Raw genomic sequence first — 57,671 nt, 5'->3', positions numbered from 1 at the left:
TTCATCAGGAACAGCTATTGGTAAAAGAGGTAAAGAAGCTATAGGAAGTAAAGTTGAAACATCATTAAGAAAATATGATGAAATAACTTCATATGAAGTATTTGTAGAAGCAGCTGCTGGAGATCCAGTATGTAAAGACATAATAGATAATGCATTAAATTATTTAGGAATAGCTGTTGCAAATGCGGTATCAATTTTTGATCCGGAAGTAATAATAATTGGTGGAGGCGTTTCAAAAGCTGGAAATATTGTATTTGATACAGTAAGAAAAGTTGTAGATAAGAGATGTTTTAAATCAATGGCTGAATCAGTTAAGATTGTACCAGCAGGACTTGGAACAGATGCAGGTGTTGTAGGAGCAGTAGCTTTAGCATTACTTGAAACAGCAGAAAATTAATTTAAATAAGATTTTTTATAAAACCATTTAGTTGTAATATATATTGCAGTTAAGTGGTTTTATTCATGTAATAGGCTATGTTTTAGCAGAGTGTTGATATATGCATAAGCAAAGTGAGCGGAGTAATTGAACTTAGGAATGCTAAAATAAGTATAGTCCCATTTTAGCTTGTTCCCAATATAAAATTGAGACAAGCGGTAAATGTGACAATACTCATTGAGAATTCTAAAAGTCCAATTACAATGTCACTTTACCTATTGCATATATCAACACACATTTAAAACAGAGACATGTAATAATATAGAGAAAATTGAAAATGGACAGTTCAGAGTGTAGGATATGAATTTTAATAGGGATAAATTTAGTTGAGAATTTATAGTGGAAAGTTGATAGTTAACGAAAAAATTCTATTGTGAAATTTCAAAATATATATTTTCTAATAAATTTATTACATCTAAAAGTGATTTGGTGACAGTCACTCATTAGATATTGATGAATTTTATTAATTGAAACATATATATTGTTTTAATAAGTCTTTGGGATTTTTAACTAAAACCCTCAATTTTTTATCTCTCAACTTTCAACTAAAAAAGTGTGGCAAAGCAACTTTTGTTATAGGTGGAATATAAGTTGTAAGTATTGTAAAATAAGACTATATGAAATACAGTGTGGAGAGTGATTAAGTATGACAACATTATTTTTAACTAGACATGGTGAAACAGAATGGAATATAGCAGGGAGACTTCAAGGTAGTAAAGATTCACCTTTAACAGAAAGAGGATTGAATCAAGCTAAGAGCTTGAGAGATAGATTAAAGAATGAAAAAATAGACATTATATATGCAAGTCCTATAAAAAGAGCTTTAGATACAGCCAAAATTATATCAGAACCTAATAATACTCCAATAGTAACTTGCGATGAGTTAAAAGAAATTAGGTTTGGAGAATATGAAGGAAAATATATAAAAGATTTACCTCAAATGGGAGAACATAATTTTTTAGAAGAAATGTTTTCTGGAAATCATGAAGTAAAAGGAACTGACGGTGAAACTCTTTTAGATGTAAAGAATAGAACATTTAAGAAGTTAGAATCAATTTTAGAAAAAGAAAATAACAAAAATATTTTAATAGTAACTCATGGAATGACTTTAAAAGTTATAATGAGTTACTTTACAGAATTTGAAGGTGAACTTAAAGGTGTATATGGTCAAGCTTCATTGACCAAAATAGTAAGAGATAAAGATGAGTTTAATATTCTATCAAAGAATGATAGAAGTCATACGGAAAATCTTTAAATCTATAATGAAGAGGTTATGAAATGAAAGTTGAAATAATAGAAGAAATATTAGGAAAGATGCTAATAGATAGAGGATTAACTTTATCTAGTGCAGAATCATGTACAGGTGGATTGATAGCTAGTACATTAATTTCTTATCCAGGAATATCAGAAGTTTTTATGGAAGGTGCAGTGACATATTCTAATGAAGCTAAGATAAGAAGATTAAATGTAAATAAAGAAACATTAGATAAATATGGTGCAGTAAGTGAACAAGTAGCAATTGAAATGGCAGAAGGTATAGCTAAAACTTCTGGAACTGACATTGGAATAGCTACAACTGGAATTGCTGGCCCAGGTGGAGGAACTGCTGAGAAGCCTGTGGGATTAGTATATATAGGTATTTTTATAAATAGAAAAGCATATGCTAAAAAATATGTATTTAAAGGAAACAGAGCAAAGGTAAGAAACTCAGCTACTATAACTGCATTAGATATGATTAAACAAGAAGTAGAAGGCATGTCTTAAAACATAATCAATAAAAAAATTATTCCTATTGCTATCTATGATAGCAATAGGAATAAAATTTGGTATATAAATAAAATGGGGGGAGAGGCGATTAAATATTGAAGTTAGTTACTTCATTATAAATTCTTTCCCAAGAGGTAGTTATTTATACATTAAAATATAAATCTAATTAATAATTTATAGTAAAGGTGTAAGTATGAAAAAAACATTTAGAGCTAATTTATATTTTTTAATAATACTATTAGGAGAAATAATAGGAAGTAATTTCTTAGGAATTTTTTATTTAATAATGGGTTTGACTGACATAAGAGTGCAATTATTTTTAAATCATATGATTTTATTTATAATACCTGCAATAGTATATGTAATAATAGTTAAACCCAATATAAAGCAAACTCTTAAGTTTAATAAATTGTATTTAAAAGACTTTTTCTTAATAATTGTTTTATCATTTGTAAGTCAACCGTTAGTTAGTCTATTTTCGCTTATAACATCATTCTTTTTTGAAAATGATATAGGAAACTTTGTATCAGAAATATCATCTACACCATTTTTAATAATGTTACTTTTAATGGCTGTTATGCCTGCTATAACAGAAGAAATAACTTTAAGAGGTATAGTTCAATCAGGATATGATGATAAAAGTGATTTAAAAACTTGTATAATAATTGGTTTATTATTTGGGATATTTCATTTAAATGGTCAACAATTTTTATATGCAGCTGTTCTGGGTGGAATTTTAGCTTATTTAGTTAGAGTGACTAATAGTATATTTGCATCTATGACATTTCATTTTATGATTAATGGAACATCAGTAGCTATGCAAAAGGTATTAACATTTGTTCAAGGTAAATTTGGAATTGAAGAAGCAGCTCAGGATATATCAATTAAAGCTTTATCATTAGCTGAAAAGATGAATTTATTAAAAGGCTGTGCAATAATGGGGTTGGTTTCAGCATTTTTAATTGTATTAATTCTTAGAAAACTTAAGGGAATAAATGACAGAAGAAAACAAAACTTAATTAATGAACAAATTCAATATAAAGAGGCTGAGATTATTGATTATCGGTATTTTAATAAAGATATATCTTATAAAAAAGAAGATAAAATAATGAATTGGCCCTTAATAGTAACCATAATAATATACTTTATATATATGGGAATTACTATTATGTTAAGTTAATTAATAATTAGGCTATGTTTTAAAATAGTGTTAATATTATAGTATAAAGCTCATGGACAGAGGAATTTACTTTAAGAACTCTAAAATAAAGCTTAGTCCAATTAATGCATGTTCCCAATCAAAGATTGTTGACAAGCAATTAATTGTAAGACTAAAAAAGGAAACTCGACTCATGTACATTCGCTGAGTAAGTTCGAGTAGGAAAATATAAAATTTTGATTCTCACTTAAGAGTTCTAAAAAGCAAATTCTAATGCCAGTTCGCTCTTATACTATAATATCAACATTCACTTAAAACATAGCCAATAATTAAAAGAATTTGATTAAATAGTTAGATAGAAATTTAGTTGAAATTTTAAAGGTGAAAGCAAAGAGTTAAAGAAGAAATTCTTATTAGAATTTCAAAGATAACTTTTAACTTTCACCTTTTTATTTTGTAATGTAAACTAAAATATAGCACAGTATTTTTTTAGCATTTGATGATTTCCGTATATGAGGATTTATCTAAAAAATTAGAAAAAGAATTTTCTTTTACCCAACCTCTTGAATTTATGTTTGTATCTATAGGAAGAGATACATAATACCATACGATTTTATCGCATAAAGCTTTGTCTAGTATATAAACTTCCATGGATATATCAAGTTTTTGCAATGTAGGTGCTAATTCATTTGGAGATAGATATACCATTGAATCTTTAGTTAATAGTCCAGTATGCTCTGTTAGATCAAGAAACATAATTGACGGATTGTTTTTTAAAGAATTTAGTTGATCATACTTTGCTTTTAATTTATAAAACTGTTCTTGACTAGCTATTAATTGCTTTTTTACCAATGATATTTTGTTTTCATAATTATATATTAAGAACAATAAAGAGCCAGCTACAACAATAATAAATAATAAGAATAATAAAATTTTCATATTAAATCTCCTATAACAACTATCACTTAAATTATATTTATTTACTATAGAAAAGATTCCATATTTAGTTACATTTAAAAATTATTAATATAAATTGAATATTTAAAACAGAGGCAAAAATAAATATCAATACTTTTAGTGAGAATAAATTAAATGAAAATAGACAGATTATCTTTAAGATATTATTAAATAATAATTTTTATTATTTAATAATATTTACTATTGATTTTTTTAGAGCTATGTATTAAAATTAAGTCACAGGAAATTATTCTTGTAATATAAAAGATTATTGTTAAGGGGAATAGAAAAATGGATATGAATGAAGTAATATGTGGTTGCGTAGGAACTACAGCACAAGATATAAAAGACGCTATGAATAATGGAGCTACTACTTTAGAAGAAGTACAAGAAGCTACTAATGCAGGTACATGCTGCGGATGCTGTATTGATCAAATAGAGGAAATAATGATCGCTAAGTAGTAAGAAATAGTTTTATTTTAGTAAAGTGTTTATATATGCATAAGCAAAGATGGACTGAATGGTGCCACTTTACCTATTGCATATATCAACACTTGTAAAATAAGAGTTAAAAAATATAAGGTATGTTTTCTACAGAGAAAACATACCCTATATTTTTTTATAGATTATTAACTGCTTCACTTAAAACTTTTCCAATAGAATCATTATCATTAATAACCAAATTAGCTTTTGAATCTGCTTAAGTAACACTTTCATTTATAAGTACAAGGTTTTTATAGATAAATTAATCAATTAATTTAGTTGCTCTTAATCTAAGGAATATACTATAATTAAAGAATTGAAGAAAATCAAAGGATGTGGGGAAATGTATAATTTGGATGATTGTATTGGTTTTATAACTAATAAAGGGGCTAAAATACTTTCAGATGAATTTAATAGGCGACTTCAAGAACATAATATGACAAGAGTTCAATGGATAGCATTATATTACATCGGCAAGACTAATGGTGTTTTCCAGAAAGAGCTCTCTGATCATATGAGTGTAAAAGAATCTTCTATGGTAAGACTTATAGATCGTATGGAAAAAGATGATTTAGTGGAAAGGCGAAAAGAAAGTAAGGATAGAAGAGTAACTAGAATATTTTTATCTGATAAGGGAAAAAAACTAAGAGAAGAACTTATTCCATTGGGAGAAGAATTTCAGAAGGATGCAGTTAATGGTATATCAGAAGATGAACTAAGTATTTTTAAAAATGTTTTGGAAAAAATGATAAATAATGTATGTAAACATTGACAATGCCACCTTGATGTGGTATTTTTTATATAAAGATACTTGCTATGCTAAGTATTGCTATGTAAAGCAATTAAGGGAATATAACTATATGGAGGGTTTTGTTATGAAAAAAGATGTTAGAGCAATGTTAAATGAATTCATGAGTGGACTAAATACTTTAGGAGAAACTAATGGTGCTAATGTTGAAGCATTTATGAATCTCCTTGGTACAAACTATGGAGATGGAGCCATTAGTAACAAGACAAAGGAATTAATTAGTATTGGTATAGCTACATACAATAGATGCGAATATTGTATAGTATTCCATACTTTTAAAGCTTTAGAAGCAGGAGCTACTAGAGAAGAAATAATGGAAGCTGCAATGGTTTCAGTTGCATTTGGTGGAGGGCCAACAATGGCTTATTCAGTAACATTATTGAAAGATTCAATTGATGAATTTGAGAAAGATTTCCAATAGTACGTAAATTAAAAAAGTTATGGGTTGTTCATAAAATCAAATTGATTTTATAACAACCTTTTTATATAGAAGGAGAATTTAATATGGATATAAAATTAGAAAGATTATCTGGTCATAATAAGTCTGCTAAGGTTGGAAAAATTAGTGTGGCTGAAGGAGATAAAGTAAAAAAAGGTCAGGTATTGATGCAATTAGAAACAAGCAAAGGCAATACACCTTTTAAAGCAAGTTTTGATTTCAAAATAGATGAAATAAAAGTATCTGAAGGTGACGATGTTAAGATTGGGCATATATTACTTCTAGTAACTGGAGAAAATATAAGTGGTAACAATAAGGTTGATTATTTTGGCTCTATGCTTAAGGGAAAAAAAGAAAACGTTACAGCAGATTTAACAATAATAGGGGGAGGTCCAGGAGGATATGTTGCAGGAATCTATGCAGCTAAAAAAGGATTAGATGCTATTATTATTGAAAAAGAAAATCTTGGTGGTACTTGTTTAAATGTAGGATGTATTCCAACAAAAGCATTTGTAAAATCATCTGAGGTATTTCATAGTGCATTAAATAGCGAGGAGTTTGGATTTACTATTGATAATGCGCAGCTTGATATGAAAAAAGTAGTAAAAAGAAAAGATGATATTAAGGGAAGACTTGTTAATGGAATAGAGTATCTCCTAGAAGCAAATGGCGTAAGGGTTATAAAAGGAGAAGCTTCATTTTTAGATAATAAAAATGTTATTGTAAAAAAGGGTAAAGATGAGTATACAGTAGATTCTAAAGATATAATTATAGCAACTGGATCTAAAATTTCAAAGATTAATATTAAAGGAATTGATATGCCATTTGTTTTAAATAGTACTACTGCATTAAGCAATGAAAAATTACCTGAGTCTATAACAATAATTGGTGGTGGAGTTATAGGTATGGAATTTGCATTTATTTATTCTAACTTTGGAGTAAAGGTAAATGTAGTTGAATATGCAGATAGATTATTGCTAATGATGGATAAAGATATTTCTGAAGAAATAAAATGTATTGCAACTGATAAAGGAATTAATATTTATACTAGCTCAAAAGTTACAGAAATCAAGAAATCTGAAAATGGTGATGCTATTGTATCTTTTGAAAAGGATGGAGAAGAAAAATTATTAGTATCAGAAAATGTACTTGTAGCAATAGGAAGAGAGCCTAATATTGATGGATTAAATATTGAAAATATAAACCTTGAATTAAATGATAATGGAAGAGGAATTAAAGTTAATTCTAATTTAGAAACAAATGTTCAAGGCATTTATGCTATAGGAGATGTTAATAATATAATGCAATTAGCTCATGTTGCTTCACATCAAGGAATGATAGCTATTGATAATATATTAGGCCAAAATAAAGAAATAAGCTATGATCATGTACCAAATGTAATTTTCACAGTGCCAGAAATAGCATCAGTTGGAATGAATGAAGATAAGTGCTTAAAAGATGGACTAGATATTAAGATAAGTAAATTCCCTTATTCAGCTAATGGTAAGGCTTTAACTATGGGTGAAGAAAAAGGATTTATAAAAATAATTAAAGATATTAATAATAATAAAATAGTTGGAGCATCTATTATTGGAGTAGATGCATCTTCATTAATTAGCACATTAACTTTAATGATTAAAAATAATATTAGTGAAGAGAAAATTTGTGAAACTATATTTGCACATCCAACTACAGGTGAAGTAATACATGAAAGTGTCTTAGGATTATCTATAGGAGCTATACACAATCATGAATAAAGTTATCATTTCAAAAGAAGTAGATCCAGCTTATAACTTAGCTTTAGAAGAAGAACTGCTTAGAAATTTGAAAGATAATGAAAATATATTATATCTTTGGCAAAATGATAGAACGGTAGTTATAGGTAGAAATCAAAACCCATATTCTGAATGTAATTTAGATTATATGAAAGAAAATAATATTACATTAGTTAGAAGAATATCTGGTGGAGGAACAGTTTTTCATGATCTTGGCAATCTTAATTTTACTTTTTTAACTAAAGAGGTAGATGTGGATTTAGAAAAGCAGCTTAAAGTAATAATAGATGGAATTAAAAAATTAGGATTGGTTGCAGAAGTATCAGGAAGAAATGATTTACTTATAGATAAGAAGAAATTCTCTGGTCATGCATTTTATTCAGAAGATGGAAACTATTTTCATCATGGAACTATAATGATCGATATAAATTTAAATGAACTTTCTAAATCATTAAATCCATCTAAATTAAAATTACAATCTAAAGGAATAAAGTCTGTTAGAAGTAGAGTTGTTAATCTTAAGGATTTAGATGAAACGATTGATTCGAATAGTGTTAAAGAAGCTTTAATCAATGGATTTTTAAATGTATATGGAGAATTTGTAAACATTAAAGAATATAGCAAAAAAGATTACAGTCCAAGTTATTTTCAAAAATATAATGATAGTAAGTGGAATTTTGGAGAGAGTCCTAATTACAATATAACTTTAGAAAAAAAACTTCCTATTGGAAATGTTGAAATTAATTTAGATGTTGTGAATGGAATGATAGAAGATTGTAAGATATTCACTGATTCACTTATGTTAGTAGATTTAAATAAAATTCAAAAATGCCTAAAAGGGATTGAGTTTAATGAAAAAGTAATAATTAAAATCATTGAAAGTTACATGTGAATATATAATTCATATATACAAATAACTAATAAATGAAATTAATTTTATGGTTTGAAAGAAAAATAGATTTTAAATTATGAAAATATGTTAAAAAATAGTCTGGTCACTATTATATGTAGTTAAAATACATATGATAATGATCAGACTTATTTTATTCTTTAGCAATTTATGTTACTAAAGAATCTGTGGGTAACATCTAGAGTGTTGTATTTTAAAGGTACAATTAATACTTCTAAAGAATAAAAAGTAATCATATGCCGCACCATTATTTCTGCACTGAGTTTGAAAAGGGTGCATGGCTAAAAAAATCAACGGATTCACAGTCGCCTTGGTTATTTTTTTGTTTATAAATTATTAACTGCTTCACTTAAAACTTTTCCAACAGAATCATTAATAACTAGGTTAGCCTTGGAATCAGCTGAAGTAGCACTTTTATTTATAAGTACAAGGTTTTTACCTCTAAAATAATCAATTAATCCAGCTGCTGGATAAACAACTAATGAAGTCCCTCCTATAATTAAGGTATCAGCCTTAGATATTGCTTTAATTGCACCAGTTATAGTATAATCATCTAATCCTTCCTCATAAAGAACAACATCTGGTTTAACAGTTCCTCCACACTTTGTACAAGTAGGTACTCCTTTTGATTCTAATATAAAGTCTGAATCATAAAATGCATTACAATTAGTACAATAATTTCTATGAACAGATCCATGAAGCTCAAAAACGTTTTTTGAACCAGCTGATTGATGAAGTCCATCTATGTTTTGAGTAACAATAGCTTTAAGTTTACCCATTTCTTCAAGTTTAGCTAAAGCTATATGTCCGCTATTTGGTTTAGCATCTGGATATATAAGCTTAGCTTTATAGAAGTTAAAAAATTCTTCAGGATGTCTAATATAAAAGCTATGAGATACTAATTGTTCAGGGGTAAAAGTTACATTGAGTTTTTTATTAAATAAACCATTAGCACTTCTAAAATCAGGTATTCCAGATTCTGTGGACATTCCAGCACCACCAAAGAAGACTATGTTATTACTATTTTTTAAAATCTCTGATAATTTTTCTATACTCATAAAAACATCTCCAAACTATATTTGTTATTTTTATTATTACACAATTCACAATAAAAATTAAAGTAATATAGATAAATAGTATGTATAACATTATGAATTTGAATGGTATAATTTGTATAAAACATAAAGAAGATATTGGAGATGTTAAATGAAAATAGATAGATTATTTTCTATTGTAAATATATTAGTTAGTAAAAAGAGTGTTACTGCTGCAGAATTAGCAGAACAATTTAATGTATCTGTTAGAACTATATACAGAGATATTGAGATATTATCTACAAATGATATACCAGTTTGTTCAGCTCAGGGGAAAGGTGGAGGACTTTCTATTTTAGATAATTATTCTATAGATAAAACTATATTGTCTGATAGTGAGCAGAAGCAAGTACTTATGGCATTGCAAAGTGTAAATGCTACAGGACATATAAATGTAGATGATTCCTTTTTAAAACTAAGAAGTTTATTTAGGAAGAATGCAATTGATTGGATTGAAATTGACTTTTCAGGTTGGGAGCAAAGTGAAGAGGATAAAGAAAATTTTGAAATTATCAAAGATAGTATTATTAATTCAAAGGCAGTATATATTTCTTATTTTAGCAATAAAGGTGAGAGATCAGAGCGTATTGTAGAACCATATAAATTGATATTCAAAGGATATAATTGGTATATATATGGATATTGTAGAAAAAGAAAAGATATGCGATTTTTTAAATTAACAAGAATAGAAAAAATAGAGACTTTAAAAGATACCTTTGTAAACACAACACCATTAAATATTAATTATGATATGTCACTAAAGGAAGAATTAATTGAAGTAAAGCTTAAAGTAAATATTTCCATGGCTTCAAGAGTTTATGATGAATTTAAAAATGGGAAAATTACTTTAGAAAATGATGAGTTTAATATTATAGCCAATGTTCCAAAAACTAAGTGGATATATAACTATTTTCTCAGCTTTGGTGATAGTATTGAGATACTTGAACCATTAAATATGAGAGAAGAGTTTAAGAAAAAAGTAGAAGAAATTATAAAAAAATATTTATAATATGACACATAGATGTCATGTTATGTTTGTTAATATTTGATTATCAAAGAAAGAGAGGTAATCAAATTATGAATTATGAAGTTGTAAATTTAAAAGAAAAGAAAGTAGTAGGGGTAACTGCCAGAACTAAAAATTGCGATGAGAATATGATAAAGATAATAGGATCATTGTGGCAAAATCTTTATGAAGGTGGAGTATATAATACTATTAAAAATAAAGCAAATGATAAAGCAATAGGTATTTACTCTGATTATGAAAGTGATGTTAATAGCGAGTATAGTGTTACGGCAGGGTGTGAAGTTAATGAAATTGAAGATATTAGCGAAGACACTATAGTAAAAGTTATTCCAGCTGGAAAATATGCTAAATTTATTGTTCGTGGACAAATGCAACAAGTAGTTAATAATTTTTGGCAAGAGTTATGGAATATGAAGTTAAATAGAAATTATAAATGTGATTTTGAGGAATATCAAAATTGTGATATGGAAAATGCAGAAATCCATATTTATATATCTATTGATTAGGCTATATTTTAGCAGTGTGTTGATATATGCATAAGCAAAGTGGACGGAATGTAAAAAGGAAACTCGACTTCTGATAGTCGCTGAGTAAGTTCGAGGAGCGAAATATAAAATTCCGACTCTCACTTAACAACACTAAAATGAGTATAGTCCCATTTTAGCTTGCTCCCAATATAAAATTGAGACAAGCAGTAAATGTGACAATACTTATTAAGAGTTCTAAAAGTCCAATTACAATGCCACTTAACCTATAGCATATATCAACACACATTTAAAACGGAGCCATTCATTAAAATAATTTTTAAATATAGTAAAAATATATACATACTTTTGGAAAAAAATTTATAACGAAGAATTCTATAAAACCTATAATTAAATATTTAGTAATTTTGTATTTTATTATGATATAATTTTTATAATAGTTACTTAGTTAAAATATGGAGGATGTTACTAAACTCTTTTAGTAATAGATATTTGGGAGGTTTGGATTAATGTATACAGTTGGAATTATTACAAGTAGTGATAAAGGATATGCAGGCGAAAGAGAAGATAAAAGTGGAGCGGTAATAAAGGAAATAGTGGAAAGTAATGATTTTGAAGTTGTAAGGCAAATAATTCTTCCTGATGATAAGGATATGCTGTCAAAAGAATTTATGTATATGAGTGATGAACTTAATGTTAATCTTATTTTAAGTACAGGGGGCACTGGATTTTCTCCAAGAGACATAACTCCAGAAGCAACTAAGATAGTTATTGAAAGAGAAGCGCCAGGGATATGTGAAGCAATAAGATATTATAGTCTTCAAATAACTAAAAGAGCAATGTTATCAAGAGCTATTTCTGGAATTAGAGGAAGAACATTAATAGTTAATTTGCCAGGAAGTCCAAAAGCATGCAAAGAAGCATTGGGTTTTGTATTAAATGATATAAAGCATGGAATAGATATTTTACTGGAAAAATCAAAAGAATGTGCAAGAAAGTAGAAAATATAATAATAAAATTTATTATAATTAAGCTATATTTTTTAGTTATAAGGTTTTGATTGAAAAAATATAATGCTTTTATACATTATATTAAAAATGCTGTTAACACTAGTAATATTAGGTGCTAAACAAGGATATAATTAGTCGGAATATAAATAAAAAAACAAAAAAATAAAAAACTTTTTAAAAAGTAGTTGACATAATAGCAATACCTAGATATAATACTACTTGTGATCTGGTGATGACGGCGTAGAGGTAACACTCCTCTCCATTCCGAACAGGAAAGTTAAGGTCTACAGCGCTGATGGTACTGCACGGGAGACTGTGTGGGAGAGTAAGACGTTGCCAGGTAAGCATGGCTCGATAGCTCAGTCGGTAGAGCAGAGGACTGAAAATCCTCGTGTCACTGGTTCGATTCCAGTTCGAGCCACCAAAAAAACACTAACATTTGTTAGTGTTTTTTTTATTTTTTAAATTATTGTAAGCTAATGTTATTCTATGATTTAAATTTTATAAATTGGAAAATATATTTCAGTAATTATTTTCCATAGGCACATGAAAGATTAGAATAGGGTCCTTCAAATGTTACCATTGCACATAAATTTTTATAGTTTGGATATTTTTAAATAAAAAATGAGTATAGATGTTTTAACACTACTCTATACTCATAAAAATATTAAACTGTACATTGCTCAATTTCTATTGTGTAATTACCACAACAAGGACAAATTACCATGCTAACAATATAGCTATTATCTATTTTTCCAGCTCTAGCAAGCTTATTGTAAGATGTATTTTCATATTCATTACAAAGTGTATTTATTATATACTTATTTTCTTTTGTATAAATATAAAAATGATATTCTAAATAAGCATAAGATTTATTTAACTTTTCTTGAGAATCACAGTAACATTTATCACCATAAAATTCTTTTGAAAAATTAACATTATCTCCTTCACATAAAGCATTTAAAACTATATCTAATGATAAGCCTTCAATTTCCTCAACTTCATTATCAGAATCTAAAAATATACCATCACAATTTTCTTTATTTAATACATATTCTTTATCATCATATGCAAACTTATATTCCATAAAATTTCTCTCCTTAACTAAATTAATAATAATTATATAATATCATATAATTTTAATGTACATAACAATATATTTGTAATATAGTATGTGTTAAATATGTATCGATATATGTAATAGATAAAGTGAAATTATAATTATTTTATGCAGATTTGTTTGGAAATATATTAATACTCTGCCAAAACATAGTTTGATAATAAATAATATAAAATGAAACTATTTTGTAAGAATTAGGACACACATATGTAACAAATAACAATTTATAGTGATATAGAATAATAATAAGAAATCCTTAATGTTGAATTAATAAACTTTTAAGAGTACTAATATAAAATTAGTATTATAGAACATTATAAAATAAAAATATTTTAGATTGGAGATGAGTTTAATGTTAGAAAAGATTATGTTAACTGATAAGGAATATGAAAATTTAGCCAAAGGAATTGCAATTGGAGTTGGAGTTGGAACTATTATTGGTACAATTTTTGATAATGCAGTATTTTTCTTTGCAGCAGGAGGAGTATTAGGAATAATAGGCTCATTAATCTATTCTAAAATAGAAGAGTATAAAGAAAATCATATGTAATAAAGTATAAAAGAAATGTATTATTAATGCGTATCAAAACATAATTTAAACATGTATAAATTTATTAAGATTCTACTAAAACATAGCATTAACTGAAAATTGGTAAGAGTCAATATTATATAAATTCTAATTTTAAAAGTGGATATTAGAATAGTAAATAGTAAAAATCATTAAATTTCTTAATTGATCTTTTAAAAGTCTGTAAACTTTGATTATACTATGAACTATAAATATCCACTTTTAATAAAACTTAAAGATTTTCTATTTGCCAATCTATAGAAGTTTCATTGTCATTTTTCAAAAATTCATTAGTTTTTGAAAATGGCTTACTACCAAAAAAACCTCTAGATGCAGAAAGAGGACTAGGATGCACTGATTTTATTATATGGTGTTTGGGATTTGTTATAAGTTCTTCTTTTCTTATTGCATTATTTCCCCAAAGTATAAATACAATGGGTTTCTCTCTAGTATTTAATACCTTTATTATATTATCAGTGAATATTTGCCAGCCTATATTTTTATGTGAATTAGCTTCGCCAGCTCTTACAGTAAGTACTGTATTTAATAATAGAACACCTTGATCAGCCCATTTCTTTAGATAACCATTATTAGGTATATAACATCCAATATCATCTTTTAATTCTTTATATATATTTAAAAGTGATGGAGGAATTCTAACTCCTGGATTTACCGAGAAACTTAGTCCATGAGCTTGGTTTGGACCATGATAAGGATCTTGCCCTAATATAACTACTTTAACATCATCAAAAGCTGTGTAATGAAGAGCATTAAAAATATTATGCATATCAGGGTATATTGTTTTTGTTTTATACTCTTGTGCTAAATTTTTTCTTAATTTGAGATAATAATCTTTTTCAAATTCATTACCTATGTAATTATTCCAATCATTTTTTAATATGTTATTCATAAAATCACCCATAATTAGTATACCATTTTTATAAATAATAATAATAAATTTTCTTTTTTTATTGTTAGTAGAGATATATATTGTTAAAATATAGAGGTATATAAAAAATTAGTTAAAAAGGAGAATTAACATGGAAAATAAGGTATTGGCAATTGTTGCCGGAAACGAAATCAAAGATAAAGACTTAGATGCAGTACTAAATAGATATCCACAAGAAAGAAGAGCTATGTTCCAAGGAGAACAAGGAAGAGAAGCATTATTAGAACAAGTAGTAGCTTTTGAATTAATGCGTAACTTTGGTAAAGAGTTAAAAATAGATGAGACTGAAGAATATAAAAATTTAGTTGAAGGATTAGCAAAAGAGGCATTAACTCAATTAGCAATTAACAAAGTATTAGCTGATGTTACAGTTACTGATGAAGATGTTAAAAAGTATTATGATGATAATGCAAATATGTTTGTAAATCCACCAACAGTTTCAGCAAAACATATTTTAGTTAAGACTGAAGAAGAAGCTACTTCTATAAAAGAAGAAATAGCAAATGGATTAGCATTTGAAGAAGCTGCTAAAAAATATTCAACTTGTCCATCTAAAGAACAAGGCGGAAGTTTAGGAAACTTTGGAAAAGGTGCTATGGTTCCAGAATTTGAAAAAGTTGCTTTTGAATCAGAAGTTGGAAAAGTTAGTGAACCAGTTAAGACTCAATTTGGTTATCACTTAATATTAGTAGAAGACAAAACTGAAAGCACAACTGTACCATTTGATCAAGTTAAGGATGCAGTATTAAGACAACTTATAAATGAAAGACAACAAAACAAATATTTAGAAATGATAAAACAATTATCAGATAAATATGGTGTTGAAAGAAAATAGTAATATTACTTATAATTAGTAATAGAAAAAAGTGGTTTTATTGTAAAACCACTTTTCTTATATATAAAATTTCTGTAATGCTGAACTCTCATCTATCTACTTTGAACTAAATAAAAAAGTGAACGTACACACATTTACTTTATATTAATTCAAAAAATGAAGTTATGTATTTATCAGAAGCCTTTATGATATCTTCTTTAGAATCTATGCTAAATTCATCTTTTACTGCAATAACTTTCATTCCAGCTACCTTTGCTGACTTTATAGCAGGTAAGATATCTTCAAATACTACACATTTATCAGGGGTAGTATCTAATCTTTTAGCAGCAAGTAAATATACATCAGGAGAATCTTTACCTTTTTCAGTTTCGCCTGTAGTAGTTATTGAATCAAAGTAATCATAGATATTATTTGATTTCAAACAAACTTCTAATAATTCATTAGAATTACTTGTAGCTAGTCCAATTTTTATATTTTTAGATTTTAGTTTATTTAAAAATTCTATCACTCCATCTTTTAGTTTTACTTTGTTTGAATAATATTCAAAGGCCATATCATGCCAATGCTTTAATATTGTTTCAATAGAATCTTCTATATTAAATCTGTTTTTAAAATAAGCGGCCGTTTGTTTAAAACTTAAATGAATTATATCATTTTTCAAACCTTTAGGTAGTTCATGTCCTTTTTCTTTAAGATAATCTATATCTATTTGTTGCCAAATCATCATTGAGTCTACTAAAGTTCCATCTAAATCAAATATTGCCGCTTCTATATTATTTAACATTAAGTCACTCCTTCATCTTATAAAAAGTTATAAAAAAAACTTAAGGTAATGCCTTAAGTTTTTTTATATTGTATTAAATAGTGCAGATGGACATAATTATATTATCAAAAAAAAATTATGTCAAGAATTCAATTTTATTCATTTATATGTTACTATAATAATATAATGTAAACTTTTGCAGGAATTATATTCATGTTTTGGAATTTATGTTTCTAAATATATGACCCAATATATTAAAACTCCCTATTATCAATGGATTTTATGTAGCATCGTTTAGAAAAATAGGGTATTATGGACTATTTTAAAAAGAATATAAGATAACGCTTAGAATTAATGGTGTAGAAAAGTTGTCCATATATATGTAAAGTGATATAATTTTAGATATGTAAACGCATTTTGTTAATATGAAGGAGGGAAGGTTCAAAACGAACCGGCATTGGATGAGGAAAAAGATTTTAGCTACAATGTTAGCTATTATGATTATTGCAGGGTCTTCAGCGCCAGCTTTTGCTACGCCTGGAAATCAAGAATTAAGTGAAACAAGACAAAAATATGCTGAAATAGAACGTAATATAAATGAAATTCAAGATAAAATTTATGATTTATCTGCTCAAATAGAGCCGTTAGAGCAAACTGTCTCTAACAATAAAAAGGAAGTTAAGAATATCAATACACAAATTGATAATACAACTAAGGACATAGAACAATGTAAAGAAGAAATTACTAGCTTAGATTTAGCATTAGGCGAAAGACTTAAAGCTATATACATGTCAGGAGATATGGAATTTAGTTATTTAAACTTCTTATTTGAATCAGAATCTACTAGTGACTTTTTTACAAGAGCAGAATCATTAGGTAGAATTTTAGGTAGAGATAAAAAAGCTATAAAAGAAATAACTGAAAAAAGAGATTCATTAAATGAAAAGATAACTTCTTTAGAAGATAAAAAGAAAGAAATAGACAAGCTTAATGCAGAAGTTCAAGTAAGTTTATCAGAATTAGATGCTAAGAAGAAAGATCAAGAAATATTAGTTGAAAAGACAAACGATGAAAAGAAAAAATTTGATGAAGAATACTTATCACAAATGGAAAGAGATGTTGTTAAATCACAAATTGATGTAATAAACAGCTCAAGCAGTTCTCTTAGTGATTTAAAATCAGCAATTTCTCAATTAAGAAATATAAGAGATAACCAACTTAAAAGTCCAATAGTAATAGAAGAAGTAAACGCAAAGATTGAAAGTGCAAAGAGTGCAGTATCACAAAAAGAACAAGAAGAGGAAGCGAAAAAAGCAGCAGCGGCATCAGCAGCAGCTTCAGCTAACACTCCAAATAGAGGAAACTCAGGTTCTACAAATGTTACTGTTCCATCAGCAGGTAATGCTCAAGCTATATTAAATGAAGCATACAATCATTTAGGAAAAGCTTACGTATATGGAGCAACAGGCCCAAGCAACTTTGACTGTTCAGGATTTACTCAATATGTATATAGAAAAGCAGCTGGCGTTGATATAACAAGAACTACTTACTCACAAATAGGGGTAGGAGTACCTGTATCACAAAGTCAATTACAACCAGGTGATTTAGTATTTACTCATGCAGGTCACGTTGGTATATATGTTGGTGGAGGTAGCATGATTCATGCACCACAAACAGGAGACGTTGTAAAAGTATCATCAGTATATAAATTCTATGCGGCTAGAAGAATTTTATAATATATAATATTTAAAATAAGGCTAGATATGTAATTGTCTAGTCTTATTTTGTTGTATATAAAATTTAGTTCTATTTGAAGTTAAGTACAATATATGAAATTATATTTACAAGACTTAATTATATATAGACACTTTGCTAAAACACAACTAGAGAATAAAATACTAAAATCATATTAAGTTGTTTAGAATATATGTATAAGTTATAATTATTTAGAATATATGGATAAAGGAAGATAACTATGCTTGAAAATAATTTAATTAATTTAGATACAGATGAAGTTATAGATGATCTACAATTAAAAGGTCTACAATTAATACAAAAGGTTAATGGATTTAAATTTGGTGTAGATGCTGTAATATTATCTGATTTTGCAAATGTTAAGAATAAACATAGAGTTATTGATTTATGTACGGGTACAGGAATAATACCATTTTTGTTGTATGGAAAGTATAGCCCAAGAGAGATTTATGGACTAGAGATACAAAAAGAAATGGTTAATATGGCAGAGAAAAGTGTAAAATTAAATGCATTAGAAGATAAGATTACATTTATAAAAGAAGATTTAAAAAATATAGAGTATTTAAAGAAAATGGATAAGTTTGATGTAGTTACTGTAAACCCACCATACAAGTTGAACAATGCAGGAATTATGAATCCTAGTGATAAACTTGCTATTGCAAGGCATGAAGTTTTATGTAATCTGGAAGATGTGATTTATGCATCTAAAGTATTACTAAAAGATAATGGCAGAATGTTTATAGTACATAGACCAGAGAGATTAGCAGATATATTTACTTTAATGAGAAAATATAAAATAGAGCCTAAAAGAGTTAAAATGGTATATCCTAAGCCTGGTAAGGCAGCAAATATAGTATTAGTAGAAGGACAAAGAGACGGTGGTTCATATTTGAAATGGGATATTCCTTTATATGTTCACAATGAGGATGGATCTTATACAAAGCAAATAGATAAAATATATGGGAGGATATAAAATGGAAGTAGGAAAGTTATATTTAGTACCAACCCCAATAGGTAATTTAAAAGATATAACATTAAGAGCATTGGAAGTACTAAATGAAGCAGATATTATAGCAGCAGAAGACACTAGACAGACTTTAAAATTATTAAATCATTTTGACATAAAGAAAACATTAATAAGTTATCATAAATTTAATGAGAAAGATAAGAGCAATGAAATTATTGATAGACTTTTAAATGGGCAAAGCATAGCATTGGTATCTGATGCAGGAACTCCTGGTATATCTGATCCGGGAAGTGTTATAGTTAAAAGATGTATAGAAGAAGGAATTGCATTTAATGTTTTACCAGGTGCAACAGCTATAACAACAGCTTTGGTATACTCAGGATTAGATACAACAAAATTTATTTTTAGAGGTTTTTTACCTAGAGAAAACAAAGATAGAAATATAATAAAGGAAGAATTACTTCAAAGCCAAGAAACTTTAATATTCTATGAAGCACCACATAGATTGCTTGATACATTATCTTTTTTATATAATTCGTTTGGAAATAGACAAATTGCAGTTTGTAGAGAGCTGACAAAACTATATGAACAAATATTCAGAGGTACTATTGAAGAATCCATTAATTATTTCACAGAGAATAAACCTAGAGGTGAGTTTGTACTTGTACTTGAAGGTAAAAGACTTGAAGAAATAAAACAAGAAAGAGAAAGTGAATGGATTGATTTGTCAATTCAAGATCACATAATGAAATATATAGATGAAGGTATAAGTAAGAAAGAAGCTATTAAAGCTGTTGCTAAAGACAGGGGTATACCCAAAAGTGAAGTTTATAAGTTTTCAATTGATATATAAAATAAATAGCCCCTCTAAATTTAGAGGGGCTATTTATTTTATATAAGTATTATTAGGTATTATCTATTGTTTTTGATTTCATCTAAACAATTAGTACAAACATTTTTTCCTTTATAGTTTATAACGTCTCTTGCATCTCCACAGAAGATACAAGCTGGTTCATATTTCTTAAGGATTATTTGTTCACCGTCTACATAAATTTCTAAAGCATCTTTTTCAGCAATATCTAAAGTTCTTCTTAATTCTATTGGAATAACGATTCTACCTAATTCGTCTACTCTTCTAACTACACCTGTTGATTTCATAATAAAAATTCCTCCTAATTTACAATGTTCGACATTCTACTCTGACATATTACCAAGTATGTAATATAAAGTCAATAGATATTTTATGTTTTTTGTATAATAAGTTACAAATTTCAACTTTAATAAACATTATATATAAAATATACTACCATATTTTAGAAATGTCAATAGGATTTTTAGAATTTTTTGCTATGTAATATAAGGTAATTTTAATAGAGTGAATTGCATTACTACTGAGGTTAAATGGGATAAGCCTATATTAAAATAAAACAAATTAAAAATAATTAGTAATAATTAGAAAATATGGATAATTACCAAATTGTCATATAAATATCAAAAAAACATAAAAACTTTAAAAATACATAAAAAATTAATATATATTGTCTTAAAGATACAAAAAATATTAATTTTATATATAATTTTTAAAAGTAATTAAAAATAAAACAACAAACAATAAACTATCAAAAATATAGTTTATTGTTACGTATACTAAAATTTTGAATTATATTATATAATAAAAATGTATGTAGATTATTATAATGGTAAAAATAACTTGTAATAAGTTTATTTTTACTATATACTTTATTTAAATATACTAAGAAAGTGTGGGATATTATATGAATGATCATATGGAGTCGTCTTATATAAAAGAAATAGTTAAAAAAATATCTGAAAATAGTTTAATTTCAGATGAAGATTTACCAAAGTATGATTTATTTTTATCTCAAGTTATAGACTACTTAAATGATAAATTTATGGATGAAAAATTCACTAACAATATAGTTCAAAATTATATAAAAAGTGAAGTTATAACAAAGCCAGAAGATGGAAAAAAAAGAGGATACACTAAAATACATCTAGTTCAGCTTGTATTATTGAGTTATATGAGACCTGTGCTAACTACTGAAGAAATAAAAAAAGTTTTTAGTTTAGCATTTAATGAGATAAATGAAAGAGATGATGATATAATTTGTTGGCAGGATGCTTACAAAATATTTTCTGAAATCCAAGATGAAAGTTTAAATGATTATTTAAAAGCATCTTTAGAAAATGAAAAGAAGTTAAAAGAAAGAATCAAATGTTTAAATTTAAAAGACTCAGAAGAAGAAGAAAGAATAACAATATTTTTATTAGTTCTATCCTTAATAGCAGAAGCTAGCGTAATTAAAAAATTAGTACAAAAAATAGTAAAAGAATATCACGCACATTAATTAATAAGAGTATGAAGAGATTGATTAAACACTTACTTGAGTAAATTATATTTATTCAAGTAGGTGTTTTTTAAAGAAATATAATAAATTCTGTAATATTTTATTATATTTATACAAAAAATACTTTTATATACGTTACTTTAGAGTAGTATTAGTGCGCATTTTTTGTTTTTTGTTCATATAAAATAAAAAGTTTATTTATCTATTTAAGTATGTTAAAATATTCATGTTAGTTTATCAAAAGAAGTAGCTTTATGATAACTAATTTAATGAGATAAGATAATTTTTATAAATAATTAATATTTAGAGTTTAAATATTTGTTATAATTTAGTAGAAATGAATTATCAAAACAATAAATTGGTAATATAAGTAAAATCAAAGGAGCGAGGAAAATGAATATTCCATTAATTGATTTAAAAGCTCAATATAAGTCTATTTCTGAAGATTTAGATAGAGTAACTAAGGAAGTATTATCTTCTGCAAATTATATTATGGGAAAAAATGTATCTGATTTTGAAAAGGATTTTGCAGATTATATAGGCGTTAAGCATGCTATTTCAGTAGGAAATGGAACAGATGCATTAGTTATTGCATTAAAATCTTTAGGAATTGGAGCAGGTGATGAAGTAATAACTTCAACATTTACTTACTTTGCTTCAGCTGAATGTATATCTGCTGTAGGAGCAAAGCCAGTTTTTGTAGATGCAGAAAAAGATACTTTTAATATAGATCCAAGCAAAATAGAAGAAAAAATTACTGAAAAAACAAAAGCAATTATACCTGTTCATATCTTTGGACAAAGTGCTGATATGGATGAAATAAATAAAATAGCTAAAAAACACAACTTAAAAGTTATTGAAGATGCTTGTCAAGCAGTTGGAGCTAAATATAAAGGAAAAATGATAGGGGCATTAAGTGACATGGCTTGTTTTTCATTCTTCCCAACAAAGAATCTTTCATGTGCTGGCGATGGTGGTATGATAGTAACATCTGATGATAATATTGCAACTATAACTAGAGCATTAAGAACTCATGGAAGTGGAGAAACAGGACAAAAAGCATATAATTTATTAAATAATATAAATGAAGATGTAGATAAATCTAATACTGGAGATGATACAGTATATAATCCATTAAAGTATTATAATTATTTAATAGGATATAACTCTAGATTAGATGCTATTCAAGCAGCAATATTAAAGGTAAAATTGCCTTATTTAGATAAATGGAATTCAAAGAGAAAAGAAATAGCAAAAATATATGATGAAAACTTTAAAGATTCAAAAGTTGTTACACCAAGTGTTAGACAAGAAAATGAATCAGTATATCATCAATATGTATTACAAACAGAAGATAGAGAAAAAATGTTAAATAAACTTAAAGATAAAGGCGTGGCAGCAGGAGTATATTATCCGGTTCCATTACATTTACAAAAAGTATATCAAGATCTTGGATATAAAGAAGGGGATATGCCAGTTGCAGAATATCTTTCACATAGAACATTTGCAATTCCTGTTTATCCAGAATTAACAGAAGAACAAATAAGATATATAATTGATTCTATAAAGGAATAGAGAGGTATAATTTATGGATAAGAAGTATTTTGTACATGAATCTAGTTATATAGATGATAATGTTGAAATCGGAGAAGGTACAAAAGTATGGCATTTTTCTCATATTATGAGTAATTCTATAATGGGTGAAAAATGTAATATAGGTCAAAATGTAGTTATATCTCCTGGAGTAAAACTAGGCAATGGAGTTAAAATACAAAATAATGTATCTGTGTATACTGGGGTTATTTGTGAAGATGATGTATTTTTAGGACCATCTTGTGTATTTACTAATGTAATAAATCCTAGGAGTTTTATAGAAAGAAAAAGTGAATACAAACAAACTATTATAGGAAAAGGTGCATCAATTGGAGCAAACGTAACAATAGTATGTGGTCATAATATAGGAAAGTATGCTTTAATTGGAGCTGGAGCTGTAGTTACTAAAAATATACCAGATTATGCCTTAGTTGTTGGAAATCCAGCAATAGTTAAAGGATATGTGTGTAAATGTGGCTCAAAGTTAGATTTTAAAAACAACAAAGCAATTTGTGAAAGTTGTAATGAAGAATATATAAAATCTGATGAAAAAGTTGAGTGTGTAGATTTAGGAGGTATAAAATAGATGTCAGAATTAAAGCAACAATTATTAGAAAAAATAAATAATAGAACTGCTAAAGTAGGCGTAGTGGGATTAGGATACGTTGGTTTACCATTAGCTGTAGAAAAAGCAAGTGCAGGATATGAAACTATTGGATTTGATGTTCAAGAACAAAAAGTTAGAATGGTTAATGAAGGTAATAATTACATAGGTGATGTAGTAGATGAAAAATTAAAAATGTTAGTTAATGATAAAATATTAAGAGCTACTACAGATTTCAGTTTTGTAAAAGATGTAGATACTATTTGTATTTGTGTACCTACACCACTTGATTTATACAAACAACCAGATTTATCATACGTTGTAGAATCAACAAAAAGTGTTGCAAAATACATGCACAAAGGTATGTTAATAGTTCTTGAAAGTACAACTTATCCAGGAACAACAGAAGAAGTTCTTAAGCCTATATTAGAAGAAAATGGATTAAAATGCGGAGTAGACTTTTTCTTAGCATTCTCACCAGAAAGAGTTGACCCAGGTAATAAAAACTTTAACACTAAAAACACACCTAAAGTTGTTGGTGGATGCAGTGAAGACTGTACAGAAGTTGCAGCAGCATTATATAGAAATATTTTAGAAGGTGAAATACATACTGTTTCATCACCAGCAGTAGCTGAAATGGAAAAGATATTAGAAAACACATTCAGAAATATTAATATTGGATTAGCTAATGAAATGGCTATACTATGTAACAGAATGGGAATAGATGTATGGGAAGTTATAGATGCAGCTAAAACTAAGCCATACGGATTTATGCCATTTTACCCAGGTCCAGGTCTTGGAGGACACTGTATACCACTTGATCCATTTTATTTAGAATGGAAAGCAAAAGAATATGATTATCATACAAGATTAATAGAAACTTCAGGAGAAATAAATGATTCAATGCCTGAATTTGTATTAGATAATGTAATGAAGATATTAAATAAGCATAAAAAGGCACTTAATGGTTCAAAAGTTCTTGTATTAGGAGTTGCTTATAAGAATGATATTGATGATTATAGAGAATCACCAGCATTTAAAGTAATAGAACTTTTTGAAAAGAATGGAGCTAACGTAATAGTAAATGATCCATATTGTGAAGTTTCTAAATATAAGAACAAAGTTTATAACTCTGTAGATTGGAAAGAAGTTATAGATGAAAGTGATATTGTTGTAATAACAACTAACCATAGTTGCTATGATTATGAAGATATAGCAAGCAAAGCTAAAGTTGTTTATGATACAAGAAATGCAACTAAGAATGTAGTTAATAATAGAGATAAGATTTATAAATTATAATATGTATAATTAACATATTAAAGTTTAGTTTGTTATAGGACTTAATGCTGAGTAAGTATTAAGTCCTATAATTTTGTTGAAAATAGGGATATTTATTTAAAATAGACCTTATTTTTTATATAATGAATATTTTATAAATTTTATCTATAAAATATGAGAATAAAGATATAATGCTTAATGGGTAAAGATTTTAAATATTTCAATTATAAGCTTGATAGAAAATTATGAAATCTGTTTATGGCTTGTTATCATAATTAATTCATTTAAAGGGATAAAGGGAATGAGGTATAAATATAATTTTATATAAGTATTAAATGAGATAATAATATCTAAAGATAGGAAATGGTGATTTAATGAGTCATAAAAATATGGGTATAAGACAAAGGATAAGACTATTATTACATTTGATTGTAAAAGTAAAAAATGATGATATTTTTGCATTAGCATCTCAACTAGCATATTATTTACTTTTGTCATTCTTTCCATTTGTTATTTTCTTAATAACATTAGTAGGATTTAGTAATATGGATTCTATACAAATATTAAATGGAATAAAAGCTATAGTTCCAGAAGCGGTGTTTGAGTTGACTTCTTCAATAATAATTGAAGTTTTTGATAAACAGTATACAGGATTATTAGAAATTTCAATTTTATTAGCTTTATGGACTTCATCATCTGGTTTTAGAGCTGTAATTAAAGGTGTAAATAAAGCTTATGAGTTTAAAGAAAATAGATCATTTATAAAAAGATTAATAATCTCTATGATAAGTGTAATAGCATTAGCACTAACTATAATATTAGCATTATCTATGCTTGTATTTGGAAATGTAATAGGAAATTATATAGTGAAAATTATTCCCTTTACAAAATTAGTTATAATTTTATGGAATATATGTAGGTATGTGTTTGTTGTAATTATAATGGTATTTATATTTGCATCAATATATAGATTTACTCCTTCGAAAAGATTAAAGTGGAGAGAAGTAATACCTGGATCAATATTTAGTACAGTTGGATGGATAATAACATCTTACGGGTTTTCTTTTTATATAGATAATTTTAGAAATTTCTCAAGATTTTATGGAAGTCTTGGAGCTGTTTTTATATTAATGACTTGGTTATTTTTAATCTCAATTTTATTTATTTTAGGAGTTGAAATAAATTGTGTGTTAGAACAATTTAATAAGCAGATATTAGAATAATTAATTTTAATGAATATAATTACATTATCTGGATAGAATCAATAAAGAAATATTCAGGAGGTGTAATATAATGAATAAAATAGTATTAGTAGGAAACTTTATAAAGGACCCTGAACTTATGTATACAGAAAAAGATAGTAAAACCTACAGCAAATTTATAATAGCTGTAGATAGACCATTTAAAAGTTTAGATGGCACTAGAAAAGCTGATTTAATTTCTATAATAGTATGGGGCAAAAAAGCAGAAGTTATATGTCGCTATATGAAAAAGGGAGACAGTATAAGTTTAAGTGGTAGATTAAGAACTGGAAGTTATGAAGATAAAGATGGAAATAAGAAATACATAGCAGAAGTTGTTGGCGAAGACTTTAAGTTCTTAGGAAATAAAAGACAAGAAAAAGTTGCTACAGAAAATTAAAATTAATACGTTAAAAATGACGTAAGATTTTTATATAAAAGCATTATGGATATTAAAATATTCATAGTGCTTTTAATTTATGAAATACTTAAAAGCTACAAGTATATTACTTTTAAAGAAAAAATTATAATATTTATATTATTTTGAGTAAAATAACCTTTAAAATATTAATATTTATAAATTTAAGCATAATTAACACTATATTATTAAGAAAAGATATACTAAAATACTTTCTATATTTCAAAAAAGTTACAAAATTTTAATAAATAATATACCAAATATTGAATTAATAAATAAATGTGATATAATAAATAATGTAAACGATAACTAAAAAGTTTTCAGTTTTCAATTTTCAATTATGGTTACAATGAAATTTATGGGGTTAAAATGGGAAAAAATAAACCATCTTAAAATAGATTTATGCTATTTAAGGTGGTTTATTTTTTTATTCTTTAGGAAATTATATCGCCTGAAAATCTGTGGATAACTTATAGAATACTGTATTTTAGAGGCATGATGAGTACATCTAAAGAATAAAAAATAATCATATGCCGCACCATTATTCCTGCATTGCATTTGGGAAGGGTGCATGGCTAAAAAAAATCGACGGCTCCACAGTCGCCTTGGCGATTTTTTTATTCTATAAGAATATATATATAAATACAAAATATCCGATAAAATTAAAGTTTAATTATTGTAATTAAATTAATATTCGACAAATACTTTAAATTTAAATATATTTATTTATGCGGTGATAAATAGCAAGTTTCAAAATTTATTGTCAATAAAAAATATATAAATAACTAATTATCAGGACATGCTTTGACATTTTATAAAAGGTTAATGTGATAATATTAACATGTGTTACAAATTTAAAAGGGGTTGAGTAATTATATGGATATTATAGAAGAATATACATCTATAGATACTGAAAATAATTTTGAGTATAAATATAGGCTAACTAAATCACTGTATAAAGGAATAACAGGATATGGCATAGAAGTGCAAAGCCAAAACTCAAATGCCACTAATAATGTATTTTATGAAAAGGATTCAGTAAATTTAATTTCTATAAATAGACAAAATGTTAAAGCTTTACTTACTAAATTATATGAAAACAGAGTTTCACCATTACATCTTATAGACATTATTGGTGAGTATGTAGACGAGCATGTATGTGAATTTAATAATTTTACTTCAAAAGATGTTGCAAATTAATTGTTAAATATTACTTAAATACTTCATTTAGTATATACTAAATAAAGTAACTTTCTGAGAAAGGGGTAATATTTTGATAAGAGGAATTGGAACGGATATAGTAGAAATTGAAAGAATAAAAAAAGCTATTGAAAGTAATCCAAATTTTATAAATAGATTTTTTACGCAAAAAGAAGTTGAATACTTTAAATTAAGAAAATTTAATGCTAATACTATATCAGGAAATTTTGCAGCAAAAGAAGCTGTAAGTAAAGCATTAGGTAGCGGATTTAGAGGATTTGGATTGAAGGATATAGAGGTATTAAGAGATGAACTAGGAAAGCCAATAGTGAATTTAAGTGATAAATTATATAAAATGTTTAATTTAGATAATTACAATATTTTTATAAGTATATCTCATAGTAATACTGACGCTATAGCATATGCAATAATAGAGGTGATATAACATGGAAATTATGTCTTCTAAAAAATGTAAACTAATTGATGAACTAACAATCAATGAAATAGGAATTCCTAGTATTGTTTTAATGGAAAATGCAGCTATATCAATATATAAAGAAATATATAATATGGGTGAAAGTTTTCTTATAATGTGTGGTCAAGGGAATAATGGTGGAGATGGTTTAGCAATTGCTAGACACTTATTTAATAATGGTAAGAAGGTAAAAGTTTATATTATTGGAGTTAATGAAAATTATAGTGAAGATTTTAAATTAAACCTAAAAATATTAACTAATCTAGAAAATATAGAAATTAAAAAGATAAGATCCGAAGAAGATATAGATACTAATTTAGTTAATGATATTAAAAACTTTGATGTGACATTAGATGCTATTTTTGGTATTGGATTAAATAGAGATCTTAAAGACTTATTTAAAAATATTATAAATAAAATCAATGTTAACTCAAATATAACTGTATCAGTAGATGTTCCATCTGGCTTGGATTGTGATAAGGGAGTACCAAAAGGAATTTCAATAAGGGCAGATTATACGTATACATTTGAAGTTATAAAAAAAGGATTCTTAAGATATGATGCAATTGAATATTTAGGAAATATTAAAGTTGTAAATATAGGTATTCCCCAAAAAATTAAAAAACAAAACAGTGATGGAATTTGTATATTAGATGATTCTGAATATAAAAAATTGATCCCAAAAAGAAATATTTATGGACATAAAGGAAACTATGGTAGAGCAATTGTAATTGCAGGTAGCATTGGATTTACAGGGGCAGCATTTATAACTACTGAATGTACAGTTAGAAGTGGCGCTGGATTAGTAACTTTAGTTTGTCCTAAAGAAATACAACCTATATTATCTAATAAATTGATAGAAGCTATGACTTTAAGCGCAGAAGATAAAAGATTAAATGAGTTATTAAAAGGAGCTCAAGTTATTGCTATTGGACCAGGACTCGGAACTGGAGAAAAAGAGAAATTACTATTTGAAAAAGTTGTAAAGGAAACAACTTGCCCAATAGTTATTGACGCAGATGCAATAACATTATTGTCAAAAAATAAGTCATTATTAAAATATTTAGAAAATAGAGCAATTATGACACCGCATCCAGGGGAGTTAGCTAGATTTTTAAATATAAAAATTAATGAGGTTGAAGATAACAGAATTAGCATAGCAAAGAAATTTTTTGAAGATTACAGAATAAATTTATTGTTAAAGGGTTATAAGACAGTAATTTGTATTCATAATAAAACTTACATAAATCAAACTGGTAATAGTAAAATGGCATCAGGTGGAATGGGTGATGCATTAACAGGAATAATAACTGCACTAATATCTCAAGGAGCAAACATTGAAGATGCAACTGTTTTAGGCACTTATATACATGGAAAATTAGCTGATGAAATTTCACAAAATTCTTTTATAGTTAATGCAAGAGATATTATAAGTAATTTGCCAACGAAAATTAATAATATTCTTAAGTAATTAAGAATAAAATAAAAAAACTTTTCATAATAGTAATAAAGTATTAATAAAGCTTTGGAGGATTAATGGAAAAGAAAAAAAAGACAATTAAAGGTAAAATACTTTTATCTACTTTATTACTTATACCAATTATCACTATTTTATTGATAGTTTTATTTAGACATATTTTACTTCCGACTAATGAAGATATTTTAAATTCTGTTAAGAACATAAAAGAATATAGTACAGGCGTAGAATATACATTTAAAAATTCAAGAGGCGAAATTAAAGAATTAACTACACAATATTATAGTAATGATAAGGGATTGAGAATTGAATTTGGACAAGATAACAAAACAATAAAAGTATATAACAATGGAGAAATACAAGTTAAGGACTATCAAGGTGATGAATTTAAACTTGATGGGAATATGGATATTATTTATCCACTAGCATCAATAAACAATATTTTGTCTAATAAAATGTTAGGTGAAATAAAAGAAAATGTTAAAGAGTGGGGGGATGGAAACTATTTAGAAATTGATTTGAAGTATGATATGAATAATAAACATTTCGAAAAAGGAAAATTTTATATAGATAAAAAAACAAAATCACCTATATTATTAAAAATATTTGATATTAACGGAGCCGAAAGGGTTATTGTAACTTACAAAGATTTCAAAATTGAAAAAAATTTAAGTGATGAGTTGTTTTAATCAATATATGTTTTTTAAGATAACCTATGATGAGAAGGAAGAATTGAAACCACATAAAAATTAAAATCTTTATATTATAGTTGTAGTTAATATTCTTCCTATAAAAGTAAATAAGTAAAACATTTAAATTAAAATAAATTAAGCCACATTAATATCAAAATAACGTTAGTTTAAAATTATTTTATAGAAAGTATCACAAAGATACATACATTTTAAGTAAATAATTGTTACAAATAATATAAATAAAAAAAACTCGTAATTTAAAATAAAAATATATCACAAAAAAAGGACAATTCTTTTGACAAATTGACATAATTTGCAATATAATAGATATATACATAGGATTTTTACTACTATGGAGGAGAAATTATGTCACATTTTAAGAATAATAAAAAAAATCACGATATATTTTGTACAAATAAAAAAAAGAGTGAATTTATGAGCGATTCAATAATATTATATATTAATGATACGATTGAAGATATGAGTTTAGTCGATTTTGAATACTCAATGATAAAGGGTTATCAAGATATGGCAGAGTTAAATTTGGAACTTTCTAGAGATGGGGTTGAAAAGCTATTAAGTGATATTAATGAATATGAGATATGGCTTTGCGGAGAGTGATTATTTGAAATGGCAACTATGGTAGTAAAAAGAGGAGATATATTTTACGCTGATTTAAGTCCTGTAATAGGATCTGAACAAGGCGGAATACGTCCCGTTATTATAATACAAAATGATATAGGAAACAGATATAGTCCTACTGTTATTGTAGCAGCAATAACATCACAAATAAACAAGGCTAAACTACCTACTCATGTTGAAATATCTTCAGAAGAGTATGGTTTAAATAGAGATTCAGTTGTATTATTAGAACAAATAAGGACTTTAGACAAACGAAGATTGAAAGAAAAAATTGGACATATGACTGATTGTGATATGAAAAAAGTAAATAAATCTTTGACTATAAGTCTAAATCTTAATTAAAAAAAAGGATAGATTTATTCTATCCTTTTAAAGAATACAGAGACACTATTAATAGAGGCACTTTCTATGGTAAGATAATATAAACTAAGGAAGGTGTCTTTTATTATATAATAAATTAAATTTTTACTTTAATTGGGAGGATTCTTTTATTTCAAACTTGAAAACTTCATTTAAAAATGTACGTAGTTGAATGTAATCTATAAAAAAGGAGATATTATAGTGTTTGATGATTATAACCCAAAAGATAAATTGAGTAGAAAAGAACGAGTATATAAAAAATTAAAAGATCTTACTCAAATGATAAATTTTAGTGAAATTTTAGAAGAAAAAATAGGCTTTGAAGCTAGTTACATATCGAAAGAATTAAATATATCTAGAAATAATGTTAGTAAGGAATTAAATTGTCTTGTAAATGAAGAAATGGCAGTTAAAATTCAGGGCAAACCAGTATTATATCTAGATAAGATTTCTTTAGAACTAAAATTTGGTATAACTATAAAAGAATCAGTAATAACCCAATATAATTCTTTAAGTAAAATGTTAACAAATAAAACAGATTTGAAAAAAGATAACGAATTTAAAAATATAAAAGATACTGGAGAATTAGAAAGAAATAAAGAAAAACTACATAAACATAAAAAAACTATTTTTAAAAACATAATTGGTAGCGGAGATTCATTAAAATCACAAATTAAACAAGCGAAAGCAACAATATTATATCCACCTAATGGGTTGCATACTTTATTAATAGGTCCTACAGGTGTTGGGAAAACTACATTTGCTGAAGCTATGTATATATATGCAATAGAAGTAGGAAAACTTACAAAGGATTCTCCATATATTATATTTAATTGTGCAGATTATGCAGAAAATTCTCAACTTTTACTTTCACATTTATTTGGACATGTAAAAGGAGCATTTACTGGGGCAAGTTGTGAAAAAAAAGGATTGGTAGACCAAGCTAATGGTGGAATATTATTTTTAGATGAGGTACATCGTCTATCTCCAGAAGGACAGGAAATGCTGTTTTCATTAATGGATAGGGGAAGCTATAGAAGGTTAGGAGAATCTGAGAATGCACGAAAAGCTAATATATTATTTATAGCAGCAACAACAGAGGATCCAAAGTCAGCCATTTTGGGAACATTTTTAAGAAGAATTCCAGTAACAATTAAGCTACCTAGCTTAAGTAAACGTTCACTTAAAGAACGAATGGAACTTATTTGCCAATTTTTTAAAAATGAATCTATAAAAATTAAGGCTCCATTAAAAGTATCTAAAGAAGTATTAAAAGTATTGTTGCTTTATAAATGTCCAGGCAATATAGGTCAGTTAAAGAATGATATTCAACTTATTTGTGCTAATGCATTTGTTGAGTACATTACAGAGGAATATGAATATGTATATGTAAAGTTATCTCAGATTTCTCAGAGATTTAAAGAAGGCTTATTTACAATTGAAGATAAAAGACAAGAACTAATTAAATATTTTGATTTAAATGATTTTGAGTCTATAATATTTAATGGCTCAAGTGAAGAATCAGACGACAATTTAAATGGGTTATTATTGTATGACAACTGCAATGCTGAAGGAGATTTTTATGATTTAATGTTACAAAAAGCTCAGAAATTTTATGCAGATGGATTATCTATAAAACAGATTAGAGAAAATATAGTTAATCAAATCCAATATAGATTTAATAATACATCATCTATAGAAAAATCTGAAGACTTAGCGCTTGATAAAGAAGTATTATCCAAAATAGTGACACCAGAGATTGTTGAGATTATTAAAGAATCATTTGTAGAAAGTTCAGATGACTGTATTAAGAACATAGATACAAAATTAATATATAGTTTAGCATTACATATAGAAACTCTTTTGGAAAGATTAAGAATAGGAAACATAGTTATATACCCTAAATCTGAAGATAATTATAAAACTTATAAACAAGAATATAATCTTGCAGCATTAATAAAATCTAAAATAGAAGAAAAATTTTTTGTTAAAATACCTAATGATGAATTAGTATTTATAACTATGTATTTACATTCTGTAAATACTAAAAGAGAACATGGAAACATTCAAGTTTTAGTAATTGCTCATGGATATGGAACTGCAACTAATATGGTTGATGTTGCAAAGACACTTTTAGGATATGATTGTATACATGCATTAGATATGCCATTAGAAGAAAAAGTTGAGATTACCTTAAAGAAAGCCATAGATACAGTTAGTAAAATAAATAAAGGAAGTGGAGTTTTATTACTAGTTGATATGGGATCTTTAGCTACATTTGGAGATGTAATTACGGAAAAAACAGGAATAGAAACAAGAACAATAAAAATGGTTAGTACACCTATGGTTATTGAGGCTGGAAGAAAAGCTATGACTTCAAATATAAATATGGATATATTAGTTAATAATATAGAAAATGTTAGCTCATTGATTGCAGGTAGGGTAAAAGTAAATACAGAAAATATAGATTCAAGAAATTTAGAAATAGTAACTAATTATGAAAATATAATTTGGAAAAAACATATTATAAAGCTATTAGATGAGGCACTTACATTTTTAAACGTTCAAAAGACATCAGAAGTATTAAATCAAGTTTTAGAAAAAATAGCAATAGATTGCAATAATAAAATTGATGATAGCTTGTATATAAAATTTTTATTTCATTGTTCTTGTATGATAGAGCGAGTTATAAGAAATGAGTCTTTACCATATAAAAAGTTTTTAACAATAAAAAATAATAAAAATGAACTTTTTAATATTATAAAAAACAATTTTGAATTAGTTGAAGAAATATTTGGAATTTCTATTCTGGATTCAGAATTAGCATACATAGTTGAGATGATTGATATTAGCTTTAATATAACAAAAAATTAAAAAAATGTGTATTTATATAAATAAAAAAACTAAATGTGTATTTACATTTAGTTTTTTTTAATACAAGTTTAATACACATTTAATACACATTGAGTGATAATAAATAAAAATGCATATAATTATTTTATTTATTAGTTTATAAAGTTTTTTTATTTAAATATTATATCATTTTTTCATTTTTAATCCTTAATAATACTAGGTTAAAGAGATATCTATAATAAAATACTATTTTTGATACACATTATATTAATTATTTGGCAAGGAACTTGCTTAGTAAATAAGTATAAGAAAGGCTAAGGAGGTGAAGGCACAATGGTAGGAATTCTATTAGTAACTCATGGAAAATTTTCAGAAGAAATATTAAAGAGTGCAGAACTTATTGTAGGAAAACAAGAGAAAATATTAACATTAGGACTTCAACATGGAGATAGTGTTGAAATGTTAGGCGATAAGGTTAAAGAGTCAATTAAATCTTTAGAAGATGGTGATGGAGTTTTAGTATTAGTAGACCTTATGGGAGGAAGTCCTTATAATGTAGTTGCTCTAAATTCAAGTAAATTATCAGATATTAATTTTAGATGTATAACAGGTGTTAATTTACCAATGTTACTTGAAGCAATTACGATGAGAGAAATTTATAATTTAGATGATTTAACTAATTATTGTATTGAAACAGGAACAACAGGAATTAAAGAATTATTTAAAGAAATGGAATTATTAAAAGCAAGTATATAAAAAGGAGAGGGTAAATATGTTAAATATTGTTTTAACAAGAATAGATGATAGATTAATACATGGTCAAGTAGCAACAGCTTGGTCTAAAATTACAAAGGCAACTAAAATAATAGTAGTAGATGACGCTGTAGCGCAAGATTCATTTATGGAAATGGTTTTAAAATCAGCGGCTCCATCTTCAATTAAAGTTGAAATATATGGAGTAAGTGATGCTGTTAATGCTTTGAATAAGGATGATGATGGAGAAAGAGTAATAGTCTTAGTTAAAACTCCAATGGTTGTACTTGATCTTGTAAAAGCTGGAGTAGGAATAAAGGAATTAAATCTTGGAGGAATGGGTGCAAAACAAGGCAGAAAACAATTCTATAAGAATATTTCAGTTTCAGATGAAGAAAAAGAAGCATTTAAAGAGCTTACGGAATTAGGAGTAAACGTTTTTGTACAAATTGTTCCTGATGCAAAGCAAATCCCATTAGATAAGATATAACAAATATTTTAATTAAAAGTTAGAGTAAATAGTAAATAATTCTATTTGTTGTAAACGTATTAATAATAAATTTTAAATATAAATAGGAGGGATTAGTATGAATGTTACAATTTTACAAGCTGTATTAATAGGATTTTTCTATTACATATCATGGAGTCCATGGTTTACTTATGCAGGATTTTTCACATTTAACAGACCTTTGGTAGCTGGATTTATAACAGGAATAATATTAGGACAACCTTTAGAAGGTGCATTAATAGGAGCTGGTATAAATGTTATTTATTTAGGATTTATATCAGCAGGAGGAGCTCAAATGGGAGATCCTGCTTTTGCTGGATATGTTGGTACTGCACTTGCACTAATTTCTAATCTAGATATTGAAACTGCAATGGCAATAGCAGTTCCTCTTGGTACTATTGCAACAATTCTATGGATAGGAAAAATGACAATTAACTCATTCTTTGTTCACTGGGCAGATAGAGAAGTTGAAAAAGGAAATATTGATGCCGTCGGATTTATAAATGTAATACCGCCACAAATAGCACTTTTTTTACTAAGCTTCATACCTGCAGCATTAGTTGTATATTATGGACCTAATGCAGTATCAGGATTATTAGAAGTTTTAAGTCCTAATGTATTACATGTATTTAATGTAATAGGTGCAATGTTACCAGCATTAGGTATTGCAATGAACTTAAAATTAATAGGAAACTCATTTACAATGCCATTCTTTGTATTAGGAATCATAATGTCAGTTCATTTCCAACTTGATATAGTTATTATATCAATAATAGGAATGGTAATCGCATTAACTGTAACTGCTATAAAGAATAGTAATTCTACTTCTAATGCATAAAAGGAATTTGAGAGGAGGAACTATAGATGTCAGAATTAAATGTTATGCCTACAAATAAGCCTGTGGAAGATAATGAAATTAAAACTTTAAATAAAAGGGATGTAATAAAATCTTGGATTAGATGGTTTATGTTTGCACAATCAAATTATAATTATGAAAGAATGCAAGCCACATCCTTTGCACATTCAATGTTACCTATAGTAAAGAAGTTGTATAAAGATAAAGAGGATAGGAAATCAGCAGTTCAAAGACATTTAGCGTTTTTTAATACTGAACCTATTTGTGGATCTGTAATTCACGGTATAACTATAGCTATGGAAGAGGAAAAATCTAATGGTAAGCCGATAAGTGATGAAGGATTTAATGCTATAAAAACAGGATTAATGGGGCCTTTAGCAGGTGTTGGTGATACATTAACACAAGGGATTATTACACCTATTTTACTTGCAATATGTATAGGTATTACTAATACAGGAAATGTTGCTGGACCAATAATATTTTTAATATCACAATTTGCTATAATGGGTGGTATATCATTTACTTTATGGATGAGTGGGTACAACCTTGGTAAAAAAGCTGTGGAACAAATATTACAAGGTGGAAAAATAAATAAAGTAATTGAAACTGCATCTGTACTTGGTACTCTTGTAATGGGTGGACTTGTTGGTAGATTTGTTGATTTACAAACTAATATAAGTTTTAATATGGGAGAAGTTGATTTCAGTTTACAAACAGATCTTTTAGATAAATTAATGCCAGGATTAATACCTTTTGCTTTGACATTAATAGTATTACAAATGGTTAGAAAAGGAGTTTCTCCAATTAAAATAATGGGAATACTTATCGCAGCTGGTGGAATTTTAGGAGCTTTAGGTATATTCTAATTAACAAAAAAAGTTTGAAATTTAAATATTGTTTTTAAGATAATCCTTAATTTGTATATACCATGAAAAATAAATTTCATGGTATATATTAATTTTATAGGTTATTGAAGTAAATAAAAGTATACCATATATAGAAAAATACTTTTAAAAAGTATAGCATATATTTTATATATGTGTATATATACAAATGGCAATTATTATGATAGAATAAATTGAATATAAAATGAAAAAAATATGTTCTAGGTAAGGAATTTAATCATAGGAGGATTATAGTATGAATAATAACAAAGAAAAGCTTCAAGAAATATCAAAGCTTATAAGAAAAGATATAGTAACTATGCTTACTGAATCAGCATCAGGACATCCGGGTGGATCTTTATCAATAGCAGATATAATGAGTGTATTGTTTTTTAATGAAATGAACATAGATCCTAAGAATCCAAAGAATCCTGATAGAGACAGATTTGTATTATCAAAAGGACATGCTGCACCAGCTTTATATAGTGCATTAGCAAGAAAAGGTTATTTTGATGTAGAAGAATTAAATACTTTAAGAAAAATAGGATCTAGATTACAAGGACATCCTAATATGAATGACTTACCAGGAATTGATATGTCAACAGGTTCATTAGGACAAGGAATTTCAGCAGCTGTTGGAATGGCATTAGCAGGTAAATTAGATAACAAAAATTATAGAGTTTACACTATATTAGGTGATGGAGAACTTGAAGAAGGTCAAGTTTGGGAAGCATCAATGTCAGCAGCTCACTACAAATTAGATAATTTAACTGCATTTGTAGATTATAATGGACTACAAATAGATGGAAATATTTCAGATGTAATGAATCCAGCTCCAATTGATAAGAAATTTGAAGCTTTTGGATGGAATACATTAATAATAGATGGTCATGATTATGATCAAATTTTAGATGCAATTGAAAAAGCTAAAAATATAAAAGGACAACCAACTGTTATAGTTTGTAAGACTGTAAAAGGTAAGGGTGTTTCATTTATGGAAAATCAAGCTGGATGGCATGGAACAGCCCCTAGCGTAGAACAATGTGATCAAGCATTAAAAGAAATTGGAGGGGAAAACTAATGGGTAATAAAATAGCAACTAGAGAAGCTTATGGTAAGGCATTAGTAAAACTTTCAAACATGAATAAAGATGTTGTAGTATTAGATGCAGATTTATCAAAGTCAACTAAAACAGCAGATTTTAAAGCAGCTGCACCAGAAAGATTTATTAATATGGGAATAGCAGAAGCTAATATGATGGGAGTTGCATCAGGTCTTTCAACTTGTGGAAAAGTTCCATTTGTTAGTACATTTGCAATGTTTGCAGCAGGTAGAGCATTTGAGCAAATTAGAAATTCAATTTGTTATCCAAAGCTTAATGTTAAAGTTTGTGCAACTCATGCAGGATTAACAGTAGGAGAAGATGGAGCATCTCATCAATCAGTTGAAGATATTTCATTAATGAGAAGCATTCCTAATATGACAGTAATAAATCCAGCAGATGCAATTGAAACTGAGGCAGCTATTTTAGCTGTAGCAGAATATAATGGACCTTGTTATGTAAGACTTGGTAGATTAGCAGTTGAAAATGTAAATAACGATGCTGACTATAAGTTTGAAATAGGAAAAGGTGTAACATTAGCAAATGGAAATGATGTTACTATAGTAGCAACAGGAATAATGGTTAAATTAGCATTAGAAGCTAAAGAAGAATTAGCTAAAGATGGAATAGATGCAAGAGTTATTAATATTCATACTATAAAACCTATAGATTCAGAATTATTAATAAAAGCAGCAAAAGAAACAGGTGCTATTGTTACTGCTGAAGAACATAGCATAATTGGCGGATTAGGTTCTGCTGTATCAGAAGTATTATGTGAAGAAATGCCAGTTCCAGTATTAAAAGTTGGAATTGAAGATACGTTTGGTGAAAGTGGAAAGCCAGAACAATTATTAAAAGCATATGGCTTAACAACTGAAAAAATAGTTGAAAAGGTTAAAAAAGCAGTATCAATTAAAAGATAGTTAGCTTTATTATTAGGTAGCAATACTTTAAGTTATTGCTACCTTTTTTTGTTTTAAAGAAATTATTAATTTTTTAAGTATTAAAAAATCCAGTCATAAATAAATTTAGTTGAGAATCGAAATTAGAAAGTATAGATTGCAGTAATAAATTCTGTTATATAAGTTTAAAATATATGTTTTTATAAAAGTTAAGCTTTTAACTCAAACTCTCAATTATTATAGTTCTATTTTCAACGAACAAAGCGTATAATAGTGATTTTTATTATTTTAGTTAAGTATTAAATATTTAATAAAATGATATTGATATTGTAAAAAAATAATGGGAAAATATATAGTGTTTATTACATATTTTGAATAATAAAAGGCAACTGTGGAAATATAGATATAGATTTATAAATAGGGGGAATGATTATGAGAAGTTTCATAAAAGAGTATGGCATAATGACAATAGGCATAATACTAGTTGCACTAGGAAATGAGTATTTTTTTATACCTAATAACCTTGCTGGTGGCGGAATAACTGGAATAGGTATTATAATAAATGAATTTGCACCTAATATTTCAGTTGGAGCTATAACTTTTATATTAAATGTTATATTATTAATTTTATCATTTATATTTATAAATGGTGATTTTGGGGTTAAAACAATATATGCAAGCTTAGGATTGTCAATAATAATGTTGATTGTAGAAAAATTCTTTAATCCAGTTGCTATAACAAAGGATCTTATAATAGCAACAATTTTTGGAACTATAATAGCAGCTTTTGGTATGGCATTAGTTTTTAATCAAAACTCATCTACTGGAGGAACTGATATATTAGCTAAAATATTGAATAAATTTTTTAATTTAGATATAGGTAAATCATTACTAATAGTAGATTTTATTATTACATTTGCAGCAGCTTTAGTATTTGGAATAGACATAGGTTTATATTCTATGCTTAGTGTAATAATATTAGGAATACTTGTAGATAACTTTATCGAAGGATTTAATATATGCAAACAAGTGATAATTATTAGTCAAAAAAATGATGAAATTAGCAAATATATAATGGATGTATTAGGTAGAGGATGTACTTTTTTAAAAGGAACAGGTGGTTTCACTGGCAATGATTCAACAGTTTTGTATGCTGTATTAAGTAGAAATCAGTTTATAAAATTAAAAAGATTTATACAAGAAATAGATACAAAAGCATTTATAACAGTTGGAGAAGTGCATGAAGTCTTAGGAGAAGGATTTAAAGATATTCAAAAGGATTAAATAGAATAGAATTTGCATATTTAAGAAATTTGTATAACATTAAAAACTCTTCTATGATATAATTATTTTGTAAGTTTTACAGAGAAATTGTATAATTTCATCCAAAGGAGAGTTAATATGATTGAGTTTAAAAATATATCAAAAATTTATGATAATAATGTAAAAGCGTTAAGTGATGTAAATATAGAAATAAATTCGGGCGAATTCGTTTTCTTGGTAGGACCAAGTGGATCTGGAAAGTCAACATTTATTAAGATGATATTAAAAGAAGTAGAACCGACTAATGGTAAAATAATAATAGGAAATAAAGATTTATCAGTTATAAGTAGAAAACAAATACCGTACTATAGAAGAAAAATAGGTATGGTATTCCAAGATTTCAGACTTATACCTAATTTAAATGTATATGAAAATGTTGCATTTGCTATGAGAGTGGTAGAAGCATCACCGAGAGAAGTAAGAAGAAGAGTACCTATGGTGTTATCATTAGTAGGTTTATCCCATAAATACAAAATGTTCCCTAATGAATTATCTGGTGGAGAACAACAAAGAGTTTCGCTTGCAAGAGCATTAGTAAATAATCCATCTGTTTTAATAGCTGATGAACCAACAGGAAACTTAGATCCAGAAACAGCTAGAGAAATAATGGAATTATTAGATGATATAAATAAATCAGGAACAACTGTTTTAATGGCCACCCATGCAAAGGAAATAGTTGACTATATGAAAAAGAGAGTTATAGCAATTGATAGAGGCGAAATAGTAAGAGACGAAAAGAGAGGTAAGTACGAAGATGAGAATTAATACATTTACATATTTTATAAAAGATGCATTTACTAGTTTAAAAAGAAATAGAACTATAAGTTTTGCCTCAATACTTACAGTACTTATAACCTTCTTTGTTTTAGGAATATTTATACTATTAGCAGGTAATGTAAATCAAGCTATTAGTAGTGTTCAAGATAAAGTTGATCTTAAAGTATTTCTTAAAGATGATATAAAACTTATTGATCAAAGAGAAATAGAATTAAAATTAAGAGAACTAGAAGGTGTTAAGGACGTTGTACATCAATCAAAAGAAGAGGCATATAAAACAGTTCAAGAAACAACAAGTGAAAATGAAGGATTATTACAAGGTTATACTTTAGAACATAATCCATTCCCAGCTTCATTTACTGTAAAATTAGAATCGCCTGAATATGCAGAAAATATAAGCCAAGCTTTAGATGGATTTACAGGAGTTGAAAAGATAGACAATCAGAAAAAGGTTGTTGATGGAATCGTAAAACTTGTAAAAGGTATAAATGTAGTTGGCGGAGCATTATTTATAGTTTTAGTTGGAGTATCTATTTTCTTAATAATGAATACAACTAAATTAACAGTTTATTCAAGAAGAAGAGAAGTTGGAATAATGAAGTTTGTAGGAGCCACTGATTGGTTTATAAGATGGCCTTTTATAATAGAAGGTATGGTAATTGGAGTTTTAGGATCTACATTATCATGCATAGTGTTATTCTTTGCTTATAAAGGAGTATTTAGTTGGATAGCATCAATGATGATGTTTGTCACTCTTGTTCCTCCTATATATATTTTAAAAGTAGTGTTATTAGAATTTGTAATTGGTGGAATTTTAGTTGGTGGAATAGCCAGTGCATCAGCTTTAAGAAAATTCTTAATAGTATAATTTCCTATAAATAAGAATAAAATTAACTTATAAATAAAAATAATGGACCAAATATTCTTTAGATATTTTTAATTATTAGAATAAATATAGTATTAATACTTTATTTATTCTAATAATATAAATAAGTAAAATATATTAAAGAGTAATGGTTTATTATTTTTTTTAAATGTTTTATATTATAGTTATAAGACCAAGTAATTATATAAATAATAGAGTAGGTATCTAATTTAGCATATAATGGTTGTACACTATTGGATAACGATTTCTAAGTTTTAGATAATAGTTAAAATTTAACAATTTTTTAAGAGCGAGAAAAAATACATATAAATATTAGAAATATTTTTATAACACAGAATACGAAAGGAAGTCTAGAACGGTGAGTGATTTAAGAAGAGGCGAAGAAAAGTCTAGAATAAGTAAGACGTGGCGAATAATCATAAGTACTGCTATGTTACTAGTAATTGGAACAGGATGCATATTTGTAGGAAATTATTTAGCAACTAAAGGTGTATTATTAACTACATCTTCACCAAAGGTTTCAAGTGAATTAAAACAAATAAAAGATGTGGATAAATATTCAGCACTATTTCAAGTTAGGGAAGCTTTAATATCAAAATTTGATGGTGAAATAGATGATAATACATTGCTGGAGGGTGCTATTAAAGGTATGGCTGCATCATTAGAAGATCCATACACAGTATTTATGAATAAAGAAGAATTCAGCAAGTTTATGGAACAAACTACTGGTAGTTTTATGGGGATAGGAGTTCAAGTTGGAGTAAAGAATGATAAAATAACAATAATAGCTCCTATTGAAGGTTCACCAGCAGCTTCAGCAGGATTACAATCTGGTGATGTAATACAAAAAGTAAATGATGTTGAATTGGATGGAACAGAACTTGATAAAGCAATATCTATGATTAGTGGAAAAGAAAAAGCAGAAGTAAAATTAACTATTGCTAGAGGTGAAAACAGTCCATTTGATGTAAATGTAACAAGAGATGTTATAAAAGTTGAATCAATAAAAGGTGAAATGATTGATTCGTCTATTGGTTATATACAATTAACATCTTTTATGGATGAAAATATTACAGATGATTTTAAAAACAAGATAAATGAATTAAAGAACTCTGGGATGAAAGGATTAATATTAGACTTAAGAGGAAATCCAGGTGGATTACTTTCACAAGCTGTTGGAGTAGCATCTCAATTTATACCAGATGGAAAAATAATAACATATACTATTGATAAATATAATAATAAAGCTGAATCACCATCTATTGGAGGAATAGCAGAAGGATTTCCGTTAGTATTACTTGTTGATGGAGGAAGTGCTAGTGCTTCAGAGGTTGTTACAGGAGCGTTAAGAGATTATAAAGTAGCAACAATTGTTGGAACAACTACATTTGGAAAAGGAATAGTTCAACAACCTATTAGGTTTTCAAATGATATAGGTGGACTTAAAGTAACAGTTTCAAAATATTATACCCCTAATGGAGAAAATATTCATAAAAAGGGCATAGCGCCTGATTATGATGTGGAGATACCTAAAGATTTATTCAAAGAAACATATACTAGAGATATAGATCCACAATTTAATAAAGCTTTACAGCTTATAACTGAAAAGCTTAATTAGGGGGATTAATATGGAATTAGCATTTTATACATTAAGAGGGGTCGCTGGTGCAATAGTAAATCCAGGATTGATGATTGTACTATTTTTTTTAGGGATAATATTATATTTTAAAAATAGAAATTTGGTTATGATGCAAAGATTAATTCTAGGGGATAATATAAATACTCCCCTAGAACTAACTTTATCACAAATTGCATTAGGAGTAGTAGCAGGTGCAATAGGCAGCATTATACTTAGCATATTAGGAATAAGATTTTGGGAAAATTCAGGTATAATATATTTATTTATGATTTCAATAATTTTAATGTTCGTAAAACCAAGATTTATATGTTTTTCTTATTCAGGAGCTGTATTAGGAGCTATAAGTATAGTAATTAGTCTATTATCAAATGTATTTCCTTCATTAAAGAGCACTACAATTTTCAATATTGATATAGTATATCTTATGACATTTATAGGTGTATTACATATTGTTGAAGGTTTTTTAGTTATGATAGATGGAGATAGGGGTTCTATTCCTATCTTTAGTAACAAAAATGGAAAGATAATAGGTGGATTTTCTCTTAATAGATATTGGGTTTTATCTATAGCAATATTAATATTAGCGTTATCTAATAATGATACAAGCAATTACATAACAACTACTATATTAACACCTAAAGGATGGCCATTTATAAGTGGAAATTTAACAAATAATTTATTAGCATTAAGCACAATATCAATAATGCCACTTTATGCTGTAATAGGTTATTCATCAATTACGTTTACAAAAAGTAAGAAAGAAAAAGCTGTACATTCAGGACTTTCTATATTGTTTTATGGAATATGTTTAACTTTAATAGCTCAAATTGCAAGATTTGGACTTGTTTTTGAAATAGTAGTAATAATATTTGCTCCATTTGCACATGAAATGATGTTAAAAATTCAAAGAGATAACGAAAATAAACAAGAGCCTAAATTCATTAGCGATGAAGAAGGACTAGTTGTATTAGAAGTTGTTCCTAGAGGTATAGCGTATAATTTAGGAATAAAACCAGGAAATAAGTTAATATCAGTAAATAATGGTGTTGTAAATTCTGAAGCAGATGTACTTATTATTTTAAAAGAAAATTTTTATAATGTTACTTTTAAAATTAAAGATTTAAGTGGAATAATAAAAGAAATACCAGTTAAAACTAGTAAAGGTAAGAGACTTGGGATGCTTTTAGTTCCAAGAACAATAAAAGAACAAGATAAAATATGTATAAAAGAAAACAAATTTTCGAATATATTAAATAATGCAAAAGAAAAACATCAGTAGTTTTATTTTATAAGTTGAAAACAGTTGATATTTTAGTGTAAAGCTCACTGGACTGAGGAATTTACTTTAAGAACTCTAAAAATAAAGCTTAGTCTAATTAATGCATGTTCCCAATGAAACATTGTACTGTGTGAAAGTTCGTGTAGCCAAATATAAAATTTGGGTACTTACTTTTTGACTCTCACTTAAGAGTTCTAAAAAGCAAATTCCAATGTCAGATAGCAATTACACTAAAATATCAACATTAACGTAAAATAGCAACTATATAATATAACGCCAGTAATTCTCGTTGAATTTACTGGCTTTTGTTTTTCTTATAATTTATAAAATCTTTGAAAATTGAAAGTAAATGAATAAATTCCATTGTGGAATTTTAAAATATACATTTTTAGAAAGTTCATAAGATTTTCAACCAAAACTTTCAGCTCTCATCTTTCCACTTTCAATTAAAAAAGTGTGGCGTAACCACTTTGCTTTAAATATTAATTTATAAAATCTTCAAAGGTTGAAAAAACTAATATATCGAAGATACTTTTAATTATTAATTAAAATGTTACTAAGCCACATTTAATTACATTTATCGATGGATTATTGAATGAGTTTATATTGACTTAGGTTATAATGAAAAGTAAAATATAATAAAGTATATACGAATGTTTGTTCGCAAAAAAGAGGTGTTATATTATGGGAGAATTTAAAATACATTCAAAATTTAAACCTACAGGAGACCAACCACAAGCTATTGAGACAATATTAAAATCAATAAAAGAAGGTAATGAATTTCAAACTTTGCTTGGAGTAACTGGATCTGGTAAGACATTTACTATGGCTAATATAATAGAAAATTTACAAAGACCAACTCTAATTTTGGCTCATAACAAGACTCTTGCAGCTCAATTATGTTCTGAATTTAAAGAGTTTTTTCCAGAAAATATAGTTGAATATTTTGTATCTTATTATGACTACTATCAGCCAGAAGCATATGTACCACAAACTGATACTTTTATTGAAAAAGATGCATCTATAAATGATGAGATAGATAAGCTTAGGCATTCAGCTACATCAGCACTCTTTGAAAGAAGGGATGTAATTATAGTAGCATCAGTTTCTTGTATATATGGTCTTGGTAATCCTGACGAATATAAAAAATTAACTATAAGTTTAAGAAAAGGTATGCAAAAAGAAAGAGATGAGATAATAAAAAAACTTATAGAAATTCAATATGAGAGAAATGATATAGATTTTTCAAGAGGAACATTTAGAGTAAGAGGTGATTTATTAGATATTATTCCATCATCAACTTCTAGTAAAGGAATAAGAATAGAGTTCTTTGGTGATGAAATTGATAGGATAAGAGAATTTGATGTATTAACAGGAACAATAATAGGGGAAAGAAATCATGTCTCAATTTTCCCAGCATCTCACTTTGCAACTTCGAAAGAAACTTTAGATAGATCGCTAGGTGAAATAGAAAATGAGTTAGAAGATAGACTTAGAGAATTAAATTCACAAGAAAAGTTATTAGAAGCTCAAAGATTAAGACAAAGAACAAATTTTGATATAGAAATGATAAGAGAAATGGGATATTGCAGTGGAATAGAGAACTATTCGAGGATTCTAGATAGAAGAGCACCAGGGACACCACCAAAAACATTAATAGATTATTTTCCAGAAGATTTCTTATTATTTATAGACGAAAGCCATGTTACATTACCACAAGTAAGAGCAATGTATGCTGGAGATAGATCAAGAAAAAATACATTGGTTGATTATGGATTTAGATTGCCATGTGCTTATGATAATAGACCATTAAAGTTTGAAGAATTTGAAAAAAAGATAAATCAAGTCATGTTTGTTAGTGCAACACCAGCACAATATGAGTTGGATCATTCACAATCTATAGCAGAGCAAGTTATAAGACCAACAGGATTATTAGATCCTAAAATTGTTATAAAACCAGTAAAAGGTCAAATTGATGATTTATATACAGAAATTCAGGAAACAATATCAAGAGGATATAGAATATTAATTACAACGCTAACTAAAAGAATGGCAGAAGATTTAACTAAATATATGGTTGAATTAGGTGTAAAAGCTACTTATATGCATTCTGATATTGACACTATTGAAAGAATGAAAATTATTAGAGACTTAAGACTTGGTGAATATGATGTTTTGGTTGGGATAAACCTTTTAAGAGAGGGCTTAGATATACCAGAAGTTGCTTTAGTTGCTATATTAGATGCAGATAAAGAAGGGTTTTTAAGATCTGAAACTTCTTTAATTCAAACAATAGGAAGAGCAGCTAGAAATTCAGAAAGTAAAGTAATAATGTATGCAGACAATATTACAAAATCAATGAAAAAGGCTATTAGTGAAACTGAGAGAAGAAGAAAAATACAAACACAGTATAATGAAGAACGTGGCATAACTCCACAAACAATTAACAAAGAAGTTAGAGATGTAATAGAGGCTACTAAAGTAGCAGAAGAATCAACAGAATATGGTACTCAAGAAACAAAATCTTTAACTAAGAAAGAAATAAAGAAACTTAGAAAAGAATATACAGATGAAATGAAGCTTGCAGCTAAAAATCTTCAATTTGAAAGAGCTGCACAGTTAAGAGATAAGATAGAAGAATTGAAAGGAAAAGAGTGATAAGATGAATGATAAGATAGTAATTAAAGGTGCAAAAGTTAATAATTTAAAAAATGTAAGTTTAGAAATACCAAGAGATAAATTAATAGTATTTACAGGATTATCAGGCTCAGGAAAATCCTCTTTAGCTTTTGATACATTATATGCAGAGGGACAAAGAAGATATGTTGAATCATTATCTTCTTATGCTAGACAATTTTTAGGACAGATGGATAAGCCAGATGTTGAATATATAGAAGGATTATCCCCAGCTATATCAATAGATCAAAAAACTACTAGTAAAAATCCAAGATCTACTGTTGGAACTATAACAGAAATATATGATTATTTAAGATTACTATATGCAAGAGTAGGTATTCCACATTGTCCTAAGTGCGGCAAGGAAATTTCTAAACAATCTGTGGATCAAATAGTGGATAAAATAATATCTTATGGGGATAAAACTAAGGTTCAAATTTTAGCTCCAATAGTTCGTGGAAGAAAAGGAACTCATGAAAAGATATTAGAAAATATTAAGAAGAATGGTTTTATAAGAGCTAGAATTGATGGAGAAATGTATGATTTAACTGAAGAAGAGGTTAAATTAGATAAAAATAAAAAGCATAATATTGAAGCTATTATAGATAGAATAGTAATAAAAGAAGAAATTGAAAAAAGGATTACTGATTCTATAGAAATGGCATTAAAGCTTGCGGATGGTTTAGTTATAGCTAACATAGTGGGAAAAGAAGATATATTATTTAGTGAAAATTTTGCCTGTCCGGATTGTAGTGTTAGTATAGATGAATTAGCCCCAAGACTATTTTCTTTTAACTCACCTTTTGGAAAATGTGATTGTTGTGATGGTTTAGGAACTTTGTTTGAATTTGATGAAAATTTAGTCATACCTAATAAAGAATTAAGCATCATGGATGGTGCAATAGCAAGTTGGGGAGCGGGAAGACTAAAAGAAGAATCTTGGACATTTGCAATATTAAAAGCGTTGGAAAGAGAATATGATTTACGACTTAATGTACAGATAAAAGATTTAAGTAAAGAAGAAGTAAATTTATTATTATATGGTACAGAGGGAAAAAGAATTAAAGTTGATTATGTAAAAGAAGGAGTAAAAGCTACCTATAATTATTCTTATGATGGAGAGATAAATTCTTTAAAAAGAAGATACAGAGAAACTAACTCAGATTACATAAAGAATGAAATAGAACAATACATGAGTGATAGTTATTGTCCTAAATGTAAAGGAGCAAGGTTGAAGAAAGAAGCCTTATCTGTTAAGGTAGGTGAAAAAAATATATATGAATTTACTACAATGCCAATAAATGAAGAGCTAGAATTTTTAAATAGTTTAGAATTTTCAACTAAAAACAAAATAATAAGCGAGCAGGTAGTAAAAGAAATTAGAAATAGACTTCAGTTTTTACTTGATGTAGGATTAGATTATTTAAATTTATCAAGAAAATCTGGTACTTTATCAGGTGGAGAATCTCAAAGAATAAGATTAGCAACACAAATTGGATCATCACTTATGGGAGTTTTATATATATTAGATGAACCAAGTATAGGTCTGCATCAAAGAGATAATGATAGACTTATAAGTACTTTAAAAAATTTAAGAGATGTAGGAAATACAGTTATTGTAGTTGAACATGATGAAGATACAATAATGGAGGCTGACTGTATTGTTGATATTGGACCAAGAGCAGGAGAACATGGTGGAGAAGTCGTTGCAGTAGGAACTGTAGATGAAATTAAATCATGTAAAGAATCATTAACAGGTCAATATTTAAGAGGTGAAAAATATGTTGAAGTTCCTAAGGAAAGAAGAAAAGGAAATGGAAAGGAAATAAAGGTAATAGGTGCAAAGGAAAATAATTTAAAGAATATAACTGCATCAATTCCGTTAGAGACTTTAACAATAGTAACTGGAGTTTCAGGATCAGGAAAAAGTACATTTGTTAATGAAATATTATATAAAGGATTAAATAGATTAATAAATAAAAGTAAAAATCCAATAGGAAACCACAAAGAGATATTAGGTTATGAAAATATAGATAAAATCATAGATATAGATCAAAGCCCAATAGGAAGAACTCCAAGATCAAATCCTGCAACTTATACAGGAACTTTTGATGTAATAAGAGAATTATTTTCTCAAACTAATGAATCTAAAATGAGAGGTTATAAGCAAGGTAGATTTAGTTTTAATGTTAAAGGTGGAAGATGTGAGGCGTGTTCTGGTGATGGAATAATAAAAATTGAAATGCAGTTTTTATCAGATGTTTATGTACCTTGTGAAGTATGTAAAGGAAAAAGATATAATAGAGAAACTTTAGAGGTAAAATATAAAGGTAAAAATATAGATGATGTTTTAAATATGACTGTAGAGGAAGCATTAGAGTTCTTTGAAAATATACCAAGAATAAAGAATAAATTAAAAACATTAAATGATGTTGGATTAGGATATATTAGATTAGGTCAACCATCTACTCAATTATCAGGTGGAGAAGCTCAAAGGATTAAACTTGCATCAGAACTTTCAAAGAGAAGCACAGGAAAGACATTATATATTTTAGATGAACCAACAACAGGTTTACACATAGATGATGTTAATAGACTTATAGAAATATTACAAAGATTAGTTGATACAGGCAATACAGTTGTTGTTATTGAACATAATATAGATATGATAAAGTGTGCTGATTATCTAATAGATTTAGGTCCAGAGGGTGGAGATAAAGGAGGAACTATTGTAAAAACAGGAACTCCAGAGCAAATAAGTAAGTGTGATAAATCATATACAGGTAAGTATTTAAAGAAATTATTGTAATCATTATAAAATAAAATTGTGTATAAGATTAAAATAAGGAGTATTTTATATGAATTATTTGTAAGAAATTATTTTCTTTAAGAATATATTTTGGTAAATTATTCTTGAAAATTAGTTACTTTGGTTTTAACTTATTAATTTTTTATTAAGATATCATGGGAGAGCGTTTATAATATAGACATTTATATACGATAAATTTTACAATGTTAATATGATTTAAAAATATAATGTGAAAATAAATTGATAATTATAAAAATATTAAAGATATTATAACACAAGGTGTTTTGCTGATAGGGGCAAAATGATACGTTTATAATGTCATAATTACTCTTTTTGTTGTATAATCATTATTATGATGTAGTAAATATGTATTGAGGTGAAGTTATGGATTTTTCAAAAATATCCGCAGGAATATTTGCAGCAATTTTCATTGTGGTTTTATATTTTATAATTTATTATGCATTGAAGATAATGTATAAAGATATAAAAGGTGGAGGAAGAAGAAGAAGACCTGCTAATTCTAGAGGTAATTTTGGTTTAGAGATATTAAAACCAGGAGAGTCTAGTGATTTAAAAGAAGGTTCGGTAATTCCAATAAGAAACGATTTGACTATTGGAAGAAAAGAAGAAAATTCTATTTCTCTTTCAGATCAGCATGTTTCAGGTAATCATGCGAGAGTATTTGTAAGAAATACTGGATTGTTTATCGAAGATTTAAATAGTACAAATGGAACTTATGTTAATGGAAATAAAATAAAAGGTAAACAAAAGTTATCTAACAAAGATGAAATAAGAATAGGTACTTCTACATTTAAGGTTCTAAGCTAGAGACTTAGCGGATGAGGTGAGATAGTGAGACGAAAAGGTGATACTAAGTTAATGATATTAACTTATATATTATGCATGGCTCTTTTTGTGAATTTAGCAATTTTAAAAGATCCTATAGATAAGGGTGCCATATATATGGGCGCAATAATATGTGTGTTAATAACAGTAGCTAAGATTCTAATGAATAAGTTTTATCCTAATGGAGATAAGTTTTTATTTATATTTTCATGTATATTATCAGTTATAGGTATTGCTGTTTTATATAGATTAGATGCTACAGTGGCTATAAAACAATTAATATGGGTTATAGCAGGGATTGTAATATATATGTTTATAGTACTTTCAATACCTGATATAAGGGAATTAGGCAAGTATAAAAGTTTATTTTTAATTTTGACATTAATATTAATGCCATTAGCATTAATATTTGGAACAGAAATTAATGGTTCTAAAAACTGGATTATGATTGCAGGTACTGGATTTCAGCCATCAGAATTTGGTAAGATAGCATTTGTTTTATATATTGCATCTGCTATTCGAAAATATGAAGATAAAAATAACATAAAAGAGGATTTTAAACAACTTTGGGAACCTGCTTTGGTAGTTATGTTTTCGTTAGGGTGTATGGTACTTCAAAAGGACTTAGGATCTGCTCTAATATTCTTTGGAATATCAATAACTATGCTTTATGTTGGAACAGGTAAAAAGAAATACGTAGCCATAAGTCTTGCATTATTTTTAGCTGGTTCATTTGTAGCATATCAATTATTTGGTCATGTAAGACAAAGAGTTTTAATATGGAGGGATCCTTGGAGTGATCCAAGTGGTCTAGGATATCAAATAGTTGAAGGAATGTATGCTATAGCATCAGGAGGATTGTTTGGTAGTGGCCTTGGTCAAGGATATCCAGGATTTATTCCTATAAATACATCAGACTTTATTTTTGCAGTAATTTGTGAAGAACTTGGAATAATAATAGGTCTTGGGATCATGATAATATATTTCTTAATCTTCTATAGAGGAATGAGAAGTGCTGTTTTTATAAAAGATAGATTTTCTCAATTAACTGCGGTTGGTTTTAGTGCTATGATAGCTTGCCAAGTATTAGTTATCATAGGTGGAGTTTTTGCAGTAATACCACTAACAGGTATAACTTTGCCACTTATTAGTTATGGTGGTTCTTCAGTTATAACCATGTTTTTTGCGCTTTCAATATTGCAAAAAATATCAGAGGAGGACTAACTATGAAGGATATTTCAGATAGTATAAAAAAAGTAATGATAGTTTTTCTATTTTGTTTCGTAGCCCTTATTTCGTATATAGCATATTTTCAAGTTTTTAATGCTCCGAAAATAGCGGAACAACAAGGAAATAAAAGATTAAGTGCAAGAAGAAATGAAGTACTTAGAGGAACTATATATGATAGAAATGAAAATGCTTTAACTAAAAGTGAAAAGAAGAATGCTCTTACTCAAAAAAGAGAATACATATATGGTGATTTATATACTCATGCTTTAGGATACGTAGATCCAATATATAGAGCTACAGGTCTAGAAGCAGCATATGATAAAGAATTATCAGAGTATAGCTCTATTAGTAATACATTTTTAAACTTAACTAAAGATTTTTCAATGGAAAATTTAAAAGAAGCATTAAAAAATAGAAAAGAAGAAGAAAATAAAATAGGTAATAGTATAATAACTACTTTAAATACAAATATTCAACAAGTTGCTTATGATGCTCTTGGAGATAATAAAGGTGCAGTAGTTGCATTAGACCCTAAAACAGGAGAAGTTCTTGCAATGGTATCAAAGCCAACATATGATCCAAACAATTTAGAGGAAGCAATGAAAGCAGCTAATGAGGGAAGTGCGGATGATAGTCCACTTATAAATAGAGCAACAGGAGGATTATATCCACCAGGTTCAACATTTAAAGCTGTAACTCTTACAAGTGCTTTAGAAAACATCGCAGGAATAACTAATAGACAATTCCAAGATGATGGTAAGCTTGTATTTAATGAGAATCATTCATTAAGCAATGCAGGTGGAGCAGCTTATGGAAGTTTGGATTTAAAGAATGCATTTAGAGTGTCAAGTAACGTTGTCTTTGGTGGTTTAGCAATGGAATTAGGCAATGATAAATTAAAATCTACAGCAGAAAAATTTGGATTTAATAATTCTATAGAAGCTGATGGATTTACAATACAAAAAAGTCAATTTCCAACACTTAAAAGTTATGAAGTTGGAAGTATAGCACAAACAGGAATAGGTCAAAGTAGTATATTATCTACACCTATGCAAATGGCTTTAGTATCTAGCACAATAGCTAATGATGGAGTTATGATGAAACCTAAATTAGTTAATAAAGTTATTGATAAAGATGGAAATACAGTAAAAACAGTAAATCCTGAAAAATTAAAACAAGTTATGGATGCAAATGAAGCTGCTATAATAACGGATTACATGAAGAATTTAGTTGATTCTAAAATAAATGGTACTTGGAGTATATTTAGAGGTACAGAAACTTGTGGTAAAACAGGAACAGCAGATTATCAGTTACCAAATGGTGAAGATGCTAAACCACATTCATGGTTTATAGGTTTTGCACCAGAGAATAATCCTAAAGTTGCAATAGCTGTTATTGTTGAAAATGGTGGATATGGATCAGGAGTCGCAGCTCAGGTTGCAGGTGAAGTTATACAATCTGCATTATCAAATTAAAATTTAAAAATAAGTTCTATTTTAAGTTAATTGATTTATAAATGGGATTAATACTGAAATGTTTATTCTATTAAAATAGGAAAAAATTCAATATATTTAACTAACGCTATGTCTAGATGGTGTGTATAATGTAACACTATCTTAGACATAGCGTTAACTAAATGTTGATATTGTAATATCGATAGTATATTATAATATCAACATTATTAGAATACAGAAAAATATAATTTGCGGAGGTGATGATAATATTTGACTTTAAAAATCAACTTAAAATTTTACCAGATAAACCAGGGGTATATTTAATGAAAAATTCTCTTGGTGAAGTTATTTATGTTGGAAAAGCAAAAATACTTAAAAACAGAGTAAGGCAATACTTTCAAAACTCAAAGAATCATTCTGAAAAAGTAAAAGCTATGGTAAAAAATATTGCAGAATTTGAATATATAATCACTGACTCAGAAATGGAAGCATTAATATTAGAATGTAATCTAATTAAGAAATATAGTCCAAGATATAACATACTTTTAAAGGATGATAAGTTTTACCCATTTATAAAAGTTACTATAAACGAGGAGTTTCCTAAAATTTTTATTACTAGAAAATATGCAAAAGATGGTAATAAATATTTTGGACCATACACTAATATAGCTTCTGTTTATGAAACTATGAACTTAATAAAAAAAATATTTCCAATAAGAATATGTAAGAAAGCTATAACAGAAGGTGGTAATCCAACTAGACCATGTTTAAATTATCATATAAAAAAATGCAATGCACCTTGTGCAGGATACATATCTAAAAAAGAATATAGAAATATGATAAGTGAAGTAATGGAGCTTTTAAGTGGAAAGAATAAAGACTTAGTGAATAAACTTCAAAAAGATATGGAGAATGCTTCACAAAACTTAGAATTTGAAAAGGCAGCTTCATTGAGAGATAAAATAATAGCTATCAATAATATAATAGAAAAACAAAAAATCTTTAAATCTCAAGAAGGAGACGAAGATTTTATTAATTTGTATAAAGATGAAAAAGATTGTTGTGTTCAAGTATTCTTTCTTAGAGATGGAAAAGTTACCGGCAGAGAACATTTTATATTGGAAAATAGTACATATCAAGAGGAAAGTAGTATTCTATCTCAGTTTATGATTTCTTTTTATGGGGGAACGCCTAAAGTACCTAAACATATTTATATCCCTAAAGAACAAGATACTGAAATTTTAGAAGAATTTTTAAAAATAAAAAGAGGTTCTAAAGTTAATGTTAAAGTACCTAAAAAGGGAAGTAAAAAAGAAATGTTAGAATTAGTAAAAAATAATGCAAAGCTTACTTTAGAACAATTTAAAGAAAAGCTATTAATGGACAAGAAAATAAATCGAGGATGCTTAGAAGAACTGAAGGAACTTTTGAATTTAGATGATATACCAAATAGGATAGAGTCTTTTGATATATCTAATATACAAGGTGTAGATTCAGTTGGTTCTATGATAGTCTTTGAAAATGGAAAAGCCAAGAATAGTGATTACAGAAGATTTAGTATAAAAAATGTTAAAAATGGAAATGAATATGATAGCATGAGAGAAATTTTAGAAAGAAGATTTACTCATGGATTAAAAGAAGTAAAAGAAATACAGGAGAGAAATCTTCAGTTTTCAAATGGAAAGTTTTCTAATTTTCCAGATCTAATTATGATGGATGGTGGAAAAGGTCAGGTTAATGTAGCTAAAGAGGTATTAAATAAGTTGGATATACAAATACCTGTATGCGGATTAGTTAAAGATGATCACCATTCAACTAGAGGGATTATTTATAATAACGAAGAGATTATTATAAATAGAAGTTCAAACCTTATGCAATTTATAAGAAGAGTACAAGATGAAGTTCATAGATTCGCAATAACATATCATAGAAGTTTAAGAGATAAGAGAACACTACATTCAATATTAGAAGATATACCTAATATTGGTGCAAAAAGAAGAAGAGCATTACTTATGAAATTTGGAAGTGTTGAGAATATAAAAAATGCTAAATTAGAAGACTTATTATCTACAGAATCCATAGATAATAAGGCTGCAGATAGTATTATATCTTATTTTAAAAAACATGAACATAATTCGTAATTTATGCTATAATAATACGGAAATAATAATATTTACTTAAAAAATCAATATAAGTATTTGAGGAGTTTTATCATGAATCAAAATAAAAACTATAGAGTTTTATTTAGCAATTTATACAAAGATGCACAAATGCAAGAAAATGCAAAAATGAGTGAGCATATAAATTTTAGAGTTGGGGGACCGGTAGATATACTTTTAACTCCAAATACTAAAGAACAAATAGTAGAAACAATAAAGTTATGTAAAGAAAATAAGATACCTTTTTATGTTCTAGGAAATGGGTCTAATGTTTTAGTTAAAGATTCTGGAATAAGAGGCGTTGTTATAAAGTTATCTGAATTTGATAATATAGTTAGAGATGGAAATACAATAAAAGCAGAAAGTGGTGCGTTATTAAAAGATGTATCAGCTCAAGCTTTAAAGGCATCATTAACTGGATTTGAATTTGCATGTGGAATTCCAGGTAGTGTAGGCGGAGCAGTATTTATGAATGCAGGTGCTTACGATGGAGAGATTTCTTTTGTAATTAAAGAAGCAGAAGTAATGAATGAAGATGGAAAGATAATAACTCTAGCAAAAGATCAATTAGAGTTAGGATATAGAACATCAGCAATAATGAAAAAAAATTATGTGGTAATAAGTGCAACATTCTGTCTTGAATCTGGAGAAAAAGATAAAATTGAAGGAAGAGTATCTGAATTAACAAATAAAAGAGAAGAAAAGCAACCTTTAGAATTCCCATCTGCGGGTAGCACATTTAAAAGACCAGAAGGTCATTTTGCTGGTAAGTTAATTCAAGATGCAGGATTAAAAGGTTTTACTTTAGGTGGAGCTGCTGTATCAGGTAAACATTGTGGATTTGTAATAAATAAAGGAAATGCTACTGCTAAAGATATTCTAGACTTAATAGAATATGTTCAGAAAGAAGTAAAGAAACAATTTAATGTGGATTTATATCCAGAAGTTAGAATAATAGGTGAAGATTAATTATATAATATATTATAAAAATAAAGAGCTCAAAAGCGTTAATGCTTTTGAGCTCTTTGTTGTGTGCCCAGCATGGGCACGTACTAATCGGTGAAAGTCCGTAATGGGGG

At 27.3% G+C, this 57,671-nt stretch carries 54 protein-coding genes, 1 tRNA gene, 1 rRNA gene and 1 pseudogene (1 of these 57 running past the window's edge); 50 read left to right on the top strand and 7 right to left on the bottom strand.

Annotation, left to right across the window (positions count from 1 at the left end):
* The 4 genes from RYM86_RS10570 to RYM86_RS10555 all read left to right on the top strand — a co-directional run.
* A protein-coding gene (locus RYM86_RS10570) for an ROK family protein (protein WP_315080320.1) crosses the window boundary here: on the top strand, positions 1 to 397 show its 3' end. 557 nt of this gene lie to the left of the window's left edge; only the last 397 of its 954 coding nucleotides appear in the window; its start codon lies off the left edge, out of view; its stop codon occupies positions 395 to 397.
* A gap of 685 nt (positions 398 to 1,082) precedes the next feature.
* Complete coding sequence (locus tag RYM86_RS10565) at positions 1,083 to 1,691, top strand: histidine phosphatase family protein (protein ID WP_315080318.1); 609 nt, start codon at positions 1,083 to 1,085, stop codon at positions 1,689 to 1,691.
* Between the two features lie 23 nt (positions 1,692 to 1,714).
* Positions 1,715 to 2,200: a nicotinamide-nucleotide amidohydrolase family protein gene (locus RYM86_RS10560; RefSeq protein WP_315080315.1), complete on the top strand. Its 486-nt coding sequence runs from the start codon at positions 1,715 to 1,717 to the stop codon at positions 2,198 to 2,200.
* Between the two features lie 196 nt (positions 2,201 to 2,396).
* Positions 2,397 to 3,383, top strand: coding sequence for a type II CAAX endopeptidase family protein (locus RYM86_RS10555; RefSeq protein ID WP_315080313.1), 987 nt, complete (start codon positions 2,397 to 2,399; stop codon positions 3,381 to 3,383).
* A gap of 468 nt (positions 3,384 to 3,851) precedes the next feature.
* Here the strand turns inward: RYM86_RS10555 and RYM86_RS10550 are convergent, their stop codons facing one another.
* Positions 3,852 to 4,301, bottom strand: coding sequence for a hypothetical protein (locus RYM86_RS10550; RefSeq protein WP_315080311.1), 450 nt, complete (start codon positions 4,299 to 4,301; stop codon positions 3,852 to 3,854).
* Positions 4,302 to 4,610: 309 nt separating this feature from the next.
* Here RYM86_RS10550 and RYM86_RS10545 point away from each other — a divergent pair, with 309 nt between their 5' ends.
* A complete protein-coding gene (locus tag RYM86_RS10545; RefSeq protein WP_315080309.1) occupies positions 4,611 to 4,781 on the top strand; it encodes a (2Fe-2S)-binding protein in 171 nt (56 codons plus the stop codon).
* 157 nt (positions 4,782 to 4,938) lie between these two features.
* Here the strand turns inward: RYM86_RS10545 and RYM86_RS10540 are convergent.
* Positions 4,939 to 5,055, bottom strand: a pseudogene (locus RYM86_RS10540) (NAD-dependent protein deacylase); the annotation flags it as partial.
* Between the two features lie 90 nt (positions 5,056 to 5,145).
* Between RYM86_RS10540 and RYM86_RS10535 the strand changes: the two are divergent.
* From RYM86_RS10535 to RYM86_RS10520, 4 genes are all read left to right on the top strand, one after another.
* Positions 5,146 to 5,574: a MarR family transcriptional regulator gene (locus RYM86_RS10535; protein WP_315080308.1), complete on the top strand. Its 429-nt coding sequence runs from the start codon at positions 5,146 to 5,148 to the stop codon at positions 5,572 to 5,574.
* 103 nt (positions 5,575 to 5,677) lie between these two features.
* Positions 5,678 to 6,031, top strand: coding sequence for a carboxymuconolactone decarboxylase family protein (locus RYM86_RS10530; protein ID WP_315080306.1), 354 nt, complete (start codon positions 5,678 to 5,680; stop codon positions 6,029 to 6,031).
* An 83-nt stretch (positions 6,032 to 6,114) separates the two neighbouring features.
* Positions 6,115 to 7,806: a dihydrolipoyl dehydrogenase gene (gene lpdA / locus RYM86_RS10525; protein WP_315080304.1), complete on the top strand. Its 1,692-nt coding sequence runs from the start codon at positions 6,115 to 6,117 to the stop codon at positions 7,804 to 7,806.
* On the top strand, positions 7,799 to 8,716 hold the full coding sequence (locus RYM86_RS10520; protein WP_315080302.1) for a lipoate--protein ligase: 918 nt from the start codon (positions 7,799 to 7,801) through the stop codon (positions 8,714 to 8,716). The genes lpdA and RYM86_RS10520 overlap by 8 nt, the downstream gene beginning before the upstream one ends.
* A 344-nt stretch (positions 8,717 to 9,060) precedes the next feature.
* On the opposite strand, the gene RYM86_RS10515 is transcribed toward RYM86_RS10520, so the two are convergent.
* The gene (locus RYM86_RS10515) at positions 9,061 to 9,792 is read right to left on the bottom strand and encodes an NAD-dependent protein deacylase (RefSeq protein WP_315080299.1); all 732 of its coding nucleotides are present in this window, start codon (positions 9,790 to 9,792) and stop codon (positions 9,061 to 9,063) included.
* A gap of 148 nt (positions 9,793 to 9,940) precedes the next feature.
* Here RYM86_RS10515 and RYM86_RS10510 point away from each other — a divergent pair, with 148 nt between their 5' ends.
* The 5 genes from RYM86_RS10510 (at position 9,941) to RYM86_RS10490 (ending at position 12,774) form a co-directional block, all read left to right on the top strand.
* Positions 9,941 to 10,837: a YafY family protein gene (locus RYM86_RS10510; RefSeq protein ID WP_315080297.1), complete on the top strand. Its 897-nt coding sequence runs from the start codon at positions 9,941 to 9,943 to the stop codon at positions 10,835 to 10,837.
* A 68-nt stretch (positions 10,838 to 10,905) separates the two neighbouring features.
* A complete protein-coding gene (locus tag RYM86_RS10505) occupies positions 10,906 to 11,361 on the top strand; it encodes a GyrI-like domain-containing protein (RefSeq protein ID WP_315080295.1) in 456 nt (151 codons plus the stop codon).
* A gap of 488 nt (positions 11,362 to 11,849) precedes the next feature.
* On the top strand, positions 11,850 to 12,341 hold the full coding sequence (locus RYM86_RS10500; RefSeq protein ID WP_315080293.1) for a MogA/MoaB family molybdenum cofactor biosynthesis protein: 492 nt from the start codon (positions 11,850 to 11,852) through the stop codon (positions 12,339 to 12,341).
* 234 nt (positions 12,342 to 12,575) lie between these two features.
* Positions 12,576 to 12,692 (top strand): 5S ribosomal RNA (gene rrf / locus RYM86_RS10495).
* 6 nt (positions 12,693 to 12,698) lie between these two features.
* A tRNA-Phe gene (locus RYM86_RS10490) sits at positions 12,699 to 12,774 on the top strand.
* 243 nt (positions 12,775 to 13,017) lie between these two features.
* Here the strand turns inward: RYM86_RS10490 and RYM86_RS10485 are convergent.
* Complete coding sequence (locus RYM86_RS10485; RefSeq protein WP_315080290.1) at positions 13,018 to 13,437, bottom strand: DUF3785 family protein; 420 nt, start codon at positions 13,435 to 13,437, stop codon at positions 13,018 to 13,020.
* A 385-nt stretch (positions 13,438 to 13,822) separates the two neighbouring features.
* Between RYM86_RS10485 and RYM86_RS10480 the strand changes: the two genes are divergently transcribed.
* Positions 13,823 to 14,020, top strand: coding sequence for a hypothetical protein (locus tag RYM86_RS10480; RefSeq protein WP_315080289.1), 198 nt, complete (start codon positions 13,823 to 13,825; stop codon positions 14,018 to 14,020).
* Positions 14,021 to 14,270: 250 nt separating this feature from the next.
* Here the strand turns inward: RYM86_RS10480 and RYM86_RS10475 are convergent, their stop codons facing one another.
* On the bottom strand, positions 14,271 to 14,948 hold the full coding sequence (locus RYM86_RS10475; protein WP_315080286.1) for a uracil-DNA glycosylase: 678 nt from the start codon (positions 14,946 to 14,948) through the stop codon (positions 14,271 to 14,273).
* A 130-nt stretch (positions 14,949 to 15,078) separates the two neighbouring features.
* Here RYM86_RS10475 and RYM86_RS10470 point away from each other — a divergent pair, with 130 nt between their 5' ends.
* On the top strand, positions 15,079 to 15,822 hold the full coding sequence (locus RYM86_RS10470) for a peptidylprolyl isomerase (protein ID WP_315080284.1): 744 nt from the start codon (positions 15,079 to 15,081) through the stop codon (positions 15,820 to 15,822).
* A gap of 139 nt (positions 15,823 to 15,961) precedes the next feature.
* On the opposite strand, the gene RYM86_RS10465 is transcribed toward RYM86_RS10470, so the two are convergent.
* Positions 15,962 to 16,606, bottom strand: coding sequence for an HAD family phosphatase (locus RYM86_RS10465; RefSeq protein WP_315080282.1), 645 nt, complete (start codon positions 16,604 to 16,606; stop codon positions 15,962 to 15,964).
* 440 nt (positions 16,607 to 17,046) lie between these two features.
* Here RYM86_RS10465 and RYM86_RS10460 point away from each other — a divergent pair, with 440 nt between their 5' ends.
* The 3 genes from RYM86_RS10460 to rsmI all read left to right on the top strand — a co-directional run bounded on the left by RYM86_RS10460 (position 17,047) and on the right by rsmI (position 20,160).
* Positions 17,047 to 18,321 carry an NlpC/P60 family protein gene (locus RYM86_RS10460; protein ID WP_315080280.1) on the top strand — a complete coding sequence of 425 codons (1,275 nt, stop codon included), beginning with the start codon at positions 17,047 to 17,049 and terminating at the stop codon, positions 18,319 to 18,321.
* 239 nt (positions 18,322 to 18,560) lie between these two features.
* The gene (locus RYM86_RS10455) at positions 18,561 to 19,313 is read left to right on the top strand and encodes a tRNA1(Val) (adenine(37)-N6)-methyltransferase (protein ID WP_315080279.1); all 753 of its coding nucleotides are present in this window, start codon (positions 18,561 to 18,563) and stop codon (positions 19,311 to 19,313) included.
* Position 19,314: 1 nt separating this feature from the next.
* Complete coding sequence (rsmI, locus tag RYM86_RS10450; protein ID WP_315080278.1) at positions 19,315 to 20,160, top strand: 16S rRNA (cytidine(1402)-2'-O)-methyltransferase; 846 nt, start codon at positions 19,315 to 19,317, stop codon at positions 20,158 to 20,160.
* A gap of 59 nt (positions 20,161 to 20,219) precedes the next feature.
* On the opposite strand, the gene RYM86_RS10445 is transcribed toward rsmI, so the two are convergent.
* Positions 20,220 to 20,465: an AbrB/MazE/SpoVT family DNA-binding domain-containing protein gene (locus RYM86_RS10445; protein ID WP_003369321.1), complete on the bottom strand. Its 246-nt coding sequence runs from the start codon at positions 20,463 to 20,465 to the stop codon at positions 20,220 to 20,222.
* A 617-nt stretch (positions 20,466 to 21,082) separates the two neighbouring features.
* Between RYM86_RS10445 and RYM86_RS10440 the strand changes: the two genes are divergently transcribed.
* From RYM86_RS10440 to murB, 31 genes are all read left to right on the top strand, one after another.
* Positions 21,083 to 21,676, top strand: a complete 594-nt coding sequence (locus RYM86_RS10440; RefSeq protein WP_315080273.1) for a DUF1836 domain-containing protein — start codon at positions 21,083 to 21,085, stop codon at positions 21,674 to 21,676.
* Between the two features lie 393 nt (positions 21,677 to 22,069).
* Positions 22,070 to 23,251 (top strand): DegT/DnrJ/EryC1/StrS family aminotransferase, encoded by a 1,182-nt coding sequence (locus RYM86_RS10435; protein ID WP_315080272.1) that lies wholly within the window; start codon positions 22,070 to 22,072, stop codon positions 23,249 to 23,251.
* 13 nt (positions 23,252 to 23,264) lie between these two features.
* Entirely contained in the window at positions 23,265 to 23,855 is a 591-nt protein-coding gene (locus RYM86_RS10430) for a DapH/DapD/GlmU-related protein (protein WP_315080271.1), read from the top strand.
* Positions 23,856 to 25,172 (top strand): nucleotide sugar dehydrogenase, encoded by a 1,317-nt coding sequence (locus RYM86_RS10425; protein WP_315080270.1) that lies wholly within the window; start codon positions 23,856 to 23,858, stop codon positions 25,170 to 25,172.
* Between the two features lie 353 nt (positions 25,173 to 25,525).
* Positions 25,526 to 26,374, top strand: coding sequence for a YihY/virulence factor BrkB family protein (locus RYM86_RS10420; RefSeq protein WP_315080268.1), 849 nt, complete (start codon positions 25,526 to 25,528; stop codon positions 26,372 to 26,374).
* A gap of 70 nt (positions 26,375 to 26,444) precedes the next feature.
* The gene (locus RYM86_RS10415; RefSeq protein WP_315080267.1) at positions 26,445 to 26,792 is read left to right on the top strand and encodes a single-stranded DNA-binding protein; all 348 of its coding nucleotides are present in this window, start codon (positions 26,445 to 26,447) and stop codon (positions 26,790 to 26,792) included.
* Between the two features lie 894 nt (positions 26,793 to 27,686).
* On the top strand, positions 27,687 to 28,010 hold the full coding sequence (locus RYM86_RS10410) for a DUF6514 family protein (protein WP_315080265.1): 324 nt from the start codon (positions 27,687 to 27,689) through the stop codon (positions 28,008 to 28,010).
* Positions 28,011 to 28,083: 73 nt separating this feature from the next.
* Positions 28,084 to 28,455, top strand: coding sequence for a holo-ACP synthase (gene acpS / locus RYM86_RS10405; RefSeq protein ID WP_315080264.1), 372 nt, complete (start codon positions 28,084 to 28,086; stop codon positions 28,453 to 28,455).
* A 1-nt stretch (position 28,456) separates the two neighbouring features.
* Positions 28,457 to 29,956 carry an NAD(P)H-hydrate dehydratase gene (locus RYM86_RS10400; RefSeq protein ID WP_315080263.1) on the top strand — a complete coding sequence of 500 codons (1,500 nt, stop codon included), beginning with the start codon at positions 28,457 to 28,459 and terminating at the stop codon, positions 29,954 to 29,956.
* Between the two features lie 65 nt (positions 29,957 to 30,021).
* The gene (locus tag RYM86_RS10395) at positions 30,022 to 30,651 is read left to right on the top strand and encodes a germination lipoprotein GerS-related protein (RefSeq protein WP_315080262.1); all 630 of its coding nucleotides are present in this window, start codon (positions 30,022 to 30,024) and stop codon (positions 30,649 to 30,651) included.
* Positions 30,652 to 31,020: 369 nt separating this feature from the next.
* Entirely contained in the window at positions 31,021 to 31,275 is a 255-nt protein-coding gene (locus tag RYM86_RS10390; RefSeq protein WP_315080260.1) for a hypothetical protein, read from the top strand.
* Between the two features lie 9 nt (positions 31,276 to 31,284).
* Positions 31,285 to 31,638 carry a type II toxin-antitoxin system PemK/MazF family toxin gene (locus RYM86_RS10385; protein WP_003370925.1) on the top strand — a complete coding sequence of 118 codons (354 nt, stop codon included), beginning with the start codon at positions 31,285 to 31,287 and terminating at the stop codon, positions 31,636 to 31,638.
* 219 nt (positions 31,639 to 31,857) lie between these two features.
* Positions 31,858 to 34,530: a sigma 54-interacting transcriptional regulator gene (locus RYM86_RS10380; protein ID WP_315080254.1), complete on the top strand. Its 2,673-nt coding sequence runs from the start codon at positions 31,858 to 31,860 to the stop codon at positions 34,528 to 34,530.
* A 312-nt stretch (positions 34,531 to 34,842) separates the two neighbouring features.
* Entirely contained in the window at positions 34,843 to 35,265 is a 423-nt protein-coding gene (locus tag RYM86_RS10375) for a PTS sugar transporter subunit IIA (protein ID WP_315080252.1), read from the top strand.
* A gap of 16 nt (positions 35,266 to 35,281) precedes the next feature.
* Complete coding sequence (locus tag RYM86_RS10370; protein ID WP_315080251.1) at positions 35,282 to 35,752, top strand: PTS sugar transporter subunit IIB; 471 nt, start codon at positions 35,282 to 35,284, stop codon at positions 35,750 to 35,752.
* Between the two features lie 97 nt (positions 35,753 to 35,849).
* Positions 35,850 to 36,608 carry a PTS sugar transporter subunit IIC gene (locus RYM86_RS10365; protein ID WP_315080249.1) on the top strand — a complete coding sequence of 253 codons (759 nt, stop codon included), beginning with the start codon at positions 35,850 to 35,852 and terminating at the stop codon, positions 36,606 to 36,608.
* A gap of 26 nt (positions 36,609 to 36,634) precedes the next feature.
* Positions 36,635 to 37,492 carry a PTS system mannose/fructose/sorbose family transporter subunit IID gene (locus tag RYM86_RS10360; protein WP_315080246.1) on the top strand — a complete coding sequence of 286 codons (858 nt, stop codon included), beginning with the start codon at positions 36,635 to 36,637 and terminating at the stop codon, positions 37,490 to 37,492.
* A gap of 274 nt (positions 37,493 to 37,766) precedes the next feature.
* Complete coding sequence (locus RYM86_RS10355; RefSeq protein WP_315080244.1) at positions 37,767 to 38,591, top strand: transketolase; 825 nt, start codon at positions 37,767 to 37,769, stop codon at positions 38,589 to 38,591.
* A complete protein-coding gene (locus RYM86_RS10350) occupies positions 38,591 to 39,535 on the top strand; it encodes a transketolase family protein (RefSeq protein ID WP_315080243.1) in 945 nt (314 codons plus the stop codon). Before RYM86_RS10355 ends, RYM86_RS10350 begins: the two co-directional genes overlap by 1 nt.
* A gap of 411 nt (positions 39,536 to 39,946) precedes the next feature.
* Positions 39,947 to 40,798, top strand: a complete 852-nt coding sequence (locus RYM86_RS10345; RefSeq protein WP_315080242.1) for a YitT family protein — start codon at positions 39,947 to 39,949, stop codon at positions 40,796 to 40,798.
* 117 nt (positions 40,799 to 40,915) lie between these two features.
* The gene (gene ftsE / locus RYM86_RS10340; protein ID WP_315080239.1) at positions 40,916 to 41,602 is read left to right on the top strand and encodes a cell division ATP-binding protein FtsE; all 687 of its coding nucleotides are present in this window, start codon (positions 40,916 to 40,918) and stop codon (positions 41,600 to 41,602) included.
* Positions 41,592 to 42,482 (top strand): permease-like cell division protein FtsX, encoded by an 891-nt coding sequence (gene ftsX, locus RYM86_RS10335; protein ID WP_315080237.1) that lies wholly within the window; start codon positions 41,592 to 41,594, stop codon positions 42,480 to 42,482. The genes ftsE and ftsX overlap by 11 nt, the downstream gene beginning before the upstream one ends.
* A gap of 376 nt (positions 42,483 to 42,858) precedes the next feature.
* A complete protein-coding gene (locus RYM86_RS10330; protein WP_315080234.1) occupies positions 42,859 to 44,118 on the top strand; it encodes a S41 family peptidase in 1,260 nt (419 codons plus the stop codon).
* A gap of 10 nt (positions 44,119 to 44,128) precedes the next feature.
* Positions 44,129 to 45,418 carry a signal protein PDZ gene (locus RYM86_RS10325; protein WP_315080233.1) on the top strand — a complete coding sequence of 430 codons (1,290 nt, stop codon included), beginning with the start codon at positions 44,129 to 44,131 and terminating at the stop codon, positions 45,416 to 45,418.
* Positions 45,419 to 46,102: 684 nt separating this feature from the next.
* Positions 46,103 to 48,076 (top strand): excinuclease ABC subunit UvrB, encoded by a 1,974-nt coding sequence (gene uvrB, locus RYM86_RS10320; protein ID WP_315080231.1) that lies wholly within the window; start codon positions 46,103 to 46,105, stop codon positions 48,074 to 48,076.
* A 4-nt stretch (positions 48,077 to 48,080) separates the two neighbouring features.
* A complete protein-coding gene (gene uvrA, locus RYM86_RS10315; RefSeq protein ID WP_315080229.1) occupies positions 48,081 to 50,903 on the top strand; it encodes an excinuclease ABC subunit UvrA in 2,823 nt (940 codons plus the stop codon).
* A gap of 384 nt (positions 50,904 to 51,287) precedes the next feature.
* Positions 51,288 to 51,731 (top strand): FHA domain-containing protein, encoded by a 444-nt coding sequence (locus RYM86_RS10310; RefSeq protein ID WP_315080228.1) that lies wholly within the window; start codon positions 51,288 to 51,290, stop codon positions 51,729 to 51,731.
* A gap of 51 nt (positions 51,732 to 51,782) precedes the next feature.
* Positions 51,783 to 52,973 carry an FtsW/RodA/SpoVE family cell cycle protein gene (locus RYM86_RS10305; RefSeq protein ID WP_315080334.1) on the top strand — a complete coding sequence of 397 codons (1,191 nt, stop codon included), beginning with the start codon at positions 51,783 to 51,785 and terminating at the stop codon, positions 52,971 to 52,973.
* Positions 52,974 to 52,975: 2 nt separating this feature from the next.
* Positions 52,976 to 54,454, top strand: a complete 1,479-nt coding sequence (locus RYM86_RS10300) for a penicillin-binding transpeptidase domain-containing protein (protein WP_315080227.1) — start codon at positions 52,976 to 52,978, stop codon at positions 54,452 to 54,454.
* A 245-nt stretch (positions 54,455 to 54,699) separates the two neighbouring features.
* Entirely contained in the window at positions 54,700 to 56,574 is a 1,875-nt protein-coding gene (gene uvrC, locus RYM86_RS10295) for an excinuclease ABC subunit UvrC (protein ID WP_315080333.1), read from the top strand.
* A gap of 72 nt (positions 56,575 to 56,646) precedes the next feature.
* A complete protein-coding gene (gene murB, locus RYM86_RS10290) occupies positions 56,647 to 57,561 on the top strand; it encodes a UDP-N-acetylmuramate dehydrogenase (RefSeq protein WP_315080225.1) in 915 nt (304 codons plus the stop codon).
* The last annotated feature ends 110 nt before the right edge of the window (positions 57,562 to 57,671 follow it).

The organism is uncultured Clostridium sp. (genome assembly GCF_963527835.1).
GTDB lineage: Bacteria > Bacillota > Clostridia > Clostridiales > Clostridiaceae > Clostridium.
The sequence above is the reverse complement of the archived record's forward strand: the minus strand, read 5'-3'. Positions and strand labels throughout refer to the sequence as shown.

Bases quoted from the DNA above. Each gene is read 5' to 3' on its own strand.
- RYM86_RS10565 (WP_315080318.1), top strand. From the start codon at position 1,083: ATGACAACATTATTTTTAACTAGACATGGTGAAACAGAATGGAATATA.
- RYM86_RS10560 (WP_315080315.1), top strand. From the start codon at position 1,715: ATGAAAGTTGAAATAATAGAAGAAATATTAGGAAAGATGCTAATAGAT.
- RYM86_RS10555 (WP_315080313.1), top strand. From the start codon at position 2,397: ATGAAAAAAACATTTAGAGCTAATTTATATTTTTTAATAATACTATTA.
- RYM86_RS10550 (WP_315080311.1), bottom strand. From the start codon at position 4,301: ATGAAAATTTTATTATTCTTATTATTTATTATTGTTGTAGCTGGCTCT.
- RYM86_RS10545 (WP_315080309.1), top strand. From the start codon at position 4,611: ATGGATATGAATGAAGTAATATGTGGTTGCGTAGGAACTACAGCACAA.
- RYM86_RS10535 (WP_315080308.1), top strand. From the start codon at position 5,146: ATGTATAATTTGGATGATTGTATTGGTTTTATAACTAATAAAGGGGCT.
- RYM86_RS10530 (WP_315080306.1), top strand. From the start codon at position 5,678: ATGAAAAAAGATGTTAGAGCAATGTTAAATGAATTCATGAGTGGACTA.
- lpdA (WP_315080304.1), top strand. From the start codon at position 6,115: ATGGATATAAAATTAGAAAGATTATCTGGTCATAATAAGTCTGCTAAG.
- RYM86_RS10520 (WP_315080302.1), top strand. From the start codon at position 7,799: ATGAATAAAGTTATCATTTCAAAAGAAGTAGATCCAGCTTATAACTTA.
- RYM86_RS10515 (WP_315080299.1), bottom strand. From the start codon at position 9,792: ATGAGTATAGAAAAATTATCAGAGATTTTAAAAAATAGTAATAACATA.
- RYM86_RS10510 (WP_315080297.1), top strand. From the start codon at position 9,941: ATGAAAATAGATAGATTATTTTCTATTGTAAATATATTAGTTAGTAAA.
- RYM86_RS10505 (WP_315080295.1), top strand. From the start codon at position 10,906: ATGAATTATGAAGTTGTAAATTTAAAAGAAAAGAAAGTAGTAGGGGTA.
- RYM86_RS10500 (WP_315080293.1), top strand. From the start codon at position 11,850: ATGTATACAGTTGGAATTATTACAAGTAGTGATAAAGGATATGCAGGC.
- RYM86_RS10485 (WP_315080290.1), bottom strand. From the start codon at position 13,437: ATGGAATATAAGTTTGCATATGATGATAAAGAATATGTATTAAATAAA.
- RYM86_RS10480 (WP_315080289.1), top strand. From the start codon at position 13,823: ATGTTAGAAAAGATTATGTTAACTGATAAGGAATATGAAAATTTAGCC.
- RYM86_RS10475 (WP_315080286.1), bottom strand. From the start codon at position 14,948: ATGAATAACATATTAAAAAATGATTGGAATAATTACATAGGTAATGAA.
- RYM86_RS10470 (WP_315080284.1), top strand. From the start codon at position 15,079: ATGGAAAATAAGGTATTGGCAATTGTTGCCGGAAACGAAATCAAAGAT.
- RYM86_RS10465 (WP_315080282.1), bottom strand. From the start codon at position 16,606: ATGTTAAATAATATAGAAGCGGCAATATTTGATTTAGATGGAACTTTA.
- RYM86_RS10460 (WP_315080280.1), top strand. From the start codon at position 17,047: ATGAGGAAAAAGATTTTAGCTACAATGTTAGCTATTATGATTATTGCA.
- RYM86_RS10455 (WP_315080279.1), top strand. From the start codon at position 18,561: ATGCTTGAAAATAATTTAATTAATTTAGATACAGATGAAGTTATAGAT.
- rsmI (WP_315080278.1), top strand. From the start codon at position 19,315: ATGGAAGTAGGAAAGTTATATTTAGTACCAACCCCAATAGGTAATTTA.
- RYM86_RS10445 (WP_003369321.1), bottom strand. From the start codon at position 20,465: ATGAAATCAACAGGTGTAGTTAGAAGAGTAGACGAATTAGGTAGAATC.
- RYM86_RS10440 (WP_315080273.1), top strand. From the start codon at position 21,083: ATGAATGATCATATGGAGTCGTCTTATATAAAAGAAATAGTTAAAAAA.
- RYM86_RS10435 (WP_315080272.1), top strand. From the start codon at position 22,070: ATGAATATTCCATTAATTGATTTAAAAGCTCAATATAAGTCTATTTCT.
- RYM86_RS10430 (WP_315080271.1), top strand. From the start codon at position 23,265: ATGGATAAGAAGTATTTTGTACATGAATCTAGTTATATAGATGATAAT.
- RYM86_RS10425 (WP_315080270.1), top strand. From the start codon at position 23,856: ATGTCAGAATTAAAGCAACAATTATTAGAAAAAATAAATAATAGAACT.
- RYM86_RS10420 (WP_315080268.1), top strand. From the start codon at position 25,526: ATGAGTCATAAAAATATGGGTATAAGACAAAGGATAAGACTATTATTA.
- RYM86_RS10415 (WP_315080267.1), top strand. From the start codon at position 26,445: ATGAATAAAATAGTATTAGTAGGAAACTTTATAAAGGACCCTGAACTT.
- RYM86_RS10410 (WP_315080265.1), top strand. From the start codon at position 27,687: ATGGATATTATAGAAGAATATACATCTATAGATACTGAAAATAATTTT.
- RYM86_RS10400 (WP_315080263.1), top strand. From the start codon at position 28,457: ATGGAAATTATGTCTTCTAAAAAATGTAAACTAATTGATGAACTAACA.
- RYM86_RS10395 (WP_315080262.1), top strand. From the start codon at position 30,022: ATGGAAAAGAAAAAAAAGACAATTAAAGGTAAAATACTTTTATCTACT.
- RYM86_RS10390 (WP_315080260.1), top strand. From the start codon at position 31,021: ATGTCACATTTTAAGAATAATAAAAAAAATCACGATATATTTTGTACA.
- RYM86_RS10385 (WP_003370925.1), top strand. From the start codon at position 31,285: ATGGCAACTATGGTAGTAAAAAGAGGAGATATATTTTACGCTGATTTA.
- RYM86_RS10375 (WP_315080252.1), top strand. From the start codon at position 34,843: ATGGTAGGAATTCTATTAGTAACTCATGGAAAATTTTCAGAAGAAATA.
- RYM86_RS10370 (WP_315080251.1), top strand. From the start codon at position 35,282: ATGTTAAATATTGTTTTAACAAGAATAGATGATAGATTAATACATGGT.
- RYM86_RS10365 (WP_315080249.1), top strand. From the start codon at position 35,850: ATGAATGTTACAATTTTACAAGCTGTATTAATAGGATTTTTCTATTAC.
- RYM86_RS10360 (WP_315080246.1), top strand. From the start codon at position 36,635: ATGTCAGAATTAAATGTTATGCCTACAAATAAGCCTGTGGAAGATAAT.
- RYM86_RS10355 (WP_315080244.1), top strand. From the start codon at position 37,767: ATGAATAATAACAAAGAAAAGCTTCAAGAAATATCAAAGCTTATAAGA.
- RYM86_RS10350 (WP_315080243.1), top strand. From the start codon at position 38,591: ATGGGTAATAAAATAGCAACTAGAGAAGCTTATGGTAAGGCATTAGTA.
- RYM86_RS10345 (WP_315080242.1), top strand. From the start codon at position 39,947: ATGAGAAGTTTCATAAAAGAGTATGGCATAATGACAATAGGCATAATA.
- ftsE (WP_315080239.1), top strand. From the start codon at position 40,916: ATGATTGAGTTTAAAAATATATCAAAAATTTATGATAATAATGTAAAA.
- ftsX (WP_315080237.1), top strand. From the start codon at position 41,592: ATGAGAATTAATACATTTACATATTTTATAAAAGATGCATTTACTAGT.
- RYM86_RS10325 (WP_315080233.1), top strand. From the start codon at position 44,129: ATGGAATTAGCATTTTATACATTAAGAGGGGTCGCTGGTGCAATAGTA.
- uvrB (WP_315080231.1), top strand. From the start codon at position 46,103: ATGGGAGAATTTAAAATACATTCAAAATTTAAACCTACAGGAGACCAA.
- uvrA (WP_315080229.1), top strand. From the start codon at position 48,081: ATGAATGATAAGATAGTAATTAAAGGTGCAAAAGTTAATAATTTAAAA.
- RYM86_RS10310 (WP_315080228.1), top strand. From the start codon at position 51,288: ATGGATTTTTCAAAAATATCCGCAGGAATATTTGCAGCAATTTTCATT.
- RYM86_RS10305 (WP_315080334.1), top strand. From the start codon at position 51,783: ATGATATTAACTTATATATTATGCATGGCTCTTTTTGTGAATTTAGCA.
- RYM86_RS10300 (WP_315080227.1), top strand. From the start codon at position 52,976: ATGAAGGATATTTCAGATAGTATAAAAAAAGTAATGATAGTTTTTCTA.
- murB (WP_315080225.1), top strand. From the start codon at position 56,647: ATGAATCAAAATAAAAACTATAGAGTTTTATTTAGCAATTTATACAAA.